This is a genomic window from Polynucleobacter sp. IMCC 30228, assembly GCF_021395205.1.
In the GTDB taxonomy this organism is placed as follows: domain Bacteria; phylum Pseudomonadota; class Gammaproteobacteria; order Burkholderiales; family Burkholderiaceae; genus Polynucleobacter.
In genome coordinates, this window is sequence record NZ_JAJVCS010000002.1 from 288,358 (window position 1) to 346,028 (window position 57,671).

General features: G+C 45.5%; 52 protein-coding genes and 1 pseudogene (2 of these 53 only partly in view). 43 read left to right on the forward strand and 10 right to left on the reverse strand.

The window, feature by feature from the left end:
- Positions 1-121, reverse strand: the 5' portion of a protein-coding gene (locus tag LZT21_RS05280; RefSeq protein WP_233989714.1) for an amidase. Its footprint begins 1,301 nt before the window's first position; only the first 121 of its 1,422 coding nucleotides appear in the window; the start codon lies at positions 119-121; the stop codon falls past the left edge of the window.
- 125 nt (positions 122-246) lie between these two features.
- Here LZT21_RS05280 and LZT21_RS05285 point away from each other — a divergent pair, with 125 nt between their 5' ends.
- The 21 genes from LZT21_RS05285 to LZT21_RS05385 all read left to right on the forward strand — a co-directional run bounded on the left by LZT21_RS05285 (position 247) and on the right by LZT21_RS05385 (position 21,585).
- Complete coding sequence (locus LZT21_RS05285) at positions 247-2,076, forward strand: FAD-dependent oxidoreductase (protein WP_233989715.1); 1,830 nt, start codon at positions 247-249, stop codon at positions 2,074-2,076.
- Positions 2,073-3,923 (forward strand): 2-oxoacid:acceptor oxidoreductase subunit alpha, encoded by a 1,851-nt coding sequence (locus LZT21_RS05290; RefSeq protein ID WP_233989797.1) that lies wholly within the window; start codon positions 2,073-2,075, stop codon positions 3,921-3,923. Before LZT21_RS05285 ends, LZT21_RS05290 begins: the two co-directional genes overlap by 4 nt.
- Positions 3,924-3,936: 13 nt before the next feature.
- Positions 3,937-4,992 (forward strand): 2-oxoacid:ferredoxin oxidoreductase subunit beta, encoded by a 1,056-nt coding sequence (locus LZT21_RS05295; RefSeq protein WP_233936243.1) that lies wholly within the window; start codon positions 3,937-3,939, stop codon positions 4,990-4,992.
- 26 nt (positions 4,993-5,018) lie between these two features.
- Positions 5,019-5,459, forward strand: a complete 441-nt coding sequence (locus LZT21_RS05300) for a cyclic nucleotide-binding/CBS domain-containing protein (protein ID WP_233936252.1) — start codon at positions 5,019-5,021, stop codon at positions 5,457-5,459.
- Between the two features lie 17 nt (positions 5,460-5,476).
- Positions 5,477-5,713, forward strand: a complete 237-nt coding sequence (locus LZT21_RS05305) for a CDGSH iron-sulfur domain-containing protein (protein WP_233936254.1) — start codon at positions 5,477-5,479, stop codon at positions 5,711-5,713.
- Between the two features lie 171 nt (positions 5,714-5,884).
- On the forward strand, positions 5,885-6,244 hold the full coding sequence (locus tag LZT21_RS05310; RefSeq protein ID WP_233989717.1) for an NADH-quinone oxidoreductase subunit A: 360 nt from the start codon (positions 5,885-5,887) through the stop codon (positions 6,242-6,244).
- Between the two features lie 5 nt (positions 6,245-6,249).
- On the forward strand, positions 6,250-6,732 hold the full coding sequence (locus LZT21_RS05315; RefSeq protein WP_108468834.1) for an NADH-quinone oxidoreductase subunit B family protein: 483 nt from the start codon (positions 6,250-6,252) through the stop codon (positions 6,730-6,732).
- Positions 6,733-6,743: 11 nt separating this feature from the next.
- Entirely contained in the window at positions 6,744-7,343 is a 600-nt protein-coding gene (locus tag LZT21_RS05320; RefSeq protein ID WP_233936258.1) for an NADH-quinone oxidoreductase subunit C, read from the forward strand.
- Positions 7,344-7,354: 11 nt separating this feature from the next.
- Positions 7,355-8,608, forward strand: coding sequence for an NADH-quinone oxidoreductase subunit D (locus LZT21_RS05325; RefSeq protein WP_233936261.1), 1,254 nt, complete (start codon positions 7,355-7,357; stop codon positions 8,606-8,608).
- Positions 8,608-9,126, forward strand: a complete 519-nt coding sequence (gene nuoE, locus LZT21_RS05330; RefSeq protein ID WP_233989719.1) for an NADH-quinone oxidoreductase subunit NuoE — start codon at positions 8,608-8,610, stop codon at positions 9,124-9,126. The genes LZT21_RS05325 and nuoE overlap by 1 nt, the downstream gene beginning before the upstream one ends.
- On the forward strand, positions 9,123-10,463 hold the full coding sequence (gene nuoF, locus LZT21_RS05335) for an NADH-quinone oxidoreductase subunit NuoF (protein WP_233923999.1): 1,341 nt from the start codon (positions 9,123-9,125) through the stop codon (positions 10,461-10,463). Before nuoE ends, nuoF begins: the two co-directional genes overlap by 4 nt.
- A gap of 2 nt (positions 10,464-10,465) precedes the next feature.
- Positions 10,466-12,856 carry an NADH-quinone oxidoreductase subunit NuoG gene (nuoG, locus tag LZT21_RS05340; RefSeq protein WP_233989799.1) on the forward strand — a complete coding sequence of 797 codons (2,391 nt, stop codon included), beginning with the start codon at positions 10,466-10,468 and terminating at the stop codon, positions 12,854-12,856.
- Positions 12,857-12,859: 3 nt separating this feature from the next.
- Positions 12,860-13,933, forward strand: a complete 1,074-nt coding sequence (gene nuoH / locus LZT21_RS05345; RefSeq protein ID WP_233989721.1) for an NADH-quinone oxidoreductase subunit NuoH — start codon at positions 12,860-12,862, stop codon at positions 13,931-13,933.
- Between the two features lie 8 nt (positions 13,934-13,941).
- Positions 13,942-14,445: an NADH-quinone oxidoreductase subunit NuoI gene (gene nuoI / locus LZT21_RS05350; protein ID WP_233924086.1), complete on the forward strand. Its 504-nt coding sequence runs from the start codon at positions 13,942-13,944 to the stop codon at positions 14,443-14,445.
- 21 nt (positions 14,446-14,466) lie between these two features.
- Complete coding sequence (locus tag LZT21_RS05355; RefSeq protein WP_233924001.1) at positions 14,467-15,126, forward strand: NADH-quinone oxidoreductase subunit J; 660 nt, start codon at positions 14,467-14,469, stop codon at positions 15,124-15,126.
- Entirely contained in the window at positions 15,123-15,431 is a 309-nt protein-coding gene (gene nuoK / locus LZT21_RS05360) for an NADH-quinone oxidoreductase subunit NuoK (protein ID WP_233924002.1), read from the forward strand. Before LZT21_RS05355 ends, nuoK begins: the two co-directional genes overlap by 4 nt.
- Positions 15,432-15,433: 2 nt before the next feature.
- The gene (gene nuoL / locus LZT21_RS05365) at positions 15,434-17,491 is read left to right on the forward strand and encodes an NADH-quinone oxidoreductase subunit L (RefSeq protein WP_233936272.1); all 2,058 of its coding nucleotides are present in this window, start codon (positions 15,434-15,436) and stop codon (positions 17,489-17,491) included.
- 11 nt (positions 17,492-17,502) lie between these two features.
- Positions 17,503-18,969 carry an NADH-quinone oxidoreductase subunit M gene (locus LZT21_RS05370; RefSeq protein ID WP_233936291.1) on the forward strand — a complete coding sequence of 489 codons (1,467 nt, stop codon included), beginning with the start codon at positions 17,503-17,505 and terminating at the stop codon, positions 18,967-18,969.
- 10 nt (positions 18,970-18,979) lie between these two features.
- Positions 18,980-20,497, forward strand: a complete 1,518-nt coding sequence (gene nuoN, locus LZT21_RS05375) for an NADH-quinone oxidoreductase subunit NuoN (RefSeq protein WP_233924005.1) — start codon at positions 18,980-18,982, stop codon at positions 20,495-20,497.
- Entirely contained in the window at positions 20,497-21,093 is a 597-nt protein-coding gene (locus LZT21_RS05380) for an NUDIX domain-containing protein (RefSeq protein ID WP_233924006.1), read from the forward strand. The genes nuoN and LZT21_RS05380 overlap by 1 nt, the downstream gene beginning before the upstream one ends.
- 57 nt (positions 21,094-21,150) lie before the next feature.
- The gene (locus LZT21_RS05385) at positions 21,151-21,585 is read left to right on the forward strand and encodes a DUF1178 family protein (RefSeq protein ID WP_233989723.1); all 435 of its coding nucleotides are present in this window, start codon (positions 21,151-21,153) and stop codon (positions 21,583-21,585) included.
- A 37-nt stretch (positions 21,586-21,622) separates the two neighbouring features.
- Here LZT21_RS05385 and LZT21_RS05390 read toward each other — a convergent pair whose 3' ends face one another.
- On the reverse strand, positions 21,623-23,143 hold the full coding sequence (locus LZT21_RS05390; protein ID WP_233936293.1) for a CoA-acylating methylmalonate-semialdehyde dehydrogenase: 1,521 nt from the start codon (positions 23,141-23,143) through the stop codon (positions 21,623-21,625).
- Positions 23,144-23,271: 128 nt separating this feature from the next.
- Between LZT21_RS05390 and LZT21_RS05395 the strand changes: the two genes are divergently transcribed.
- The 4 genes and pseudogenes from LZT21_RS05395 to LZT21_RS05410 all read left to right on the forward strand — a co-directional run bounded on the left by LZT21_RS05395 (position 23,272) and on the right by LZT21_RS05410 (position 27,279).
- Complete coding sequence (locus tag LZT21_RS05395; RefSeq protein WP_233989725.1) at positions 23,272-24,393, forward strand: NADH:flavin oxidoreductase/NADH oxidase; 1,122 nt, start codon at positions 23,272-23,274, stop codon at positions 24,391-24,393.
- A gap of 57 nt (positions 24,394-24,450) precedes the next feature.
- Positions 24,451-25,415: pseudogene (locus LZT21_RS05400) on the forward strand (Bug family tripartite tricarboxylate transporter substrate binding protein).
- 16 nt (positions 25,416-25,431) lie between these two features.
- The gene (locus LZT21_RS05405) at positions 25,432-26,091 is read left to right on the forward strand and encodes a SprT family zinc-dependent metalloprotease (RefSeq protein WP_233924010.1); all 660 of its coding nucleotides are present in this window, start codon (positions 25,432-25,434) and stop codon (positions 26,089-26,091) included.
- A gap of 114 nt (positions 26,092-26,205) precedes the next feature.
- On the forward strand, positions 26,206-27,279 hold the full coding sequence (locus tag LZT21_RS05410; RefSeq protein WP_370634792.1) for a tartrate dehydrogenase: 1,074 nt from the start codon (positions 26,206-26,208) through the stop codon (positions 27,277-27,279).
- A gap of 22 nt (positions 27,280-27,301) precedes the next feature.
- Here the strand turns inward: LZT21_RS05410 and dnaQ are convergent, their stop codons facing one another.
- The 5 genes from dnaQ to LZT21_RS05435 all read right to left on the reverse strand — a co-directional run bounded on the left by dnaQ (position 27,302) and on the right by LZT21_RS05435 (position 33,785).
- Positions 27,302-27,997 carry a DNA polymerase III subunit epsilon gene (gene dnaQ, locus LZT21_RS05415; RefSeq protein ID WP_233989727.1) on the reverse strand — a complete coding sequence of 232 codons (696 nt, stop codon included), beginning with the start codon at positions 27,995-27,997 and terminating at the stop codon, positions 27,302-27,304.
- Positions 27,998-27,999: 2 nt separating this feature from the next.
- Positions 28,000-31,098, reverse strand: coding sequence for an efflux RND transporter permease subunit (locus LZT21_RS05420; protein ID WP_233924012.1), 3,099 nt, complete (start codon positions 31,096-31,098; stop codon positions 28,000-28,002).
- Positions 31,095-32,447 carry an efflux RND transporter periplasmic adaptor subunit gene (locus LZT21_RS05425; protein WP_233989729.1) on the reverse strand — a complete coding sequence of 451 codons (1,353 nt, stop codon included), beginning with the start codon at positions 32,445-32,447 and terminating at the stop codon, positions 31,095-31,097. Before LZT21_RS05425 ends, LZT21_RS05420 begins: the two co-directional genes overlap by 4 nt.
- Before the next feature lie 86 nt (positions 32,448-32,533).
- Positions 32,534-32,989 carry a ribonuclease HI gene (gene rnhA, locus LZT21_RS05430; RefSeq protein WP_233924014.1) on the reverse strand — a complete coding sequence of 152 codons (456 nt, stop codon included), beginning with the start codon at positions 32,987-32,989 and terminating at the stop codon, positions 32,534-32,536.
- Positions 32,982-33,785, reverse strand: a complete 804-nt coding sequence (locus tag LZT21_RS05435; protein ID WP_233924015.1) for a class I SAM-dependent methyltransferase — start codon at positions 33,783-33,785, stop codon at positions 32,982-32,984. The genes rnhA and LZT21_RS05435 overlap by 8 nt, the downstream gene beginning before the upstream one ends.
- Positions 33,786-33,817: 32 nt before the next feature.
- On the opposite strand from LZT21_RS05435, the gene gloB reads away from it, so the two are divergent.
- From gloB to LZT21_RS05470, 7 genes are all read left to right on the forward strand, one after another.
- The gene (gene gloB / locus LZT21_RS05440) at positions 33,818-34,663 is read left to right on the forward strand and encodes a hydroxyacylglutathione hydrolase (protein ID WP_233989803.1); all 846 of its coding nucleotides are present in this window, start codon (positions 33,818-33,820) and stop codon (positions 34,661-34,663) included.
- The gene (locus tag LZT21_RS05445) at positions 34,645-36,057 is read left to right on the forward strand and encodes a transglycosylase SLT domain-containing protein (RefSeq protein ID WP_233936312.1); all 1,413 of its coding nucleotides are present in this window, start codon (positions 34,645-34,647) and stop codon (positions 36,055-36,057) included. The genes gloB and LZT21_RS05445 overlap by 19 nt, the downstream gene beginning before the upstream one ends.
- 21 nt (positions 36,058-36,078) lie before the next feature.
- Positions 36,079-37,983, forward strand: a complete 1,905-nt coding sequence (locus tag LZT21_RS05450) for a propionate--CoA ligase (RefSeq protein ID WP_233924018.1) — start codon at positions 36,079-36,081, stop codon at positions 37,981-37,983.
- A 141-nt stretch (positions 37,984-38,124) separates the two neighbouring features.
- Positions 38,125-39,345, forward strand: coding sequence for a glutamine-hydrolyzing carbamoyl-phosphate synthase small subunit (gene carA / locus LZT21_RS05455; protein WP_233936320.1), 1,221 nt, complete (start codon positions 38,125-38,127; stop codon positions 39,343-39,345).
- Entirely contained in the window at positions 39,338-42,610 is a 3,273-nt protein-coding gene (gene carB / locus LZT21_RS05460) for a carbamoyl-phosphate synthase large subunit (protein WP_233989731.1), read from the forward strand. The genes carA and carB overlap by 8 nt, the downstream gene beginning before the upstream one ends.
- Before the next feature lie 15 nt (positions 42,611-42,625).
- Positions 42,626-43,102, forward strand: coding sequence for a transcription elongation factor GreA (greA, locus tag LZT21_RS05465; protein ID WP_233924021.1), 477 nt, complete (start codon positions 42,626-42,628; stop codon positions 43,100-43,102).
- 12 nt (positions 43,103-43,114) lie between these two features.
- Entirely contained in the window at positions 43,115-43,618 is a 504-nt protein-coding gene (locus LZT21_RS05470; protein ID WP_233924022.1) for a DUF4149 domain-containing protein, read from the forward strand.
- 38 nt (positions 43,619-43,656) lie between these two features.
- Here LZT21_RS05470 and LZT21_RS05475 read toward each other — a convergent pair whose 3' ends face one another.
- Positions 43,657-44,211 (reverse strand): YhbY family RNA-binding protein, encoded by a 555-nt coding sequence (locus tag LZT21_RS05475; protein WP_233924023.1) that lies wholly within the window; start codon positions 44,209-44,211, stop codon positions 43,657-43,659.
- Between the two features lie 74 nt (positions 44,212-44,285).
- Here LZT21_RS05475 and LZT21_RS05480 point away from each other — a divergent pair, with 74 nt between their 5' ends.
- The 10 genes from LZT21_RS05480 to phoB all read left to right on the forward strand — a co-directional run bounded on the left by LZT21_RS05480 (position 44,286) and on the right by phoB (position 54,684).
- A complete protein-coding gene (locus LZT21_RS05480; RefSeq protein ID WP_233989733.1) occupies positions 44,286-44,975 on the forward strand; it encodes an RlmE family RNA methyltransferase in 690 nt (229 codons plus the stop codon).
- Positions 44,976-45,142: 167 nt separating this feature from the next.
- Positions 45,143-47,026 (forward strand): ATP-dependent zinc metalloprotease FtsH, encoded by a 1,884-nt coding sequence (gene ftsH, locus LZT21_RS05485; RefSeq protein ID WP_233989735.1) that lies wholly within the window; start codon positions 45,143-45,145, stop codon positions 47,024-47,026.
- Positions 47,027-47,043: 17 nt separating this feature from the next.
- Positions 47,044-47,898: a dihydropteroate synthase gene (folP, locus tag LZT21_RS05490; RefSeq protein WP_233924026.1), complete on the forward strand. Its 855-nt coding sequence runs from the start codon at positions 47,044-47,046 to the stop codon at positions 47,896-47,898.
- Between the two features lie 7 nt (positions 47,899-47,905).
- A complete protein-coding gene (gene glmM / locus LZT21_RS05495) occupies positions 47,906-49,252 on the forward strand; it encodes a phosphoglucosamine mutase (protein ID WP_233936337.1) in 1,347 nt (448 codons plus the stop codon).
- A gap of 165 nt (positions 49,253-49,417) precedes the next feature.
- Complete coding sequence (gene pstS / locus LZT21_RS05500) at positions 49,418-50,452, forward strand: phosphate ABC transporter substrate-binding protein PstS (RefSeq protein WP_233989737.1); 1,035 nt, start codon at positions 49,418-49,420, stop codon at positions 50,450-50,452.
- Between the two features lie 56 nt (positions 50,453-50,508).
- Complete coding sequence (gene pstC / locus LZT21_RS05505) at positions 50,509-51,498, forward strand: phosphate ABC transporter permease subunit PstC (RefSeq protein WP_233924029.1); 990 nt, start codon at positions 50,509-50,511, stop codon at positions 51,496-51,498.
- The gene (pstA, locus tag LZT21_RS05510) at positions 51,495-52,361 is read left to right on the forward strand and encodes a phosphate ABC transporter permease PstA (protein ID WP_233989738.1); all 867 of its coding nucleotides are present in this window, start codon (positions 51,495-51,497) and stop codon (positions 52,359-52,361) included. The genes pstC and pstA overlap by 4 nt, the downstream gene beginning before the upstream one ends.
- Before the next feature lie 5 nt (positions 52,362-52,366).
- Positions 52,367-53,215, forward strand: coding sequence for a phosphate ABC transporter ATP-binding protein PstB (gene pstB, locus LZT21_RS05515; protein WP_233989740.1), 849 nt, complete (start codon positions 52,367-52,369; stop codon positions 53,213-53,215).
- A 12-nt stretch (positions 53,216-53,227) separates the two neighbouring features.
- Positions 53,228-53,932 carry a phosphate signaling complex protein PhoU gene (phoU, locus tag LZT21_RS05520; protein ID WP_233924031.1) on the forward strand — a complete coding sequence of 235 codons (705 nt, stop codon included), beginning with the start codon at positions 53,228-53,230 and terminating at the stop codon, positions 53,930-53,932.
- Positions 53,933-53,970: 38 nt separating this feature from the next.
- Positions 53,971-54,684, forward strand: coding sequence for a phosphate regulon transcriptional regulator PhoB (gene phoB / locus LZT21_RS05525; RefSeq protein WP_233924032.1), 714 nt, complete (start codon positions 53,971-53,973; stop codon positions 54,682-54,684).
- 18 nt (positions 54,685-54,702) lie between these two features.
- Here phoB and LZT21_RS05530 read toward each other — a convergent pair whose 3' ends face one another.
- Positions 54,703-55,674, reverse strand: a complete 972-nt coding sequence (locus LZT21_RS05530; RefSeq protein ID WP_233989742.1) for a hypothetical protein — start codon at positions 55,672-55,674, stop codon at positions 54,703-54,705.
- Between the two features lie 50 nt (positions 55,675-55,724).
- Between LZT21_RS05530 and phoR the strand changes: the two genes are divergently transcribed.
- Positions 55,725-57,026 carry a phosphate regulon sensor histidine kinase PhoR gene (gene phoR / locus LZT21_RS05535; protein ID WP_233924034.1) on the forward strand — a complete coding sequence of 434 codons (1,302 nt, stop codon included), beginning with the start codon at positions 55,725-55,727 and terminating at the stop codon, positions 57,024-57,026.
- Here the strand turns inward: phoR and ppk2 are convergent.
- Positions 57,023-57,671, reverse strand: partial view of a polyphosphate kinase 2 gene (gene ppk2 / locus LZT21_RS05540; protein ID WP_233924035.1) — the 3' portion only. The gene runs 245 nt beyond the window's last position; 649 of the gene's 894 nt are visible here — the last part of the coding sequence; the start codon falls outside the window, past its right edge; its stop codon occupies positions 57,023-57,025. The genes phoR and ppk2 overlap by 4 nt on opposite strands.

The following is a 57,671-nucleotide window of genomic DNA, read 5'->3' on the forward strand; positions in this document are numbered from 1 at the left end:
TGAAGCGTTCAATTTGATCTAAGTGTGCTTGAATTACTTGTGTGGCTGATAGTTTTTTGGTACGCATGAGCATTGCTAGTTGCGTAGCCGGAAGGAAACAGAGATCAGAATTGAAGGACATATTTTGCTATTTTTAGCCGGTTAGGGTTTTACTTTAGCTCGCAGAAAATGGGTAGAATGGGCAAGCATAATACTATTTATAAATTCGCTTATAAAACTTGATTAATCCACGAATAGGGGATAGCTTTGCAAGCTACTAATATTAATAATCCTGCTTATTTTCATAAAGTAGTCGATTGTCAGTGGGCATGCCCAGCTCACACCCCTGTTCCTGAATATATCCGCCTCATTGCACAGGGTCAATATACCGATGCCTATATGGTTAATTGGGTATCGAACGTCTTTCCTGGAATTCTCGGCCGCACCTGTGACCGCCCGTGCGAGCCCGCCTGTCGTCGCGGTAGAGTGGAAGAGAATAATGGCGCTGATCCTGAACCAGTAGCCATTTGTCGTTTAAAACGCGTTGCCGCTGATTTTAAAGACGATGTGAAGGCACGGATGCCTAAGATAGCAAAAAAAAATGGTAAACGCATTGCTTGTGTGGGCGCTGGTCCATCATCGTTAACGGTAGCCCGCGATTTAGCACCTTTAGGTTATGAAGTAACAGTGTTCGATGGCGAGCAGCGAGCTGGGGGATTTATTCGTTCACAAATACCGCGTTTTCGTTTGCCCGAATCGGTAATTGATGAGGAGACTGGATATATCCTCGATTTGGGGGTTCACTTTAAAGGTGGTGAGCGCATTACTTCAATGAGTGCTTTGTTAGCCGCTGGTTTCGATGCAGTTTATGTGGGCTCTGGGGCTCCCCGTGGCAGAGATCTAGATCTGCCTGGACGCCAAGCAGCAGCCGAGCAAATTTATATTGGAATTGATTGGTTGGCTTCTGTTTCTTTCGGGCATATTACGAGCATTGGCAAAAAAGTGATTGTGTTAGGCGGTGGGAATACCGCAATGGATTGTTGCCGTTCGGCTAGACGGTTAGGCAGCACGGATATTAAAGTCATTGTGCGCAGCGGCTTTGATGAAATGAAAGCCTCGCCTTGGGAAAAAGAGGATGCGATTCATGAAGGGATTCCAATTATTAACTTTCATGTGCCAAAAACTTTCGAGGTGCAAAACGGTAAATTAATTGGCATGACGTTTGCGGTAGTCGAGGCGGTTTATAACGAACAGGGCGAACGGAAATTAATCTCTAATGGCGAGGCCGATATCTTTATTGAATGCGATACGGTGTTATTAGCTGTGGGACAAGAAAATGCCTTTCCTTGGATTGAGGCAAATAGCGGTATTCAGTTTAATCGCCATGGCCTGCCAGAGCTAGATGCGATTTCTTTTCAATCAACCAATCCGCTGGTGTTCTTTGGTGGCGATGCCGCATTTGGCCCCAAAAATATTATTACTGCAGTAGCGCATGGTCATGAAGTAGCGGTCTCAATCGATCGTTTTCTACATCATGAATCGCCAGACCTTAGACCGCCTCCCCGCACCAATTTAATGTCACAAAAAATGGGGATTCATGAGTGGAGCTATCACAATGATGTGTCTGTAGATTTACGCTTTCCAGTGCCATGGGCTGAAGCAGCAAAGGCATTAGCCAATATTCGGGTTGAGGTTGAATTAGGCTTTGACGCCGCTACTGCATTTAAAGAGGCCAATCGTTGTTTAAATTGCGATGTCGAAACTGTCTTTACTCGTGAAACTTGCATTGAGTGCGATGCCTGTGTGGATATCTGCCCAATGGACTGTATTACCTTCACTGAAAACGGTGATGAGCCTGATTTGCGTTTACGTTTAAAAGCACCCGCTACTAATCTCACCCAAGCGCTTTATGTCTCAGCGAATCTGAAATCGGGGCGAGTGATGGTGAAAGATGAGGACGTCTGCTTACACTGCGGCTTATGTGCCGAGCGGTGCCCAACTGGCGCATGGGATATGCAGAAATTTTTGTTAGAAACGACGCAGGCTGGCCCAGCATGCCGAGACCAAAAATTGCACCTCCCGGTGGAGTTGGTATGAAGCGTATTGAAGCGATTAATGATTTCGTAATTAAGTTTGCTAATGTCAACGGCTCTGGATCTGCTTCTGCCAATGAGCTCTTTGCTAAAGCTATTCTACGGATGGGTGTGCCAGTTAGCCCGCGAAATATTTTTCCGAGCAATATTCAGGGTATGCCAACTTGGTATGAGGCGCGCGTTTGCTCTAAAGGATATTTAGGGCGCCGAGGAGGGGTTGACATCATGGTAGCGATGAATCCCCAAACTTGGGATGCCGATGTCGCCGAAATTGAGCCCAATGGTTATCTTTTTTATGATTCAACTCGCTCGATACCTGAGACTCAATTTCGCCAAGACGTGCATACCATTGGCGTACCTCTAACTGAAATTAGTAATGCTAATTATCCCGATGCCCGCCAACGTCAATTATTTAAAAATATTATTTATGTTGGCGCTTTATCGGCTTTGTTAAAGGTCGATACTGCGGTTTTTGAAAAATTGTTTGCTGAGCAATATAAAGGCAAGGAAATTTTGCTTGATTCTAATATTAAAGCTTTTCATTTAGGCTATAACTACATTCAAAAGCATTTTAAAGATGCCTTGGGTATTCAAGTGCGCCGTGAAGATCAAGTCGGGGAGAAAATTTTTATTGATGGCAATAGCGCCATTGCGTTGGGCTGTGTTTATGGTGGCGCGACCGTGGCAGCTTGGTATCCAATTACACCGTCATCTTCGGTTCCAGAAGCCTTCCAAAAATATTGTGAACGTTTTCGAGTCGACAAAAAAACTGGGCATGATCGTTTTGCCATCATTCAAGCTGAAGATGAGTTAGCTTCAATTGGTATTATTATTGGCGCTGCTTGGAATGGGGCGCGGGCATTCACTGCGACCTCAGGCCCAGGTATTTCGCTGATGACAGAATTTATTGGCTTGGCTTACTTTGCTGAAATTCCGGTTGTCATTATTGATGTACAGCGGGGTGGGCCTTCCACGGGAATGCCGACTAGAACTCAGCAATCAGATTTGCTGGCCTGTGCTTATGCCTCGCATGGCGATACTAAACATGTTTTACTTTTTCCTGAAGATCCCTATGAATGCTTCGAGCAATCAGCCGCGGCGCTAGATTTAGCTGAGTTATTACAGACCCCTATATTTTTAATGACCGATTTAGATATTGGCATGAATCAGCGTTTAAGCAAACCATTTTCGTGGGATGAACGGGAAGCATATTACCGAGGCAAGGTGATGTCATTCGCAGACCTAGAAGCGGGGAAAGATTTTGGCCGCTATAAAGATGTTGATGGCGATGGTATTCCTTGGCGTACTTTACCGGGTACTCATCCCACTAAGGGTAGTTTTTTTACCCGCGGCACAACCCGTGACCCCTATGCTCGTTATTCTGAGCGAGGGCCTGACTATATTTACAACATGGAGCGCTTAATACAGAAATTTAAAGTGGCAGCGGATTTAGTGCCGCAGCCAATAATTGAGCAAGGCAAAACCCCCAGCCAATTTGGAGTAATTTATTTCGGCTCAACCAGCCCAGCAATGCAAGAAACGCTCGATGTGCTGCGGGCTGATAACATCGTGCTTGATGCGATGCGAATTCGGGCTTTTCCTTTTTCTAAGGTGGTTAGTGATTTTATTGCCCAGCATGAGAAAGTTTTTGTGGTCGAGCAGAATCGCGATGCCCAAATGCATACCTTGCTAACGACTGAATTAGCCATTGATCCAGCTCATCTCATCAAAATATTGCATTATGACGGGACGCCTATTACCGCACGTTTTATAGTGGCGGCGATCAATCAATATTTGAAAGCAGAGGCCTCCACCAAATCGAATGCACGCCTAGAGAAGGAATCATCATGAAGAAAGAATCAGCATGACGTACATTGCTAAGCCGAGCATGCATCACCCGAGTTTAAGTACCAATAAGGTGGGCTATACCAGACGTGATTATGAGGGGCGTATTTCTACCTTATGTGCAGGTTGCGGGCATGACTCAATTTCTGCAGCAATTGTGCAGGCTTGCTGGGAAATGGATATTGAACCGCATCGAGTCGCTAAATTATCAGGTATTGGATGCAGCTCTAAAACTCCTGACTATTTTCTGGGCGCTTCCCATGGGTTTAATACCGTGCATGGCAGAATGCCCTCAGTATTAACTGGCGCTAATTTAGCGAATCGTGACCTTTTATATTTAGGCGTTTCGGGCGATGGTGATTCTGCTTCAATTGGTTTAGGTCAATTTGCCAACGCCATGCGGCGGAGTGTAAGAATGACTTACATCGTTGAAAATAACGGTGTCTATGGCCTCACTAAAGGGCAATTTTCTGCCACTGCCGATCGTGGTTCGAAAAGCAAGAAGGGGATTGTTAATAACGATAGCCCAATTGATTTAGTGGGCTTAGCTTTACAGTTGGGCGCGACCTATGTAGCGCGCAGTTTTTCTGGTGATAAAGAACAATTAGTGCCTTTGATTAAAGGCGCGATTGGTCATGGTGGCGCAGCTTTTATTGACGTAATTAGCCCCTGCGTCACTTTTAATAATCATGGCGGTAGTACTAAAAGTTACGATTATGTAAGGCAACATAATGAAGCAGTTAGTCGTATTGATTTTATCTCCCAGCACTCGGAAATTACCACTGCGTATGCCCCTGGCGAAGTGGTTGAAGTACTACAGCATGATGGTAGTTATTTAAGGTTGCGTAAATTGGATGATAATTATGATCCCACTAATCGCTATGCAGCCTTAAGCTACATCAATGAACATCAAGAACGCGGCGAAGTGGTGACGGGTTTGCTGTATTTAGATCCGCTTGCCAGCGATTTACATGAAGCGTTAAATACGTGTGTAGAACCGTTGAATTCTTTGGGTGTAGCTGAGCTATGTCCAGGGTCTGAGGCTTTGGCAAAAATAAACGCCTCCTTACGATAAAACATTTATTTTTTTAGGTGCGAATGATGACTGAACGATCTGTCTCCAAATCTATTGTGCATAGTAACTTAGTGCGTTTGCCGCCGAGCGCGACCATTCTAGATGCAGCGCGCACGATGACCAAGGCAAACTGTGGCAGCGTCCTAATTATTTCACCAAATGGCGTCTTAGAGGGTATTGTGACCGAGCGCGATTTAATGACGCGGGTATTAGCTAAGGGCTTGATTCCAGAAAAAACGCTTGTATCTCAGGTGATGACTCCTAATCCCCATTGTGTGCCCCCTGAAATGATTGTGTCACATGCAGTAATGATCATGATTGAACGCGGTTTTAGGCATTTACCCATTGTTGCTGATGATGGAAAAATATTAGGGGTTTTTTCTGCACGCGATGCCTTGCCGAGAGAAATTAGTGATGCCCTTAGTTTGGCTGAATTTCATGATCAGATGAATGATCCGTTGGTTTAATTGAATAGGGGCATGCAATGGAAAGAAAAATCGCCAAGAATGAGCCATATCCTGTAGAGGTTCAGGCTGGCAAAACGTATGCGTGGTGTTCCTGCGGGCTCAGCAAAACTCAGCCTTTTTGTGATGACTCGCATCAAATCACCGACTGTATGCCCTTTGAATTTACGGCTACTGAAAGTAAGGTCATGTATTTCTGCGGGTGCAAACAAACCGTCTCTCCCCCCCTTTGTGATGGGTGCCACCGAGCACTATAGGGGGTCAGTGAGAAGGGCATTGGCTAGGTGCGGTTTAAGCCGCATATTCAGGCCCCAAGAATAGGCTTATTTCCCCCGAATTTCAGCTAGTCTAGAGGAAAACCCTTATAATCTTGTCTGTATTTCAGAAGAGCAATCTAGGCTTCGCTTGATAACTGATTTAGGCTAAATTTGAACCTCGCAAACTACTTTCCGGTTTTGCTTTTTATCCTTGTGGGCATTGCCGTTGGTTTAGTGCCTATGTTGCTAGGCAAGTTAGTCGCCCCCTCTAGCCCTAACGCAGAAAAACTCTCTCCTTACGAATGCGGCTTCGAGGCATTTGAAGATGCGCGGATGAAATTTGATGTGCGCTATTACCTCATTGCCATTCTCTTTATTTTGTTCGACCTTGAAACGGCTTTTCTATTTCCTTGGGGGGTAGCTTTACGAGATATTGGTTGGGCAGGCTATGCCTCGATGCTTGTCTTCCTCTTGGAATTCGTGGTTGGCTTTGTTTACATCTGGAAAAAGGGCGCCCTCGACTGGGAGTAAATGTTATGGCCTTAGAAGGTGTACTGAAGGAAGGTTTCATCACGACCTCAGCCGATCAGCTGATTAACTGGACTCGTACCGGTTCTCTGTGGCCTATGACTTTTGGTTTAGCTTGTTGCGCAGTAGAGATGATGCATGCGGGCGCTGCGCGTTACGATTTAGATCGCTTCGGCGTAGTGTTTCGTCCTTCACCGCGGCAATCTGATTTGATGATTGTGGCTGGCACGCTTTGTAACAAAATGGCCCCTGCCTTACGTAAAGTATATGACCAAATGCCTGAGCCACGCTGGGTCATTTCAATGGGTTCATGTGCTAACGGCGGTGGTTATTACCATTACTCTTATTCCGTTGTGCGGGGATGCGATCGAATTGTGCCCGTTGATATTTATGTTCCCGGGTGTCCCCCGACAGCAGAAGCCTTAATTTACGGCATTATTCAATTGCAGGCCAAGATTGGTCGCACCAGCACCATTGCACGTAAGGCGTAAATCGAGCCACTATGTCTGCGCGCTTACATCATCTTGCTGAAACCATTCAAAAGGTCTTAGGTTCACGGGTTAAATCGGTAGAGGTGGCCCTTAACGAGGTGACCTTAGTGGTTGGTGCCGACGATTATTTAGCGGCTGCCTTGATGTTACGTGATGATCCGACATTGGCTTTTGCGCAACTAATTGATTTGTGTGGCGTAGATTACCAAGATTATGGCGATGGTACGTGGACTGGCTTACGTTTTGGCGTCGTTACGCATTTACTTTCCCTGCAACATAATCAACGCTTACGTTTACGCGTATATGCACCCGATGATAGCTATCCAGTAGTCGCATCGCTGGTGCCCGTGTGGAACTCAGCTAATTGGTTCGAGCGCGAAGCCTTTGATTTATTCGGCATTTTGTTCGACGGTCATGAGGATTTACGCCGCATTCTGACCGACTATGGTTTTATTGGCCACCCATTTCGTAAAGACTTTCCTATTTCGGGAACAGTTGAAATGCGATACGACCCCGAGTTGAAGCGGGTGGTTTATCAGCCCGTGACGATTGAACCGCGTGAAGTAATTCCCCGCATTGTTCGTGAAGAATCCTATGGAGGGCCAGCCTAAGGGTCTTCATCATGGCAGAAATTAAAAACTACACCCTCAACTTTGGCCCCCAGCATCCCGCGGCGCATGGCGTTTTGCGTTTAGTGCTTGAGTTAGATGGCGAAGTGATACAACGCGCTGATCCGCATATCGGTTTATTACACCGCGCTACTGAAAAATTAGCTGAGACGCGTACTTGGATTCAAAACGTGCCGTATATGGATCGCCTCGATTATGTGTCGATGATGGTGAATGAGCACGCCTACGTGATGTCAATTGAAAAATTAATTGGCGTAGATGTACCCTTGCGGGCACAATATATTCGCGTGATGTTTGATGAATTAACACGCTTGTTAAATCACTTACTCTGGATTGGCTGTCATGGTTTAGACGTAGGGGCAATGGCTGTGTTTTTATATGCTTTTCGCGATCGTGAAGAAATCTTCGATATGTATGAAGCGGTATCTGGCGCACGAATGCATGCAGCTTACTATCGACCTGGTGGGGTTTATCGTGATTTGCCCAGCGAGATGCCTCAGTTTACAAAATCAAAAATGCGTAGTGAGTCAGCAATTCAGCGTTTGAATGAAACTCGTACTGGTTCTTTGCTCGATTTCATTGAAGCTTTTAGTCAACGCTTTCCAGCTAATGTTGATGAATACTGCAACCTTCTCACCGATAACCGTATTTGGAAGCAGCGTTTAGTGGGCATTGGTGTGGTTACCCCTGAGCGAGCTCTACAGCTTGGTTTTACAGGGCCTATGTTGCGTGGCTCTGGTATTGAATGGGATTTACGCAAAAAGCAACCCTATGAAGTATATGACCGTCTAGACTTTGATATTCCAGTAGGGGTCAATGGCGATTCTTATGATCGGTATTTAGTGCGCATGGAAGAGATGCGGCAATCAAACCGCATCATTACTCAGTGTGTTGCCTGGTTAAAAGCGAATCCGGGTTCGGTGATGAGCGATAACCATAAAGTTGCTCCACCATCACGTTTAGATATGAAAACGAATATGGAAGAGCTGATTCATCATTTCAAATTATTTACCGAAGGTATTCATGTGCCTCAAGGAGAGGCTTATGCCGCAGTCGAGCACCCGAAAGGGGAGTTTGGCGTCTATTTAATTTCGGATGGCGCTAACAAACCCTATCGGATGAAGATTCGCGCGCCTGGCTTTGTCCATTTAGCGGCCCTCGATGAAATGGCGCGGGGCCATATGATTGCCGATGCCGTGACGATTATTGGCACCCAAGATATTGTCTTTGGGGAGATCGACCGCTAATGGCCACTTTATTTTCTGCCGCCTGCCGTGCTGAAATTGAGCGCAATATTGCGAAGTATCCACCTGAGCAAAAGCAATCAGCAGTGATGGCGGCTTTAATTGCTGCGCAAACCGAGTTAGGCTGGATTTCGCCCGCCGTGATTGAAGAAGTGGCACAGATCTTAGGTATGCCTACCATTGCGGTGGATGAAGTAGCTACTTTTTATAATATGTACAACACTAAGCCTATCGGCGCATACAAAATTGTGGTGTGCACAAATTTGCCTTGCCAATTAAGTCATGGCGCTGATGCTGCTGAATATTTGAAACAAACACTGGGTATTGGTTTTAATGAAACTACGCCTTGCGGTACTTTTACACTTAAAGAAGGCGAGTGTATGGGTGCTTGCGGCGACTCTCCTGTGATGTTGGTAAACGATAAGCGCATGTGTAGTTTTATGAGTCATGAAAAAATTGATGCCTTATTAGCTGAGTTACGTATTGCCAAGACAAATTATGCAGAAGGATCGGCAGCATGACTAGCTTGCATAAAAATCATGTGAAGCCGCTAATTTTAGCTGGCTTAACTGGCGATAATTGGCATTTAGAAGATTACGTGAAGCGCGGCGGTTATGGACAATTGCGGCGCATCTTAAGCGAACCTGTTGCACCTGAGGCGATCATTGCTGAGTTGAAGTTATCGGCATTGCGCGGGCGTGGGGGTGCGGGCTTTCCTACTGGCTTGAAGTGGAGCTTTATGCCACGCCAATTTCCGGGGCAAAAATATTTAGTATGTAACAGTGATGAAGGCGAGCCAGGCACTTTTAAAGACCGCGACATCATGCGCTATAACCCCCATGCCTTAATTGAGGGCATGATTATTGGTGCGTACACGATGGGCATAAGTGTGGGCTATAACTATATTCATGGTGAAATCTGGGATGTTTATAAACGCTTTGAAGCCGCGTTAGACGAAGCACGAGCCGCAGGTTATTTAGGTAATCAGATTTTAGGTAGTCAGTTTAGTTTTGAATTGCATGCTTCGCCAGGTTGGGGGGCTTATATTTGTGGTGAAGAAACGGCCTTACTCGAATCTTTAGAAGGTAAGAAAGGTCAGCCTCGTTTTAAGCCGCCATTTCCAGCTAGTTTTGGTTTATATGGCAAGCCGACCACCATAAACAACACCGAGACATTTGCGGCCGTGCCATTCATTTTGGCAATGGGTGGCGAGGCGTACTTAAAATTGGGCAAGCCAAACAATGGTGGCACCAAAATATTTTCGGTTTCAGGTGATGTTAATCGGCCTGGCAATTATGAAATACCCATGGGCTTACCATTCGCAGAATTATTGCAATTGGCCGGCGGCATGCGCAATGGCTCTACCTTAAAAGCAGTTATTCCCGGGGGTTCTTCGGCGCCCGTTATTCCAGCTGCTGAGATGATGGATTTAACGATGGATTACGACAGCATTGCTAAAGCGGGCTCGATGTTAGGCTCGGGAGCTGTAATCGTGATGAATGACACGCGCTGCATGGTGCAGGCCTTATTACGGCTCTCGTATTTTTATCACGAAGAATCCTGCGGGCAATGCACACCTTGTCGCGAAGGCACTGGGTGGTTATGGCGAATTGTTAATCGCATAGAACATGGTAAGGGACGCATAGAAGATTTAGATTTATTGAACGATGTCGCCAACAACATCCAAGGCCGCACAATTTGTGCATTAGGCGATGCTGCAGCGATGCCAGTACGCGGTATGTTGAAGCATTTCCGTGATGAGTTTGCTTATCACATCGAGCATGGGCGTTGCCTTGTATCCAAGGGCGTGAGTCATCCTCTAGAAACTGCTGAAGTGGTTGGGAGTTCAAGTATATGAGCATGGTCGAACTTGAAGTTGATGGTAAGCCAGTAGTAGTTCCACAGGGTTCGATGGTGATGCATGCAGCGAATAGCTTGGGTACCTATGTGCCCCATTTTTGTTACCACAAAAAATTATCGATTGCGGCGAATTGCCGGATGTGTTTAGTCGAGGTTGAAAAAGCTCCCAAGCCTTTACCTGCTTGTGCCACACCAGTGACGCAAGGCATGAAAGTATTTACGCATTCAGCTAAAGCCCTTGAGGCGCAACGTTCAGTGATGGAGTTTTTACTAATTAACCATCCACTGGATTGCCCGATTTGTGACCAGGGTGGCGAATGTCAGCTTCAAGATTTAGCAGTGGGCTACGGCAAATCGAGTTCACGTTATACCGAAGAGAAGCGGGTGGTATTTCATAAAAATGTTGGCCCTTTAATTTCTATGGAAGAAATGTCCCGCTGTATCCATTGCACGCGCTGCGTGCGCTTTGGTCAAGAGGTTGCGGGTGTAATGGAATTGGGGATGGTTAACCGTGGTGAACATTCTGAAATAACCACCTTCTTGGGACGTACGATCGACTCTGAGTTGTCGGGCAATATGATCGATATTTGCCCAGTTGGCGCTTTAACTAGCAAGCCATTTCGTTATGCCGCGCGAACGTGGGAGTTAGCGCGTAAGCGTTCACTAAGCCCGCACGATAGCTTAGGCAGTAATACGACGGTGCAAACCAAGTCTAATCGCGTGATGCGTGTAGTCGCTTTAGAAAACGAAGCAATCAATGAATGTTGGATTAGTGATCGTGACCGTTTTGCCTACGAGGGGCTAAATAGTACCGATCGGCTAACAAAGCCGATGGTGAAGCAAGATGGCAAGTGGTTAGAAACCGATTGGCAGTCGGCGCTAGATTATGTTGCCCATTCTTTACAAACGATTGGTAATTTACATGGCGCTGAATCAATTGCCGCCATTGCCCATCCTATTTCGAGTATTGAAGAGTTGTATCTATTACAAAAATTAATTCGTGGTTTAGGCTCCAGTCAAATTGAAACGCGTTTACGCCAAGTTGATACCCGTGGCGCTGCTACTGTGCCTTATTTGGGAATGGCTATCAATGAATTAAGCGGGTTAAAACGCGCGCTCATCATTGGCAGTAATTTTCGTAAAGACCAGCCACTTCTTGCCGCGCGTTTGCGCACTGCTACTAAGCTAGGCTTACAAATGCATCGCTTGGATGCAGGCGGTAGCGATTGGCTGATGCCATTAGCAAGTAGCTTAACGATGCGACCGAGTGCTTGGGTCACGGGGCTTAGTGAAATTGCTTTAGCAGTTGCGCAGGCAAAAGGGGTATCAGCCCCCACAGGAATTCGCAGCCAAACCGTTTCACCTGAAGCAATGCAGATTGCGCAAGCACTATTAGAGACACCAGCGCTTAACCCATCAACAGGCTCAGACGCTCGCCCAACCCAAGCAATATTTTTAGGTGCAAGTGCTATCGCACATCCACAAGCGGCTGATTTACATGGATTAGCGCAATTTATTGCCGAACAGACTGGTGCACGCTTTGGTTTCCTGCAGGAGGGTGGTAATAGTGTTGGTGCGCATCTAGTGAATGCAGTGCAGGGCAATGAGGGTAGTATCAACTCCTTGCTCGACGGAGAGCGTCATGCTTATCTATTGATGCATGTTGAGCCTTTGGCAGACTTGCCTAACCCACAGCAAACTCGCGCAGCCTTAACTAAGGCTGATACCGTGATTGCCTTAACCGCATTCACCAGCCCCGACTTACTCGAGTTGGCTGATGTACTTTTGCCCATTACGCCCTTTACAGAAACCATGGCTAGCTATGTGAATACCGCTGGCACAATTCAAACCATTCAGCCTGCTGTAAAACCGCTCGGCGATTCGCGACCCGCATGGAAAGTGATACGCACCCTCGGAACGCTGGTAAAGCTCGATGGCTTTTTATATAACCTACCTGAAGAAGTGCGTGCAGAAGCTTTACCTGAGATGCACGATAGCGCTGTGTCTCGCGCTAATAATCAATTTACAGGACTATTTAGTTTGAGCACAACAGTGCCAGCACAGCCCGCGAGTTTAGAGCGCTTAGGAGAGGTGCCGTTGTATGGAGTTGATGCTATTGTCCGTCGTTCGAGCGCATTGCAACTAACTGCCGATGCAAAATTAGCTTCAAAGGTAGGCTTAGGGCCAGATACTTTTGCTGAACTGGGTTTGGTAGAGGGCGAAATAGTGCAAGTGACACAAGCAGGCATGAGCGTCAATATGACTGCCACGCAAATACCTAATTTAGCTGCCGGTGTCGTTCGCTTGGCGAGCACTACTCTAGCCAGTATGCAGCTGGGGCCGATGTTTGGCCCAATTACGGTAACGCGGATTGCCGGAGAAGTGGGCTAAGCGATGGCTAATTTTCTCAACCTGATCGAAATGCAAGGCATCGCTATCTTTGGCTCATTTTGGCCTTTGGTCTGGACCTTAATCAAAATCGTCATCATTGTTTTGCCGATGTTTGGCGCAGTTGCCTACCTCACCTTGTGGGAGCGCAAACTGATCGGTTGGATGCACATTCGCTTAGGCCCTAATCGGGTCGGGCCATTAGGCTTATTTCAGCCTATTGCCGACGCGCTTAAACTTTTATTAAAAGAAATTATTGCGCCCACACGGGCTAGTAAAGCCTTATACGTGATTGCGCCAGTGATGGTAATTGCGCCCGCATTTGCTGCATGGGCTGTCATTCCATTTCAGGCAGAAATGGTGTTAGCGAATGTAAATGCTGGGCTGCTGTATGTCATGGCAATTACTTCGGTTGGCGTCTACGGCATTATTTTGGCCGGCTGGGCCTCTAACTCGAAATATCCGTTCTTAGGCGCGATGCGCGCTGCTGCACAAATGATTTCTTATGAAATTGCGATGGGCTTTGCTTTAGTCACCGTGCTGATGGTGTCGGGCTCTTTAAATTTAAGCACTATCGTCATTAGTCAAGGTACGGGTCTTTTTGCTAGTTATGGCTTGAATTTCTTGTCATGGAATTGGTTGCCCCTCTTGCCAATGTTTTTAATTTACTTTATTTCAGGCATTGCTGAGACGAATCGACATCCATTTGACGTTGTCGAAGGCGAGTCGGAAATTGTTGCTGGCCACATGGTGGAATATTCGGGCATGGCTTTTGCGATGTTTTTTTTAGCCGAGTATGCCAACATGATTTTGATAGCGGCAATGGCTTCTGTCTTATTCTTAGGCGGTTGGCTGCCTATTCTTGATTTACCGATGCTGCGCGATATTCCGGGCTTCTTCTGGCTATTTGCTAAAACATTTTTCTTGTTATCTTGCTTCATTTGGTTGCGCGCCACCTTACCGCGTTATCGCTATGACCAAATTATGCGCTTAGGCTGGAAAATTTTTATCCCCCTCGCGGTTTTTTGGGTGGTGGTCGTTGGCGCCTGGATTGTTTCGCCTTGGAATATTTGGAATTAATTGAAGCCATGATCAAAAAATCATTCAAACGGATTAGTCAATTTTTCGATAGCCTCATGCTCAGAGATATTTTGACGGGAATGTCGATTACGGGACGTTATCTCTTTAAACCAAAGTTTACGATTCAGTACCCCGAAGAAAAGACACCTTTGTCACCCCGTTTTCGTGGCCTCCATGCTTTACGGCGTTATCCAAATGGGGAAGAGCGGTGCATTGCTTGTAAATTATGTGAAGCCGTTTGCCCTGCTTTAGCAATTTCAATTGAATCAGATCAGCGTGAGGATGGTACCCGCCGTACGACCCGTTACGACATTGATTTAACTAAATGTATTTTTTGTGGCTTCTGTGAAGAAGCATGTCCGGTTGATGCTATTGTGGAAACCAATATTTTTGAATACTTTGGTGATAAACGCGGCGACCTGTATATGACTAAAGAAATGTTATTAGCTGTTGGCGACGAGTATGAAAAAGAAATTGCTGCTAATCGTGCTGCCGACGCCCCTTATCGTTAATGCTGAATAATTAAAGAACCCGTGGCCCTCGAACCCTCAACTATCTTCGCAATTTTCTTTTATGCCTTTGCGGGCTTATTGATTATTTCTGCTTTGCGGGTGGTAACGGCAGCCAACCCAGTGCATGCCGCACTCTTTTTGGTGCTGGCATTTTTCTGTGCCTCAGGAATTTGGATGCTATTACAAGCAGAATTTTTAAGTCTAGCGCTAATTTTGGTTTATGTTGGGGCGGTGATGGTGTTATTTCTATTCGTGGTGATGATGCTAGATTTAGATTTAGCCCATTTGCGCCGCGATTTTAAAAAATACCTCCCAGTGGCATTTTTAATGGGGATTGTGATTGTTTTAGAATTAGCAGTCGTATTAATTCGCAGTTTTATTGGAACTCGTGCACCAGTTCAAGTGATGAGTGAGGAGCTAGCGAGCAACAATACCCAAGCGCTCGGTAAATTAATTTTTGTTGATTATGTTTATGCCTTTGAAGTAGCTGGCGTTATTCTATTGGTTGCCATTATTGCAGCTGTAGCGCTCACTTTACGACATCGTAAAGATTCGAAGACCCAAAATATTGCTGATCAAGTTGCTGTTAAGGCTAGCGAGCGCCTGCGTATTGTGACGATGCCAAGCGAGATGGATGCCAAACAAGATGCTGAGCAAAATCGTCGCGGGAGGCAAGAATGACTATTACTTTGGCTCATTATTTGGTGTTGAGTGCCATTCTGTTTGCAACCAGTGTGGTGGGGATTTTCTTGAATCGTCGCAACTTAATCGTATTGCTAATGGCAATTGAATTAATGCTACTTTCAGTCAATATTAACTTTATTGCCTTCTCTCATTTTCTGGGTGATATGGCTGGGCAAGTTTTCGTTTTTTTTATTTTGACGGTGGCTGCTGCTGAAGCTGCTATTGGTTTGGCAATTTTGATCGTGCTCTTTCGTAAACTCGATACGATTAATGCTGAAGATCTTGATCGGCTTAAGGGTTAATAATGCAAACGAATTTAACCCTACCACTCTTATGTGCCATTCCGCTTGCTCCATTAATCGGTGCAATCATTACTGGTTTTTTTGGTACGGCGCTATTCGGCAATCGTTTAAGTAAAGTAGGCTCTCAGTCGCTCGCTATTATGGGCGTCATTATTGCTTTTGCCTTGTCCTGCCAAGTTTTCTTTTACGTGCAGGCAGGTGATTATTTCAATGGCGAGGTTTATACCTGGATGCAATTGGGCGAGCTTAATTTGGGTATTGGTTTTTTAATTGACTCACTCACCGCTACCATGATGGTAGTAGTGACCTTTGTGTCATTAATGGTCCACATTTATACGATTGGCTATATGCATGGCGAGGAGGGTTATAACCGCTTCTTTTCATATATCTCTTTGTTTACTTTTGCGATGTTAATGTTGGTGATGAGCAATAACCTCTTGCAACTCTTTTTTGGTTGGGAGGCAGTGGGGGTGGTGTCTTACTTGCTAATCGGCTTTTATTTTGAACGTCAAACTGCCGTGTTTGCCAATATGAAGGCCTTTTTAGTGAATCGGGTAGGTGACTTTGGTTTCATCTTGGGCATTGGTTTAATTTTGGCTTACACCGGCTCGATGAACTATGACGCAATTTTTGCTCAAAATACCGCGCTTGCTGCTCAAACACTTCCTGGTACCAGTTGGAATCTAATGACAGTAATTTGTATTTGCTTGTTCATTGGTGCGATGGGTAAGTCGGCTCAATTTCCATTGCATGTTTGGTTACCAGACTCAATGGAAGGGCCAACACCAATTTCTGCCTTGATTCATGCGGCTACTATGGTGACAGCGGGTATTTTTATGGTCTCACGGATGTCGCCCTTATTTGAATTATCCACGACAGCCCTCAGCTTTATTTTGGTCATTGGTTCGATTACCGCATTGTTTATGGGCTTCTTAGGCATTGTGCAAAACGATATCAAACGTGTAGTGGCTTATTCCACGCTATCACAGTTGGGCTTCATGACCATTGCCTTGGGTGTATCGGCTTATCCAGTCGCTATTTTTCATTTAATGACCCATGCTTTCTTTAAGGCCTTATTGTTTTTAGCGGCGGGTAGTGTGATTATGGGTATGCACCATGAGCAAGACATGCGCAAAATGGGCGGCCTGTGGAAATATATGCCCATTACTTGCCTGATGATGTTGATTGGCAGTTTATCGTTGATTGGAACGCCATTCTTTTCCGGCTTTTACTCGAAAGATTCGATCATAGAAGCCGTTGCTGCCAGCGATATACCTGGCTCAGGGTTTGCCTATTTTGCCGTCATGGTAAGTGTGTTTATTACCGCTTTGTACTCATTCCGTTTGTACTTTTATGTTTTTCATGGCAAAGAGCGGTTTCATCAACCCAGTCATGCTGCGCACCAGGCCGAACATCATGATGAACACGCAGACATTGCTGATCATCACGGTTTAGCCGCTGGTGAAGTGCCGCATGAGTCACCTTGGGTGGTAACGGTGCCATTAATTCTATTGGCCATTCCGTCCGTCATCATTGGTTTTTATGCCATTGAGCCGATGTTGTTTGGGGATTTTTTTGGTGACTCGATGTTCATTGATCTGAGCCAGCATCCCGTAATGGAAGAGTTAGCGAATGAATTTCATGGCCCCATTGCGATGGCCCTTCATGCGCTGACCTCTTCGGTAACAATCTTAGTGGCCCTAGGGGTGTTAACTGCAGCGCTAGGCTATTTATGGGTGCCTAGCTTACCAAGCAAAATTGCCCACACCTTTGCGCCATTGAAAAAATTACTTGATCATAAATATTACTTAGACGAACTCAATCAATTGATCTTTGCTAAGGGTTCTATTATGTTAGGTCGCGGCTTATGGCATCGCGGTGATCAACGGCTAATTGATGGTTTACTGGTTAATGGCAGTGCGCATTTAGTTAGTCGCATGGCTGGAGTAATGCGGCATTTGCAGTCGGGTTATTTATATCACTATGCATTTGCGATGATTTTAGGCCTAGCCGTTTTATTGGCTTGGGTTTTATATGCTTACTTACCTTATGTGCGCTAGGTATTAATTTCATGACACTTTCATTCGCAATCTGGACACCAATCTTCTTCGGCCTTGTGCTGTTGATGTTTGGTTCAGATAAATCCACTGTTGGTTTGCGCTATCTAGCGCTCTTTGGTGCAGTTATTAGTTTTATTGCCACCTTACCTTTAATTTTAAATTTTGATCTTGCCAATGCTGGCATGCAATTTGTGGAAAAGGTCAGTTGGATTCCGCGCTACGATATTAATTACTATTTAGGAGTTGATGGGATTTCAGTATGGTTTATCGTACTTACTGCATTCATCAATATCTTCATAGTGATTGCCGCTTGGGATGTAATTCAAGTCAAGGTTTCTCAGTATCTAGCTGCCTTCATGATTTTGTCGGGCTTAATGATTGGCGTATTTGCAGCGCTTGACGCTTTATTGTTTTATGTGTTCTTTGAGGCAACCTTAATTCCGATGTATGTAATTATTGGGGTATGGGGTGGGCACAACCGTATTTATGCAGCCTTTAAGTTCTTCTTGTATACCTTGCTGGGCTCGTTACTGACTTTAGTGGCCTTGCTCTATCTATATAACGTCAGTAATAGTTTTGACATTCTGGTTTGGCAAAAGACGCGCTTAGATATTGTTGAACAAGTCTTTTTGTTTGCGGCGTTTTTCATGGCCTTTGCAGTTAAGGTGCCCATGTGGCCACTACATACCTGGCTTCCCGATGTGCACGTTGAGGCTCCCACGGGCGGTTCTGTAGTGCTAGCAGCCATTATGTTGAAGTTAGGCGCGTATGGTTTCTTGCGCTTCTCTTTGCCAATAGCACCTGATGCTAGCCAATATCTGGGCCCTTTTATTATTTTCTTATCTTTGGTGGCAGTGATTTATGTTGGTCTGGTTGCCTTAGTGCAGCAGGATATGAAGAAGTTGGTAGCGTACTCGTCGGTAGCGCACATGGGTTTTGTAACCCTGGGATTTTTTCTATTTAGCCCGCTTGGTATTGAGGGTGGAATTGTGCAAATGATTTCACATGGCTTTATTTCGGGTGCCATGTTCTTATCGATTGGTGTTTTATATGAGCGGATGCATACTCGGCAAATTGCGGATTATGGCGGTGTAGCACATACGATGCCTAAATTTGCAGTGTTTGCTGTCTTTATGGCAATGGCTAATTGCGGTTTACCTGCAACCTCAGGCTTTGTGGGTGAGTTTATGGTGATTCTGGCGGCAGTAGATTACGACTTCTTAATTGGGGTCTTAGCAGCCACAGCTTTAGTTCTTGGCGCCGCTTATTCTTTATGGATGGTGAAGCGGGTCTTTTTTGGTCCGATTGCCAACCCCCAGGTAGCCGCGCTGAAAGATATTAATGGGCGTGAGTTTTTCATGATGGGCGCATTATCGATCTGTGTGTTGTGGATGGGGGTATATCCCAAACCTTTTACCGATATCATCCATCCCGCCGTAATTAATCTGCTGCAACATGTTGCCGTAAGTAAATTGTAGGATAGAACAGATGCAAGCACTTGACCTTATTGCCATTTTCCCCGAATTACTGTTACTGGTAACCGCCTGCTTTTTATTGGTAGCTAGTGTTTTTGTGCGTGAGCGCCCAGTAATAATCAGCAATGCTTTTGCTGCTAGCGAAGAACCGGATATTTTTCATACGCCCCGTGGGGTTGGGTTTGTTTATTTCTTCACCATAATTTTATTAGCTGTTCTTGCCATTGCATTTATTGGCCGCTTTGATGATGTATCACTATTGGCAATGAATGGCTTGTTTCAGTCTGATCCAATGGCTAATTTACTCAAAGCAGGGTGCTGTTTAGCTTTGCTAATTAGCTTGATTTACTCTAAACAGTATTTACAAGATCGGGGCTTATTTCGTCCCGACTTTATTGTTTTATGTTTATTTGCTTTGCTCGGGCAATTGGTACTTATTTCTGGGGCAAATTTACTGAGCTTATATTTGGGCTTGGAATTAATGGCTTTATCAACCTATGCATTAGTTGCAATGCGCCATAGCAGTGCTAAGAGTGCTGAGGCAGCAATGAAATATTTTATTTTGGGAGCTTTGGCTTCTGGTTTTCTTTTATATGGCATGTCGATGCTGTATGGCGTAACGGGCTCATTAGATTTGCTCGAAATTTTTCAGGCGGTTGCTGACCCGCGCATTAATCATTTAGTCTTGGCTTTTGGAGTGGTTTTTATTGTCGCTGGCTTAGCTTTTAAAATGGGCGTAGTACCATTTCATATGTGGGTACCCGATGTGTATCAAGGTGCTCCTACCGCTGTAACACTGCTTATTGCGGCAGCCCCTAAATTAGCCGCTTTTGCTTTGCTCTTCCGTTTACTGGTAAATGCTTTATTACCTTTAATGGGTGATTGGCAGCCGATGTTAATTCTGCTAGCGATCTTGTCACTAGTTTTAGGTAATGTCACCGCAATTGCCCAAACTAATCTCAAGCGGATGCTAGCTTATTCAGCGATTGCGCAAATGGGTTTTGTTTTATTAGGGATGCTGGCCGTATTTGATGAGCATGCTTATAGTTCCGCCTTTTTTTATGCCTTAACCTATGTCATAACTACTTTAGGCAGCTTCGGCTTATTAATGCTGCTTTCGCGCAAAGGCTATGACTGCGAAACGCTAGATGGTCTAAAGGGCTTAAATCAACAACATCCTTGGTATGCTTTTATCGGCTTAATTTTGATGTTTTCGCTTGCTGGGGTTCCGCCTACTGTTGGCTTTGCGGCAAAGCTAGCCGTTCTTGAAGCCTTGGTGGATGCACAATATACTGGTTTGGCAGTACTTGCGGTATTGGCGTCTTTGGTGGGCGCTTTTTATTATTTGCGGGTAGTTAAGGTCATGTACTTCGACGAGCCAATCCATGAGTTACATGCAGTGAGCGGCTCTAGATTTGCACGGAGTATATTAAGTCTGAACGGCATTTTAGTTTTAGTCTTAGGTATTTTCCCCGCTGGCTTATTAACATTGTGTTTAGATGCTATGCGTCGCACTTTGTTAGGCGTTTAATGACTGAAAAATCACTCAGTGATTTAGCCATTGGCGATGCCCATTTGCGTGAAGAGCGCGTTTCGGGTGAGGCCATCTACGATGGTATTTTTTTGCAGATGAAACGCGATGTTGTACGCCTGCCTGATGGGGCAGAGGCAATGCGTGAATATTTAACTCATCCGGGCGCCGTAGCCATTTTGGCTATATTGGATGATGGCCGGGTGCTCATGGAGCGACAGTATCGTTACCCCATTGCTAAAGCTTGCTTAGAAATTCCAGCGGGTAAGTTAGAAATTGGTGAAGACCCTTTACTTTGCGCACAACGTGAGCTTCTAGAAGAGACCGGCTATACCGCAAGTACATGGTCTTTTATTCGCCGCATTAATCCGGTGATTTCCTATTCAACAGAATTTATCGATATTTACTTGGCACAAGGGCTTATAGAGGGTAAAAGTCAGCTTGATGCAGAAGAGTTTTTAGACGTATTTGCTGCGCCTCTAGAAGATTTACTGCAGTGGGTTGAACGTGGCGAAATTACCGATGTGAAGACGATTATTTCGAGTTACTGGTTAGAGCGTTATCGGCGCGGCTTAGTTTTACCAAAATCTTTATAATTAGATATTTATTTATAGCCCTTGAATTTATGCAAATAATCCTTATCTATTATTGGTATGAAAGTCTATAACCTTTCTTGTGCACTGACCCATTCTTTTGAAGGCTGGTTTGCTTCGGAGGCAGATTGCCTATCACAACAGGCGAATGGTCTATTAACTTGTCCAATATGTAATAGCAATGAGGTTATTCGGCTACCTTCTGCACCCCATATTGGTGATCGGCTTGGCGAGCGCAATGCAGTGCAAACACAGACTCAGCTTGGACCACAAATGCAGGAGGCCTTTTTAAAGGGCGTGCGCCAATTAATTAATGGTGCAGAAGATGTTGGCACTGCATTTGCTGAAGAGGCGCGGCGCATTCATTACCATGAAGCCCCCGAACGCAATATTCGCGGCCAAACAACGCAAGACGAAGCAGAATCATTACGAGAAGAGGGCATTCAGGTATTAGCTTTGCCCGCGCTTCCAATCCTTAAAAATACCCTGCAGTAAGCCGCTTAATTTCTATTAAGTTGTTAATGATTTGCAGTTACTTTGAGGTTGGCATAACGAATTCTGCGCCTTTGCTAATACTTTCTGGCCAGCGCTGCATCACACTTTTTTGCTTAGTATAAAAACGGACACTTTCTTTGCCGTAGGCGTGGGTATCGCCAAAGATGGAGCGCTTCCAGCCACCAAAGCCATGCCAGGCCATGGGCACAGGAATCGGTACATTAATCCCCACCATGCCGACTTGGACACGGCGGGCAAATTCGCGCGCAATATTACCATCGCTGGTAAAGCAGGCAACGCCATTCCCAAATTCATGGGCATTGACTAAATTCAAAGCGTCGGCAAAGTTAGCCACCCGCACGCAAGAAAGTACTGGGCCAAAAATTTCTTCACGATAAATTTTCATCTCGGGAGTGACATGATCAAAGAGGGTGCCACCAATCCAGAAGCCTTGCGCAAACTGTGGAGATTTAAATGGGCGTCCATCAACCAATAATGTGGCGCCACTAGCTACGCCACTTTCTATATACCCAGTAATGCGCTCAAGGGCTGCGCGACTTACTATCGGCCCCATCTCGGCATCGAGCTCCATCCCGTTTTTAATTTTCAGGGACCGTGTCCGTTCAATCAGCTTTGGCATGACTTTATCGGCTGCATCGCCAACCAGAACCGCAACTGAAATAGCCATACAGCGTTCGCCAGCGGAGCCATAAGCAGCTCCAACTAAGGCGTCAACCGCTTTGTCGATATCGGCATCGGGCATGATGACCATGTGATTTTTAGCTCCCCCGAGGGCTTGAACGCGTTTGCCAAAATGGGCGCCACGCTCATAAATATAGTTGGCAATTGGGGTTGAGCCAACAAAGCTTAGGGCCTTGACGTGAGGATTTTCAAGCAAGGCATCAACTGCTTCTTTATCGCCTTGTACGACGTTAAAGACACCGTCAGGCAAACCCGCTTCTTTGAGTAAGCGCGCCATGAATAAAGAAGCCGATGGGTCGGTAGGGCTCGGCTTGAGGATGAAAGTGTTGCCGCAGGCTATTGCCATTGGAAACATCCACATTGGCACCATGACCGGAAAGTTAAATGGAGTAATTCCAGCAACTACTCCTAAAGGCTGGCGCATGACCCAATTGTCGATGCCTGTCGAGACTTGCTCGGTGTAGTCGCCTTTGAGTAGCTCGGGAATACCTGTGGCGAATTCGACAATCTCTATTCCGCGAGTGACTTCGCCTTGGGCATCTGTAAAGACTTTGCCGTGCTCAGCAGTAATAATGGCGGCCAATTCATCGCTATGGCGATTTAGCAGCTCGAGGTATTTAAAAAGAATGCGCGCGCGCCGTAGGGGCGAGGTATCCGACCATGCAGGAAAAGCAGCTTGTGCAAGCTCAACAGCCGCATCAACCTCGGCACGGTTAGCCAAGGCAACTCGCCTGGCAATTGCGCCAGTAGCGGGGTTATACACATCTGCAAAGCGACCCGTTCCAGGTTGAAGGATTTTACCGCCAACAAAATGGCCAATATCTTCTTTAATTTCAAAGGCTTGCGGTGCATTCATCAAGTTTTACCCTAGTTATTGTATGGAGTTGAAATGAAGGGTTTACAGGCAAAAACCTGCGAAAATAAGAACCCTCATGGGGATCTCGTTATTCTATCGGTTTGGCCAATTTTTTGTTGAAAGTGCATATGAGTTTGTTATTTTCTAAATACACCTTAGGCTCGCCCAAGGGCGGATTAGAGCTAAGTAATCGGATTGTTGTGGCACCGATGTGCCAGTATTCCTCCGCTGATGGTGCGGCCACCGACTGGCATCTCATGCACTGGGGTAATTTATTAAATAGTGGTGCAGGCCTTTTTATTATTGAGGCTACCGGCGTTTTACCCGAAGCGCGTATTACACCAGTGTGCTTAGGTTTATGGGATGAGCGTACCGAAGCCGCGCTGAAAGATAAGCTTACGCGGGCCAGGGCGTTAGCACCAGCAGTACCCGTTTTTATTCAGCTCTCGCACGCTGGCCGCAAAGGTTCTAGCGCCTCGCCATGGCACGGTGGCCAATTAATTGATGAGGGGGCTGGCGGCTGGCAAGCATCAGCGCCTTCAGCCGTGCCGCAACTGCCCAATGAAAAACCACCCCGCGCCTTCACCCCAGATGAAATTCAAGACTTGATCCAAGCGTTTGTCATTGCCGCGCAACGTGCTGAGCGGATTGGAATCGATGGAGTAGAACTGCATGGTGCTCATGGGTATTTATTGCATCAGTTTTTATCACCTATTGCCAACCATCGCACTGATCAGTATGGGGGCTCGTTTGAGAATCGGATTCGTTTGGTAATTGAGTTATTCACGGCTGTCAGAGCAGCTTATCAAGGCGTTTTAGGCATTCGCCTTTCTGCTTGCGATTGGGTTGAGGGCGGCTGGACCCCTGAAGAAACCGCTGAATTAGCTTTGCGTCTGAAGAGCCTAGGATGTAATTATGTCCATGTGTCATCAGGGGGCGTTTCGCATTTACAAAAAATTGCTATTGGTCCCAATTACCAAGTTTCATTTGCCAAATTAGTTAAAGAAAAATCGGGCTTACCTACCATGGCAGTGGGCTTAATTACCGATCCCCATCAAGCCGAAGCGATTTTGCAAGCTGGTGATGCCGATTTAATTGCGCTGGCTCGCGCCTTCCTCTATAAACCGCGTTGGGCTTGGGAAGCTGCCGCCGCTTTACAAGGTGAAGTTACTGCTAGTAGTCAATATTGGCGTTGTTTACCGCGTGAGGCGCAAGCTGTTTTTGGCGCAGTACGTATTGGCCAGCGCTAATTTATAACCAGCATTTTTATTTAAAGGGTTTATATGCCATTATTTAAGCGACTAGCAATGATTTTCAGCCTAGGTCTGAGCGGATTAGTAGGGCTAGCAGTGACCCAAGCTGCTGTTGCGCAATCTTTCCCTGATCACGCCATTACTTTAATCGTGCCCAATCCGCCTGGTGGCTTGGTCGATACATCGGCGCGTTTATTGAGTGAACCCCTTGCCCGCGTTCTTGGCGAAACGGTGATTGTGGAAAATAAACCTGGAGCAAGTGGCAATACAGCTTACCAGTTTGTGGCTAAAGCTAAGCCAGATGGGTATACCTTGTTGATTTCCTATTCGGGATACCACGTTGGTAATCCGGCCTTAATGGATAAATTACCGTGGGATCCGCTTAAAGATTTTGCGCCAATTGCGTTACTTACCGTCTCAACTAATGTGATTGCGGTGCATCCCTCAATTCCAGTAAATAACTTAAAAGAACTGATTGCTTATGCGAAAGCCAATCCAGGCAAGTTAAATTATGCTTCGCAGGGTAATGGCTCGGTTTCACATATTGGTACGGAAATTTTTAAACAAACCACCGGAATTGAAATGGTGCACGTGCCTTATAAAGGCTCTGGACCCGCAATTCAAGATGTCTTGGCTGGCCGGTACAGGTATTTATAACGACACCGCCATCGGTGATGCAGCACGTGCAAAGTGGCAAATTAAAAGGTTTAGCAGTGACGGGCAAAACCCGTCACCCCTCGATGCCCAACGTACCCACTACGGCTGAGGCTGGCTTGCCAAGCTTTCAGCTCGAGTCGTGGGTAGCTTTGTATGCTCCTGCTGCTACTCCGGCACCAGTCATTCTCAAGCTAAGTGAGGCAGTGAAAAAAAGTTTAGAGCAGGCAGAAGTCAAGCAACGGGCCGATACCGCAGGCGTTGAAGTGCGTTACCTCAACCCCCAGCAAATGGATGCGCTCTTGAAAAAAGAATTGCCCTATTGGAACAAGGTGATTAAAGCCGCTAATATTAAGCTTGATTAAATAGAAAGAAGTAGCAATGTCCCAGCAAGAACATCCGCAGGCTTATACCCTGCGTGAAGCGTGGTTAGAAGCAGCAGTGAAGTATTTAGAGCCCATTTTTTCTAAAGCAGGTTATGCCATTCCCCCCGTGCGAGTCTCATGCGGATTTCCGGCATCGAGTAGCCCGCGTACGACCTTAGGGCAATGTTGGCCACGGGAACGTTCGGGCGCTAGTGTTAATGAAATTTTTATCTCGCCCAAAATTGATGAACCCGTAGCTTTGTTAGATACACTGGTGCATGAGTTATGTCATGCTGTTGATGATTGTTTTAGCGGGCATGGCGAAGATTTTAAAGGTATCGCCCAAACAGTAGGGCTTGAAGGACCAGCGCGAATGGCAAAAGCGAATGAGGCCCTGGTAGTGCGTTTAATGATGATTAGTCAAGAGCTTGGCCCTTATCCACATCAAGCTATCGTATTTCCACCGCCACGGCCGAGTAACGCCAGCCGTAATAAGGCTACCTGCCCTCAATGTGGTTACGAGGTCACTTTACTGAAGAAGTGGGCTAGTTATGGCGCTCCGATTTGCCCAAAAGACTCGCTCAGAATGGTCGAGGCCATGCCTCAAACAATTGAAAATACCACCCTTACCGAGCTAGTACAAGAGCCCGATGAAATTCGACGCGCCATTAGCTAAGCGCTAAAATATCCTAACAATAATTTCTACACCGCATTTGTTATTACTCTAAGAATGCTTCCCTAATTTACTACCTTACTAAAATTAATCATCATTATGAGCGCACAAAAAATCATTCAAAATCCAAAGATCGCGATTATTCCTGGTGACGGCATTGGCAAGGAAGTCATGCCTGAGGGGGTTAGAGCCCTAGAGATCGCAGCCAGTAAGTTTGGTATCAACTTTCAGTTTGATCACTTTGATTTTGCAAGTTGTGACTACTATTTGAAGCACGGCAAGATGCTGCCCGATGATTGGTTTGATACCTTAATGAAATACGATGCTATTTTCTTTGGTGCGGTGGGTATGCCTAATATTTTAGCCGACCACCTTTCTTTGTGGGGTAGCTTAATTCAATTTAGACGGGGTTTTGATCAATATGTGAATTTACGCCCCGTACGATTATTGCCCGGTGTACCTTGTCCTTTGGCCAACCGTAAGCCTGGTGATATCGACTTCTTTGTGGTGCGTGAAAATACCGAAGGTGAATATTCAAGCGTGGGCGGCAAAATGTTCCCCGATACCGAGCGCGAATTTGTCGTACAAGAATCGGTTTTTACGCGTATTGGAACCGATCGGATTTTAAAGTTTGCCTTTGATCTAGCGCAAAGCCGATCTAAGAAACACCTGACGTCGGCAACGAAGTCGAATGGTATTGCTATTACGATGCCATATTGGGATGAGCGAGTAGAAGCAATGGCTAAAAAATACCTTGATGTAAGGATGGATAAATATCATATTGATATTCTCACGGCGCAGTTTGTGATGAATCCCGATCGCTTTGATGTGGTCGTAGCAAGCAATTTATTTGGCGATATCTTGTCTGATTTGGGTCCAGCATGCACTGGCACGATTGCAGTTGCACCATCGGGAAGTATTAACCCTGGGGGACTTTATCCCTCATTGTTTGAACCAGTTCATGGTTCAGCCCCCGATATTTTTGGTCAAAATATTGCGAACCCGATTGGTCAAATTTGGAGTGGTTCGATGATGCTAGATCATTTGGGATACCCCGCTGCGGGCAAAGCAATTTTCTCAGCAATTGAAAAAGTCTTAGCGGCTGGACCAAACCATGCCCCATTAACACCCGACTTAGGTGGTAAGGCTTGTACTGCAGATTTAGGCAAGGCAATAGCCGCAGCAATTTAATTGCGGGCTAGGGGGTAATTATTTAGCTGCCCCAGACGGGCTCCTTTTTATTGCTCTTAGCGATTTCTGTCATGACAACTTGATGTGCTTCGCAATCTGCAGCACTAGCCTGTAAGATAATTAAATCAGTGGGTAGTGCGCGGGCTTGTCCAGTAGCATCGGTTTTACTATCGTAATCAATTAAATCGATGGTGAGGTCTTCTTGGCCACGGGTCATCGCTAAATAAACTTCAGAAAGAAGCTGCGCATCTAACAGAGCGCCGTGTAAAGTGCGGTGCTCGTTACTAATTGCAAAGCGGTCACAGAGTGCATCGAGTGAATTGCGTTTGCCTGGAAACATTTGTCTAGCATCAACCAAGGTATCAATCACATTGCTCAATTGCGCCTTAAAGCTTGCCCGCTTTAAGCGATTAAATTCACTTTCTAGAAAACCTAAATCAAAAGGGGCATTATGAATAATGACTTCAGCATCAGCCAAAAATTCCATTAATTCATCGGCAATATGGGCAAAGAGGGGTTTATCTGCCAGAAATTCACGTGATAGGCCGTGAACCGCATAGGCCCCCGCATCAATTTCACGCTCAGGATTAATATAGCGATGAAAGGTGCGATTACTAAGGCGGCGATTAATGAGCTCCACGCAACCAATTTCAATAATGCGATCGCCAGTTGCGGCATTCAACCCAGTGGTTTCAGTATCGAGAATAACTTGGCGCAAGATTAAGTAGCCACCAAATCTTCAGGCGGGATTTCCATCGGCCCAGTACCAGCATATTTATCGAGGTAAAGATAAATAACGGGCGTAATAATCAAAGTAACAAATTGCGAAAAAATGAGGCCGCCTGCTACTGAAATGCCTAATGGCTGTCTTAATTCTGCACCAGCACCTAAACCAAAGGCAATTGGTAAGGCGCCCATTAAAGCAGCTAGGGTGGTCATCATAATGGGGCGAAAGCGCAAGGCACAAGCTTCACGAATCGCTTGCTCGGGGGTCATACCATGGTTACGTTGCGCCTCAAGGGCAAAGTCAATTAGCAAAATCGCATTTTTCTTCACAATGCCAATGAGCAGCAAGATACCAATCGAAGCTATCACCGTTAGCTCAAAGCCAAACAAGCGTAGAGCGAGTAAGGCGCCAATCGCTGCAGAGGGTAAGCCTGCCAAAATAGTGAGGGGATGAATATAGCTTTCATAAAGTACTCCGAGTAGTACGTAAATAACCCCCAGCGCCGCCAAAATTAAAATGATTTGTCCCGATTGATTATTTTTAAAAACTGCGGCGTCGCCGCCATAACTCGTAATAATAGAAGGTGGCAATTCAATGGCTTTCACGTATTTTTCGATTTGATCGGTCGCATCACCTAAGAATATATTTGGTGCCAAGTTAAATGAAATCGTGACTGCCGGAATTTGTCCCTGATGGTTTACTGCAGTAGGGCCTATAGTACGTTTAAAACTAGCAAGACTTGAAAGTGGAATGAGTTTATCGGTTGCGCGCCCACGGACAAATATTTTATTCAGATCAGTTTCAAATTGGCGATCTTCGGGCGCAGCTTCAAGAATTACGTAGTAGGTGTTGACGCTGCTGTAAATTGTGGAGATTTGTCGTTGACCAAAGGCGCTATACAGCGCAGTACGAATATCAGCAATATTGACTCCAGCCCCTGCTGCTTTTTCACGATCAATGTCAATTTGAACATTGAGTCCTTTTAATTGCGAGTCAGTAGTAACATCGCGAAACATCGGATTACTACGCATTTTTTCAAGTAACTTTTCGGCCCACTGGTTAACCCCCTCAAACCCAACACTTTGTAGGGTGAATTGATAGCGACTTTTACTAACGCGACCACCCAATTGTAAATTTTGAACCGGCCGCATATAAATATTTAAACCAGGTAATTGCTTAAACTGATTTCTGAGGCCCTCAAGTACTTGAGGCATTGGGAGGCGGTCACCCTTTGGTTTTAAGATAATTAAGAAGCGTCCTGTATTTGTGCCAGTACTCAGGCCGCCACCAATGATTGAAATTGAGCTCTCTACATTGGGATCTTTGCGCACAATTTCTGCAGCACGATCTTGTAAATCTAACATGGCAGTAAAAGAAATATCTTCTGCCGCTTCGGTTGTAGCGGTAATTTGGCTAATATCTTCTTCAGGAAAAAAGCCAGTAGGGCTATACATAAATAAGAGCACCGTAATAACAAAGGTCGAGATCGCTCCCCACAAGACGATTTTACGATGATGTAATGCTAAATCAAGGTAATGCAAGTAGGTCTTCAACGTCCATGCAAATATTCTGTCAAATTGCCTCAACAAGGCATTGTCGATGGAGTGCTCACCTGGTTTTGGTAAAAAGCGACTACAAAGCATGGGCACTACAGTTAACGACACTAGGGCGGAAACTAAAATGGATAAGGTCACTACAATTGCAAACTCATTAAATAACAGTCCAATGGGGCCTGGCATAAAGAATAGGGGAATAAATACGGCCACTAGAGAAATCGAGATTGAGATAATAGTGAAGCCCACTTCTTTGCTACCAATGAGTGCCGCCTTTAGAGGATCCATGCCTTTCTCAACATAACGCATGATATTTTCTAGTACCACAATAGCATCGTCGACTACGAGCCCCACTGCTAAGGTAATACCAAGGAGCGAGATATTATCTAGGCTATAGCCTAATATATAAAGCAAAAAGAAAGCGCCAATGAGTGAAATTGGCATGCTAATCGACGGAATAATTGTGGCAGAAAGGTGCTTTAGGAAGAGAAAGATGACCAACACCACGAGAAAAATAGTCAGGCCTAAGGTGAGGTTGACATCGTGAATTGAGTCTTTAATTGAGAGCGAGCGATCGTTTAATAATTGCAACTTAATTGAAGCGGGCATCTGTTGTTGAAATTGGGGCAGCAGTTTTTTTACTGCGTCAACAACTTCAACTGTGTTGGCATTAGGTTGCCGTAAAACTGCAATTGCAATCGAGCGCTCACCATCGGCAGTAGCCCAGGTTTTAATATCTTCATAACTTTGCAAGACATTGGCTACATCTTTTAAGTACACCGGTAGGCCATTCCGTTGGGCAACTACTAAATTGGCAAATTGCTCGGGCTTGAGCATTTGCTCATTTGCATAAATCGTAATACCTTGACGCGGACCATCAAGAACACCCACTGGACTATTTGAGTTTGCTTTATTTATAGCGATTGCGATTTCATCTAAGGTAAGGTTGCGGCTAGCTAAGGCATCAGGACGAGCAAGTACTCGAATGGCATAGCGTTTCGCTCCATAGACTAAGACTTGTGCAACCCCAGTAATCGTTGAGATTGTGGGCGAAAGTAAGTTTTCAGCGTAATCATTCAGCTCAGCAAGGTTCATTGAAGGTGAACTCATACGCACGACGATGACGGGGGTATCGGCAGGATTAATTTTGCGATAGGAGGGCGGCACCGTCATTTCAATTGGCAAGCGTTTTTGTGCGCGTAGTAGGGCAGCTTGCACATCGACAGCGGCTTTATCGATATCGCGGTTGTTATTAAATTCTAGGGTAATGTTCGTAACACCTAAGAAATTACTGGAGCTAATGACTTTAATGCCGTCAATCGTTGAAAATTCTTTTTCTAAGGGTAGCGCGACTGAAGAAGCCATATTTTCTGGCGAAGCACCTGGCAAGGTACCGCTGACAGAAATAATGGGGGTATTAAAACTCGGCAACGCTGCGACTGGAATTTTGAAATAGGCAATGGCGCCAGCGATTACGATAGCCACGGATAGCAAGACGGTCATGACTGGCCGGCGGATGCATAACTCGGAAAGTGTCATTTAGCGGCAGCAGGTGCGGCGACAGGCGCGGCAGGGGTTGTGGTAGGCGCAGCACTTTTTACTGGAGTAGAGCCAGTAGCTGGTGTAGCTTCACGAATTTTGGTGCCCGGACGTAAATTTTGTTTGCCTTCAACTACCACTCGGCTGCCGGGCGCAACGCCAGTAATAACTGACTGGCCTTGATATTCATAAACCACAGAAATGGGTTTAACAGCCACTTTATCACCGGCTTCAACGATATACACAATGCGACCTTTAGGGCTAATAATGATCGCTTGGGAAGGTACGACTAATGCATCTTTCAGTTCGCCAGCATTGAGCTTCACACGGGCAAATTCTCCTGGCAATAGGATCCCTTTTTCATTAGGGATTTGCGCCTTCACACGTACCGCTGCGATGACAGGATCGACTTGGTTATCAACCACTAAAACGTTGCCGACATAACTTTTGTTGCTTGAGTCTCCTACAGTGACTGTAACCTGCATAGGGGTTCCCGCGCTTTGAGTTTCTAGAATAATGGGAATGTCTTTTTCCGAAATCACAAACTGCACATTGATGGGGTTAAGTTGAGTGATGGTAACCATGGCTCCAGTGGTGGTAGTGGCAGTTGAGCTGGTCGCAGTGATTACGGTGTTACTGGCTTGTACCAATGAGCCTGGAAAAACATTAATAATGCCGGTGCGCCCACTAATGGGAGCGCGAATCGAGTCGAACGAGAGCTGCACTTGTGATGCGTTAGCAGCAGCTTGAGCCGATCTTGCATTGGCTAGAGAGGTATCGAGCCCCGCTTTAGAGATAAAGTTTTTATCCATTAGCTCTTTAGCGCGTAAATATTGTTTTTGCGCATCATCTGCGAGCGACTTCAGTTTTTCATAGTTTGCTTTATCTACACGATCATCGAGCAAAAATAATAAGTCACCCTGTTTCACTTCTTGGCCATCTTTAATGAAAATTTTGCTTACCGTATTGGTAACCATGGGGCGAATATCGACAATACTGTTTGCCACAATGGTGCCGGTTGCTTCAATTACCAAGGGTACATTTTTAGCTTGCACAATAACCGAGGTAATGGTTTGTGGTCCACCTACTTTATCTGCTGGCGGAAAGAAATAGGTATAGGCTTTTGAGCCTACGTAAATCAAAATCAACAAGGCAATAAGACGCCATTTGTATTGACGAATAAATGCCTTGACACTAGCCAGATTAATTTTTTTAAACCGCGCGAGCAGTACTTGAGCAGTGGGGCGAGCCAGCAGCGCTTGAATACTTTGCCAAACTGCGCAGGCTGTTTTTTTAGTGCGTTTGCCTAAAGCATCTAATGTGGAGGAAAGCCAGTTTTTTTGCGGCACAGTTTTTAAATTGATCTATTGGTTAATGGGCTCGGCACATTTTCGCATAAGCTGGAATTTACTGAAGATCGTGGTTTCCGGGCTGACTAGGGTAAAAATTCTTCAACCCCGCGATTGGCCAATTGATCGGCCAGCTCATTGCCGGGATCGCCGTTATGGCCCCGCACCCAATGCCATGAAATGGTGTGTTCTGGCAATAAAGAATCGAGTTCTTGCCATAAATCAGCATTTTTTACTGGGGCTTTTGCGGCAGTGCGCCAATTTCGGGCTTTCCACCCATCTAGCCACTCTGTAACCCCTTTTTGCACGTATTGAGAGTCGGTATAAAGGGCAACCGAACTAGCTTGTTTGAGGGCCCGTAGCGCATAAATAACGGCGCTAATTTCCATGCGATTATTGGTAGTGAGCAAAGCCCCGCCATGCAATTGCTTTTCATGGTGCCCTGAGCGTAAAACTGCGCCCCAACCACCTGGACCAGGATTGCCTTTGCAGGCGCCATCGGTATAAATCGTAATGTGCGGTAAAGCGGTTTTTTTATTCATTCCCTGGTAGCCTTGCGTGCTGCTCGACAGCGGGGGTAAGTTGGGTAAGGGCTTTAAGTCGTTTGGCGGGAATGCGCCCAAGCAGATGCATACCAGGAGTTCGCTTGATAGCTGAAATCAAAAAGACGGCCCCAAAAATAGGCCACCAGCGATTCCCCATCGGTTCTAAAAAATCCATTCTTGTCATGCCGGCGGAACTTTGTAAGGGAAATTTATAACAGCCAAAATGACCTCGATCAACTGAATAATCCAGTAATTTTAGCCAATCTTTCAGGCGTAGCAGACTAATAAATTGCCCGGTTCGTGGTAAATAGGGTGTGCCAAATAAATGGCTTAAATATTGCCTGACACCCCAAATGCTGGCTGGATTAAATCCTGAAATAATCACCCGGCCTTCGGGTAGCAAAATACGATCGACTTCCCGCAAAATTTGGTGGGGATCGGCCGCAAATTCCAACACATGGGGCAGCAGCACTAAATCAATACTTTGACTAGCAAATGGGAGTTCGGTAGGTAAACCCTCGACGATATGCCACTCTTGGCTCTGCGCTTTGATGCCAACCTCGCCAGGGCTAACAGAGAGCACATGCAAGGGCATCCGATTGGCGTTTAAGCCGTCAAGCTGAGGTAAGCCAATTTGCAAAGCATGAAAGCCAAAGACATCGCCCACGGCGGCTGCGAAGCGTTTTTCTTCCCAAGCTAAGACATATTGGCCCGGTGGCGAGTTTAGCCATTGTTCCCATGAAGACCACGGTGGGGCGTCATGCGCCGCGGAAGGTGGGGGAGTTGATATCATTAGGTCTTGTTTGTATCCGAGGTTTTCGTCTCATGGTCAAGAGTACAGCATTGCAAGTTTGGCCGATTCCTGCCTTTAGTGATAACTATATCTGGTGCATTCACGATGGTCATAGTGCACTGATTGTTGATCCGGGTGATGCGGCCCCCGTTATTCAATATCTGCAAAAAAATCGGTTGCAGTTAAGCGGAATTTTGATCACTCATTATCACGCTGATCATATCGGCGGGATTGCCGATTTATTAAGTGCCACTCCCAATGGCGACGCTTTACCAGTTTATGGGCCTGCGGCAGAAGTGATTGCTGAACGAACCCACGCTTTAATGCAGGGGGATGAGTTTGCCATCGCTGCACCTGCGATTCATTTTCAGGTTCTCGAGGTGCCTGGTCATACCTTGGGGCATATTGCCTACTTTGCCCCCGCAATACAAGTTCAAGAGGCCAGCGAGGATGCGCAGCAGGGAGCAGAGCCGCCACGGCTATTTTGTGGCGATACTTTATTTGCTTCTGGTTGTGGTCGTTTATTTGAAGGCACACCCACACAAATGCAGACATCTTTAGCAAAATTTGCTGCCTTACCAGGCAACACCTTGGTGTACTGTACCCATGAATACACCCTTTCGAATATCCGTTTTGCTTTGGCAGTTGAACCGCATAACGTTGATTTAATTACTTGGGCCAAACGGGCAGAGGGCTTACGAGCAGCACATTTACCCACCGTACCAACAACCATTGCGCAAGAAATGAAAACTAATCCTTTTATGCGTTGTGATCAAGCGGATGTTATCGCTGCAGCATGCAAGATTGCTCAGCAACCCGCTCTAAAAAGCCCGGCAACTGTGTTAGCAGCGATTCGTGCTTGGAAAGATCAGTTTTAGTGCGCAGTGCAACGGGCTATAGCTTACAGTTATACGGGCTAGCAATCCTTGCTGCCCTAGCCTTGGGGGGCTGTGCAACAGGGCCCCAATGGAGTTCTGACACGCCCACAGGCGCAATTTCTAAAGACCCGCGCGCTGCAAAAGCCCCGCGCATTAATTTAAATGAACAGTCGGTTAGTAGTTTAGAGGCACCTAGTAATAATTTGTGGATTCATATTCGTAATGGCTTTCAAATGCCCGAGCTCGAAAGCCCATTAGTCATTCAGCAAACAGTTTGGCTTGCGGCACGCCCTGATTATGTACAGCGCTCAATGGCACGTTCATCGCGGTATTTGTTTTATATCGTGCAAGAGGTTAATTTACGGGGCATGCCTACAGAGTTAGCCCTCTTACCTTTTGTGGAAAGCGCGTTTAATCCGCAGGCTAAGTCCGTTGCTAAGGCCTCGGGTATATGGCAGTTCATGCCTAAAACAGGCAAAGACTTTAAGTTAACCCAAAATGTATTTCGGGATGAACGGCGCGATGTATTGCAGTCTACTGACGCCGCTCTAGATTATTTGCAGCGCTTATATAAACAATTTGGCGATTGGCAACTGGCTTTAGCTGCGTACAACTGGGGCGAAGGTAATGTGCAACGCGCAATTCGTAAAAATCAGGCAGCGGGCTTACCCATTGGCTACAGCGATTTAAGTATGCCGAATGAAACGCGCAACTATGTACCTAAACTCATGGCCTACCGCAATATTGTGATGCAGCCAGAAGCCTATGGCATTGTTTTGCCGCAATTAGAGAATCATCCGTATTTTGTGGCCGTGGATGTTACTCGCGATATTGATGTCAAACTCGCGGCAAATTTAGCCGAGATGCCGCTTGAGGAGTTTTTAAATTTAAATCCCTCATTTAATAAGCCAGTTATTTTAAGCGCCGCTAATCAACAAATTTTATTACCGTTTAGTCGCGCTGAAATTTTTCAAGCGAATTTAAAACAATATCAAAAACCATTAGCATCTTGGACGGCTGTCACTATTTCAAAATCAGAATCACCCGAGCAAGTTGCGAAGACCCTTGGAGTGGATGTGACGCAATTACGTGAGGTAAACGGCATTCCAAAGGGCATGCGCATTAAAGGGGGGTCGACGGTTTTAGTTCCAAAGTTGGCCAATAAAACCAGCGATATTTCTGTGAATTTAGCTGAAAATGCAAGTCTGAGCCTAGAAAAGCCGCCACCACCCCCAAAACCCAAAAAAGCGGGTACGCATTCTAAGGCGGCTTCGCAAAACGGGGCAACTAAGCGTAAATCCCCATCGACAGAGACAGCGAAATCTGCGAAAAATATACCCAATAAGCCCTTAACTGCGACAACTAGCAGTGGCAAGGTAACTGTTAAAAACTAACGTAATGGGGTCGGAACTACTATGGTGCAGGCAAGCAAGCAACACACTTCTTATAAAACTGTGCATCAAGCTTCAATTACTGATCCAATTCAATTTTGGGGAGAGCAGGCCAAGCTTATTCATTGGGAAAAGCCGTTTAATCAAGTCTTGGATTATTCCAATCCGCCCTTTAGTAAATGGTTCGCGGGCGGCTTAACCAATCTTTGTTACAACGCAGTCGATCGGCATTTAGCGCAACGTGGCGACCAAATTGCTTTGGTGGCAGTTTCCACCGAAACCAACCAAGAAAAAACTTACACCTTTCAAGAGTTGCATGCGGAAGTGAATCGCATGGCAGCAATTTTAAAAACTAATGGGGTAAATAAAGGCGATCGCGTTTTAATTTATATGCCGATGATTGCGGAAGCCTGTTTTGCCATGCTGGCTTGCGCGCGAATTGGGGCAATTCACTCAGTGGTCTTTGGGGGTTTTGCCTCACATAGCTTGGCAGCGCGAATTGATGATGCGCAACCCCAAATGATTATTTCAGCTGAGGCTGGCATGCGCATGGGTAAAGGCGTACCTTACAAGCCTTTATTAGATGAGGCGATTGCTTTAGCTGTATCAAAGCCAGCCAAGGTGCTCATTGTGAATCGGGGGTTGACTCCATACACAGCTGTAGCGGGGCGCGATTTAGATTACGCTGCCGAGCGGGAAAAAAACATCGCTGCACAAGTTCCCGTGGAATGGGTTGATGCCACGCATCCCTCCTATATTTTATATACCTCTGGCACAACTGGAAAACCGAAAGGCGTGCAGCGCGATACGGGTGGTTATGCCGTGGCCCTTACAGCGAGCATGCAGCATATTTTTTGTGGCAAGCCAGGTGAGACGATGTTTACTACATCGGATATTGGCTGGGTAGTAGGGCATAGCTACATTATTTATGCACCACTTTTAAACGGTATGGCGACCATCATGTATGAAGGCACGCCGTTACGACCCGATGCAGGAATTTGGTGGAGTTTAGTTGAAAAATATAAAGTCTCGGTGATGTTCTCTGCGCCAACGGCAGTGCGCGTGCTGAAGAAACAAGACCCTAGTTTTTTAAGCAAATATGACTTGTCGAGCTTGCGCTATTTATTTTTGGCTGGTGAACCACTTGATGAACCCACTGCGAATTGGATTCATGGCGCCATTAATAAACCCGTAGTAGATAACTATTGGCAGACCGAAACCGGCTGGCCTATTTTGGCAATTCAAAGTGGAGTTGAGGTCATGCCCCATAAATTTGGTTCGCCTGGCTTACCTTCCTTTGGGTACAACATGAAATTGCTCGATGATGCTACTGGCGCTGAGTTAGGCGCCGACGCCAAAGGCGTAATTGCTATTGAGGGCCCCTTACCACCGGGTTGTATGCAAACGATTTGGGGAGATGATGCGCGTTATGTGAAGACCTATTGGGAATCAATTCCTGGTAAGTTAATTTATTCGACCTTCGATTGGGGTATTAAAGATAGTGATGGTTACTTTTTTATTCTTGGGCGTACCGATGATGTAATTAATGTGGCTGGCCATCGATTAGGAACACGTGAAATTGAAGAAAGTTTGTCTAGTCACCCGAATTTAGCCGAGGTTGCCGTAGTTGGTATTGCTGATCAATTGAAGGGCCAAGTTGCGATTGGCTTTGCTATTCCGAAGGATGCTTCACAAACTGCCACTTTAGAAGCCGAACTGATGAAAACAGTGGATTCCCAGTTAGGCGCCGTTGCTCGCCCAGCAAGAGTCTACATCGTTCATGCTTTACCCAAAACGCGGTCAGGAAAAATTGTGCGACGTGCTTTACAAGCAGTGGCTGAAGGGCGCGATCCTGGCGACATCAGCACTATGGAAGACCAAGCGGTTTTGGCGCATATTAAAGAAGTGATTGAGCAAAAGCGCGGCTAGTCTGTAGGCAAGCTGGTATGATAGTGGGGTTCGTAACTCATAAATTACCCTAGCGCTTAAAGACACTCACCTCCCGCAAATTGTCCCGGGTAGGTCTTTTGGGGCGAGCAGGGTCGGATGGCAGTAGGGATTGGAGAATTTTTGTCACCCTTACTTCCTTCTTTTCCTCCCGCGGTACTGGCGCTCGCAGATGGCAGCGTTTTTGCTGGTTACAGTATTGGCGCCCCTGGTGAAACTTCTGGTGAAGTTGTTTTTAATACCGCCATGACAGGTTACCAAGAAATCTTGACTGATCCCAGTTACGCAAGGCAAATTGTTACCTTAACTTATCCACACATTGGTAATGTGGGGGTGAATGCGCAAGATGCAGAATCGGCGCAGGTTTACGCAGCAGGTTTAATAGTGAAAGATTTATCGCGGCGGGTTTCGAATTTCCGTGCTGAAGATAGTTTGGAACATTATTTGCAAGAGGCCAAGGTTCCGGGTATTGCTGGTATCGATACCCGTAAGTTAACGCGATTATTGCGCGATAAGGGTGCACAGTCAGGCGCCATCGTGGCCGGTCGTATTGGCGATAATGTGGCGGAGTTAAGTAAACAAGCTTTGCAGTTAGCAAAATCGTTTGCAGGTATGGCTGGTCTCGACTTAGCGCAAGTGGTTACCACTCCATATGCCTATGAATGGCGTGAAGGTGAATGGGAATTGCATGGCCCCATTGGTAAGCCAGCCTATCGGCTGCTTGATGAAGATAAACCTCCAAAAAATATAGGCAAATTAAAACATGTCGTGGCCTACGACTTTGGTGTGAAACGTAATATCTTAAGAATGCTAACTGAGCGCGGCTGCTTATTAACGATAGTGCCAGCTAAAACGAGTGCCGCTGAAGTGATGGCGATGAAACCAGATGGCGTATTTTTATCGAATGGCCCAGGTGATCCCGAGCCATGCGATTACGCCATTACAGCTGCCAAGACCATTATCGACGCTGGTATTCCTACCTTTGGTATTTGTTTGGGGCATCAAATCATGGGTTTAGCGGCTGGGGCCAAAACCCTCAAAATGAAATTTGGTCATCATGGTGCAAATCATCCCGTTAAAGATCTCGAGAGTGGCAAGGTTGCCATAACTTCACAAAACCACGGCTTTGCAGTTGATGCAAAAACCTTACCAGCTAATGTGCGCATTACTCACGTGTCTTTATTTGATGGTTCATTGCAAGGCTTAGCTTGGAAAGATAAGCCGGCCTTTTGCTTCCAAGGTCACCCTGAAGCATCGCCCGGACCCCATGACATTGCTTACTTGTTTGATCGCTTTATAGATTTAATGCAAGCTCCTAAGCAGCAGGAGGTTACCCGTGCCTAAGCGTAGCGATTTAAAAAGTATCTTAATTATTGGCGCTGGTCCGATTGTGATTGGTCAAGCGTGTGAGTTTGATTACTCTGGTGCGCAAGCTTGCAAAGCTTTGCGTGATGAAGGTTACAAAGTTATTTTGGTTAATAGTAATCCTGCGACCATCATGACCGATCCCGATATGGCCGATGTAACTTACATTGAACCCATTACCTGGGAAGTAGTTGAGCGCATTATTGCGCTAGAAAAGCCCGATGCCATTTTGCCAACAATGGGCGGCCAAACTGCCTTAAATTGCGCACTTGATTTGCATCGTCACGGGGTTTTAGAAAAATATGGTTGCGAACTAATTGGCGCCTCTCCCGAAGCGATTGATAAAGCAGAAGATCGGCAGAAGTTTAAAAATGCCATGACGAAAATTGGCCTAGGCTCGGCTAAATCAGGCATTGCCCATACCATGGAAGAAGCCTTAGCAGTGCAACAACGCCTTCAAACTGAAACCCATAGTGCCGGTTTTCCAGTAGTCATTCGTCCTTCATTTACGATGGGTGGTTCTGGCGGCGGTATTGCTTATAACCGCGAGGAATTTGAAGAAATTTGTAAGCGCGGTCTCGAGCTATCACCTACTAATGAATTATTAATTGAAGAATCATTATTGGGTTGGAAAGAGTTTGAGATGGAAGTGGTGCGTGACCGAGCAGATAACTGCATTATTGTTTGCTCGATTGAAAACCTCGATCCGATGGGCATCCATACTGGCGATTCAATTACCGTTGCCCCAGCGCAAACTTTAACGGATAAAGAATATCAATTGATGCGTAATGCTTCAATTGCGGTCTTACGAGAAATCGGTGTTGATACAGGTGGTTCGAACGTGCAATTTTCTATTAACCCGGTTGATGGACGCATGATCGTTATTGAAATGAATCCCCGGGTCTCGCGTTCTTCGGCCTTGGCCTCAAAGGCTACTGGCTTTCCGATTGCCAAAATTGCTGCCAAGTTAGCAGTGGGTTACACCTTAGATGAATTACAAAATGATATTACTGGTGGCGCTACGCCAGCATCGTTTGAGCCTACCTTAGATTACGTCGTAACTAAAATTCCCCGTTTTGCTTTCGAAAAATTTCCCCAAGCCGATTCACGCTTAACGACGCAAATGAAATCGGTTGGTGAAGTCATGGCAATTGGTCGCACTTTCCAAGAATCATTTCAAAAAGCCTTACGTGGCTTAGAGGTTGGGGTCGACGGACTCGATGAAAAATCGACTGAATTAGAAGAGATCATTCAAGAAATTGGTGAACCTGGCCCAGAGCGTATTTGGTATGTGGGCGATGCTTTTCGATTAGGCATGAGCCTTGATGAAATTTATGACGAAACTAAAATTGATCCTTGGTTTTTAGAACAAATTGAGGAACTCATCCAGCTAGAGGCAGACGTCAAGCTGCGCCAGCTTGATTCCCTACAGGCTGCCGAATTACGTTTCTTAAAGCAAAAAGGCTTTTCTGATCGTCGCTTAGCCCGATTAATGCAAGTCGATACTGCTGCGGTGCGCGCCGCACGCCAGCGCTTAAAAGTATTGCCAGTTTATAAGCGGGTCGATACTTGCGCTGCCGAATTTTCTACTAATACTGCTTATTTGTATTCTACCTATGAGGCCGAGCACGGTGAATGTGAAGCTAACCCAAGTCAACGTGACAAGATCATGGTGCTAGGTGGTGGCCCTAACCGGATTGGCCAAGGGATTGAGTTTGATTATTGCTGTGTGCATGCGGCGCTAGCCTTGCGTGAAGATGGCTATGAAACCATCATGGTGAATTGCAATCCTGAAACCGTGTCAACCGACTACGATACTTCCGATCGTTTGTACTTTGAGCCGCTTACTTTAGAAGACGTATTAGAAATTGTTGCCAAAGAAAAGCCGCTAGGTGTCATTGTGCAATATGGCGGCCAAACGCCGTTGAAGCTAGCGTTAGACCTAGAGGCGAACGGCGTGCCAATTATTGGTACCTCACCCGATATGATTGATGCGGCTGAAGATCGTGAGCGTTTTCAAAAATTGTTGCAAACCCTAGGTTTGCTCCAGCCACCAAATCGAACCGCGCGCGCTGAAGATGAAGCCTTGATATTAGCCGAAGAAATTGGCTATCCTCTGGTGGTGCGGCCATCGTATGTATTAGGTGGTAGAGCAATGGAAATTGTTCATGATGGCCGCGATTTACAACGCTATATGCGTGAAGCGATGAAGGTCTCGCACGATTCACCGGTTTTACTAGATCGTTTTTTAAATGATGCGATTGAATGCGATGTCGATTGTATTAGCGATGGGCAGCAAGTCTTTATTGGCGCGGTGATGGAGCATATTGAACAAGCTGGAGTGCATTCGGGTGACTCCGCCTGCTCTTTACCGCCTTACTCCTTAATACCCTCAACAGTCGCTGAAATAAAACGTCAAACTGCAGCGATGGCTAAAGGCCTCAATGTAGTGGGCTTAATGAATGTGCAGTTTGCGATTCAGAATGTAGCTGGTAAAGATGTCATCTACGTTCTGGAGGTGAATCCGCGTGCTTCGCGCACCGTTCCCTATGTATCGAAGGCCACAGGGCTGCAATTAGCAAAAATTGCCGCGCGCTGTATGGTTGGTCAAACATTAGCTCAGCAAGGTATTGTGGCCGAGGTTATTCCAACTTACTTCTCAGTTAAAGAAGCGGTCTTTCCCTTTAATAAATTTCCTGGTATTGACCCCATTTTGGGCCCCGAGATGCGTTCTACTGGTGAGGTAATGGGGGTAGGACGAACTTTTGGTGAAGCGCTGTTTAAATCGCAATTAGGCGCTGGTATTAAGTTGCCTAAAAGTGGCACGGTCGTATTGACTGTGAAAGATAGCGATAAGGCAGTTGCAGTAGAAGTGGCCCATATCTTGCATGAATTAGGCTTTCCCATGGTGGCGACCAAAGGTACTGCCGCAGCAATTACGGCTGCTGGATTACCTGTGCGGATGGTGAATAAGGTTAAAGATGGTCGACCCCATATTGTTGACATGATCAAAAACGGGGAAATCTCCTTGGTCTTTACTACCGTTGATGAAACCCGTACCGCCATTGCCGATTCTCGCTCGATTCGCACCAGTGCCCAAGCAAATAATGTGACTTACTACACTACCATTAGCGCAGCTAGAGCGGTCATGGAAGGTTTATTAAGTTTTAGTAAGAGTTCAGATAGCGGCAAAGATGCTTTAGCGGTCTATTCCTTGCAGGATTTACACCGCTCACTGCCATAGCTTAGAATTAGGGTTATGAGCACAATTCCATTAACTAAGCTTGGCGCGCAACTTTTGAAAGAAGAGCTGCAGCGCTTGAAGCACGTCGAGCGCCCAGCGGTGATTAACGCAATTTCAGAAGCCCGTGCCCAAGGCGATCTTTCTGAAAATGCCGAGTACGATGCCGCAAAAGAAAAGCAAGGTTTTATTGAGGGTCGGATTCAAGATCTGGAAAGTAAATTAGCCGCCGCCCAAATTATTGATCCTGCTACCTTAGACGTCAATGGGCAAGTTGTTTTTGGAGCCACGGTCGATTTAGAAGATTTAGAAAATGGCACGAAGTTTACCTACCAAATTGTGGGTGATGATGAGGCTGATATCGCGGTCAATAAAATTTCTATTAGCTCACCTATTGCGCGGGCTTTAATCAGCAAGGAAGAGGGCGACGTGGTTAAAGTGCAAGCGCCTGGCGGCAATCGCGAAGTTGAAATTTTAGCTGTACGGTATATTTAATTTATTTCAGCTATGCCGATGGTCGAAGTGGTACCAGTAAATTCAAGCTATGCTGGTGCACGGCGCCTATTCATGATACTTAGCAATTTATGGGTTGGCAGTATATTAACCGTCGGTTACTTGGTCGCTCCAACCATTTTTTCTCAACTCTTTGATCGGCAAGCCGCTGGCATGATGGCTGGCGCAATTTTCCGGGTCGAGGCTTATGTAAGTTTGGTGACATCTGTAGGGCTTTTGGTTTTTGCCAATTTACTGATCAATCGCGGCTTGAATCAATTTCGTCTCGTTCGCTGGTTATTACTAGGCATGCTGATTTGTACTTTATGCGCGACATTTATTCTCATTCCTTGGTTAGAAATGATACGCGATCAGGCTTTACAGCAGGGTATGCCAGTGATGCTTTCACCATCAGCTACTTTATTTAGTAGGCTTCATGGCATGTCGAGCATTTTATTTTTATGCCAAAGTGTTTTGGGTTTAGTCTTGGTATGGCGGTTGAGTGGAAAAGCGGAATAGATTCAGCTAAACCAATAAACTCAGCTAAACCATTTGTATTACCCCAATAATTTTTTCTTAGTACTGCTTTGGCGCACTTTGCGCCGCTTAGGGTTTGGTGCTGGCGCGCTTAATTTGCGCGAGGTGTAGCCTGCCGAAGTCCAGCCAATTTTAGATTCACGTACCGGCGCTTTCGAGCCTTTGCCAACTGTTTTTGGTGGCGTGCTGACTTTTTTGCTTGCGGTCTTGCGCGTTGTCTTGAGCGCAGTTCGTGGGGCTTGAATTTTTTTCTTGGTCTTTTTAGCCGAGCGTGCAAAAGCTTCATCTTCTGCGGCAGTAGGTTTGGGGCGCCAGACTACGAATAGTTTGCCAATCTGTTGTACTGGGGCTGCGTGCAAAGCGTCGCAAAGCTTGGCGTACATCTCGGCACGTAATTCACGATCATCGCCCAGCACCCGAATTTTAATCAGCTCATGGCTTTTAAGTGCCAATTGCGCTTCTTTGATGACGTTGGCACTCAAGCCAGCATTGCCAATCATGACAACAGGATTAAGATCATGGGCTTTGGCTTTAAGCGATTTGCGTTGGGCAGGGGTAATGGTTAATTTAGTCATAGCTTGCGATGATAGTGCATTCGAAATTACACGCATTTGCACTGCTACAAAGAAATCAGCGAAAATAGCCCATCGTGGCAAAAAATAAATTTAATAAAAGCTGGTTACAAGATCATTTAAATGATCCCTATGTAAAGATGGCCCAAAAAGATGGCTATCGCGCACGGGCGGTATATAAGCTTAAAGAAATTGACGAGCAAGATCATTTAATTAAAGCAGGTATGGTGGTCATCGATTTAGGTAGTGCTCCAGGCAGCTGGTCTCAATACGTGCGTACCCGCTTAGTTGAGCTAGGTAAAAGCAATCCCAAAATTGAGTCGGGCAAGCCGGACGGCTGCATCATTGCCATTGATTTGCTGCCCATGGAAGCCATTGCTGATGTTAGTTTTATCGAAGGAGATTTTCGTGAAGACGTGGGAATTGCTGCCGTTACTGCTTTGCTACCGGGGGGAGTGGATAGCAAGGTTGACTTGGTACTGTCTGATATGGCGCCCAATTTATCAGGGGTAGGGGTTGCCGATGCTGCCCGCATGGCGTATTTGGCTGAATTAGCCCTTGATTTTGCCGTGGCACGCTTAAAGCCCGATGGTGCTCTATTGATTAAAAGCTTTCATGGCAGTGGCTACAGCCAAATTGTCGAGGCTTTTAAAAAGGTCTTTAAAACCGTAACCCCTCGAAAGCCTAAGGCCTCGCGGGATAAATCGGCCGAAACCTTTCTCTTGGGTCGAAATTTAAAGCCTACCGCTCTATCCTCAGGGACTTAGGGCTTGATTAACCCTAATAACAACAGTAGTTTATTGGATTTATTTGTTCTCAGCCCTTGAATATAGGGAGTAGTAGAATCATATACATAGGGTATTCATGGGGTTTACGGTGTTTATTGGGGTTTTATAGGTTTTTACTCCCGAATTAATTCGGCAAAGGTGTGCATTTGAATAGCAATATGTTCCAGAAAATTGGGGTTTGGCTCATTGTGGGTCTGGTTTTATTCACCGTTTTCAAGCAATTTGATAAGCCGCGCTCACAAGAGCAGGTTACTTACTCGCAATTTATGGATGACGCCAAGGGCGGCAAAATTAAACGCGTGGATGTACAAGGCCGCACCCTTCAAGTAACGCCTAGCGATGGTGTTAAGTATTCGATTATTTCGCCTGGCGATATTTGGATGGTAGGCGACTTGATGAAGTTTGGCGTGCAAGTAACCGGTAAAGCGGAAGATGAGCCAAATTTATTGGTATCTGCTTTGTATTACCTCGGACCCACTTTATTGATTATTGGTTTTTGGTTTTTTATGATGCGCCAAATGCAAGGTGGCGGCAAGGGCGGTGCCTTTTCTTTCGGTAAATCGAAGGCGCGCTTGATTGATGAAAATAGCAATACCGTGACCTTCAATGATGTGGCGGGTTGTGATGAGGCCAAAGAAGAAGTATCTGAATTAGTCGATTTCTTAAAAGACCCGCAAAAATTTCAAAAACTGGGTGGGCGAATTCCGCATGGTGTGTTATTGGTTGGCCCTCCGGGTACAGGTAAAACCTTATTAGCGCGCGCCATTGCTGGTGAAGCTAAGGTACCGTTCTTTTCGATTTCGGGTTCCGACTTTGTGGAAATGTTTGTTGGTGTGGGCGCATCGCGTGTGCGCGATATGTTTGATAACGCCAAAAAACATTCACCATGCATTATTTTTATTGATGAAATTGATGCCGTTGGTCGCCATCGTGGTGCTGGTATGGGCGGTGGTAACGATGAGCGCGAACAAACCCTCAATCAAATGTTAGTTGAAATGGATGGCTTTGAGAGTAATAGCGGCGTAATTGTCGTTGCTGCGACTAATCGCTCAGATGTGCTCGATCGGGCCTTATTGCGTCCAGGTCGTTTCGATCGCCAAGTACACGTTGGCTTGCCGGACATTCGGGGCCGTGAACAAATTTTGCAAGTACATATGCGCAAAGTACCGATTAACCCCGATGTCGATGCAGCAGTAATTGCGCGTGGCACTCCCGGATTTTCTGGTGCCGATTTAGCGAACCTGGTGAATGAGTCGGCTTTATTTGCTGCGCGCCGTAATAAACGCTCAGTTGATATGCAAGACTTCGAAGACGCTAAAGACAAAATTTATATGGGTCCCGAACGTAAATCGGCAGTTATGCGTGAAGAAGAGCGGCGCAATACGGCTTATCACGAATCGGGTCACGCAGTGGTGGCGAAAACCTTGCCCAAAGCCGATCCAGTGCATAAAGTCACGATCATGCCGCGCGGTATGGCTTTAGGCGTTACTTGGCAGTTGCCTGAGTTTGATCGCATTAATATGTATAAAGATCGGATGTTGGAAGAGCTGGCTATTTTGTTTGGTGGCCGTGCCGCCGAAGAGGTTTTCTTACACTCGATGAGTACTGGGGCCTCAAATGACTTTGAGCGCGCGACAAAACTGGCGCGTGATATGGTGACGCGTTATGGCATGAGCGATAGCTTGGGCACCATGGTCTATGTTGATACCGAACAAGACAATATGTTTGGGCGCATGAATGTGAAAACGGTTTCTGAAGAGACGCAGCAAAAAGTCGATGCTGAAATACGTACCCTCATCGATACGCAGTACGGTGTAGCCAAAGCGATATTGGAGCAAAATCGCGAAAAAGTAGAAGCCATGGTAGTTGCTTTGTTGGAATGGGAAACCTTAGATGCTGAGCAAATTAATGACATCATGGCAGGTCGTCCACCACGGGCACCTAAGCCACCCCCAATTACCAGCGCTTTTGGAAACTCAGCTGGTGGGGCGCCAGGTCCTACAGCTGATAATGCCCCAGCACCAGCTTAAGAAATAATTACGCTGTAATGTACGTGCAAAATCTGCCCACGGCTTGGCGCTGTGGGCGTTTTCTTTTTGACTGGCAGAAACGCATGCGTCCTTTAGTCATGGGGATTCTGAATGCGACACCCGATTCATTTTCAGATGGGGGGCGTTTTGCTAGTCGTGATGCCGCTTTGCGTCAAGCTGAGCATATGATTACCAGTGGCGTTGACATTATTGATATTGGTGGCGAATCAACCCGCCCTGGTGCTGAAGCGGTGCCAGTAGATATTGAGCTTGAGCGGGTACTGCCCATCATTGAAGCATTGCGCGATTGTGGCACCGCCCTATCAATCGATACCTATAAGCCACAAACCATGCTAGAGGCCTTAAAGCTAGGTGTCGATTGCGTAAACGATGTCTGGGCTCTGCGCCAACCGGGGGCATTAGAAGTGGTTCATCAAGCAGGCTGTGGCGTGGTGCTAATGCATATGCAACGCGACCCGCAAACCATGCAATTTAATCCTGAATATTTAGATGTTGTTACAGATGTGAGATTATTTTTAGCCGAACGGGCCAAAGAAGTAGAGGCAGCAGGGGTTAGTACTGAGCAAATTATTCTCGATCCTGGCTTTGGTTTTGGTAAAAGCCTTGAGCATAATTTACGCATGTTACGCGAATTTGGCTCATTTACCGAGTTAGGGTACCCAGTTTTATTGGGCATTTCCCGTAAATCGATGCTGGGTAAAATTAGCGGCAAGGAAGTGCATGAGCGCTTAGCCCCCGGCATTGCTGCGACGATTATGGCGGTTGAGCAGGGCGCAGCGCTGGTTCGCACTCACGATGTACCAGAAACCTTTGATGCACTTCGCTTATGGGAAGCGGCGCGGGTTTTATAATCAATCTATGAAAAAGAAATATTTCGGTACCGATGGTATTCGTGGAGAAGTAGGGCAATTTCCTATCGTCCCTGAATTTGTGATGCGCTTGGGCTATGCTACTGGCAAGGTGCTTAGTCGTGATCTTGCGCCAGGCGAGCGTTGTTCCGTTTTAATTGGTAAAGATACGCGAATTTCTGGTTATTTACTCGAGGCCGCTCTTGAAGCAGGCTTTTCTGCTGCTGGTGTCGATGTCAGTTTATGCGGCCCTATGCCTACCCCTGCTGTTGCCTATTTAACGAATGCCTTACGCCTTTCAGCAGGCATTGTTATTTCGGCTTCGCATAATCTTTATCAAGATAATGGCATTAAATTTTTCTCTGCCCAGGGCGACAAAATATCGGATGAGTTTGAATTGGCAATTGAAGCCCTATTAGAAGAGCCGATGGGGTGCGTTAGCTCAGAGCATTTAGGAAGGGCATTTAGACTACGCGATGCAGCTGGTCGTTATATTGAATTTTGTAAGTCGACCTTTCCTAATCATTTGAATTTGCGCGGTATGAAAATTGTGGTCGACTGTGCTAATGGTGCTGCTTACGATGTAGCTCCGAATGTCTTTCATGAATTAGGCGCAGAAGTGATTTCTATTGGCATTGAGCCTAATGGTCGCAATATTAATGATCGTTGTGGCGCGACTGCACCGGCTGCTTTAATCGCCAAGGTGCGCGAGACCGGCGCTGATATTGGCATTGCCCTTGATGGTGATGCCGATCGCTTGCAAATGGTCGATGCTAGTGGGCGCCTCTTTAATGGCGATGAGTTACTTTATGTCTTGGCCAAGGATCGGCTTGAGCGGGGTATGCAGGTCGGTGGGGTGGTTGGAACCCTTATGACAAACTTAGCCGTAGAAAATGCCCTGCGGACTTTGGGCCTTGATTTTGAGCGAGCGCAAGTTGGCGATCGTTATGTTTTAGAGCAGCTAAAACAAAAAAAATGGCTCTTAGGCGGGGAAGGTTCGGGCCATTTGCTCTGTTTAGATCACCATACTACTGGCGATGGCACGATTGCAGCTTTGCAGGTTTTGGCAGCGATGCGGCAAAAGAAACAAAGCTTGGCTCAATTACTGAGTGCGGTATCAATTTTCCCGCAGGTACTGATCAATATTCGCACCCCAGCCAATTACCGCTGGCAAGACGATACGCAACTACAGGCGAAGATTGCTGCAACTGAGGCTGCCTTGGGTCAGCGTGGGCGAGTTTTAATCCGCCCCTCGGGTACCGAGCCGGTTTTACGGGTCATGGTGGAGGCGCAAGATGCTTCTCTGGCGCAAAGTAGCGCTGAACAGATTGCTGCTGTAGTGCCTAAGGCAAGCTAAAAAATATTTTAAGATGAAACGATAAATAACTGATTTATATATCTATTTATCGATTGAAGCAATTTTGTTTTGGCTGTCATAAAAAGGTCATATAGAAGTCTTATGCTCACTGAGAAGATTCAATCTCATCTGCTCACTTAAGCTCTTCTAAAGGACTAATTAATAATGAATGTTTTGCTCAAAAAAGCCATCACAGTAGGTGCAGTGGTTTCTGCCACCGCCTTTTCAGTGCCTGTTTTCGCGCTTGATATCACTGGCGCCGGCGCAACCTTTCCTTACCCTGTCTACGCGAAATGGGCCGAAGCGTATAAAGCAAAAACCGGCAACGGCATGAACTACCAGTCAATTGGTTCGGGTGGCGGTATTAAGCAAATCAAGGCTAAAACCGTTGACTTTGGCGCAACTGACAACCCTGTTGCATTTGAAGAGCTAGAAAAAGATGGCATGGTGCAGTTTCCAGCCATTATTGGCGGTGTAGTGCCAGTAATTAACGTCGAAGGTGTGAAGTCGGGTCAAATTAAATTGGATGGCCCCACTTTAGCGGATATTTTTCAAGGCAATATTAGCAATTGGAACGATAAGCGCATTGCCATTATGAATCCAGGAGTAAAAATTCCTGCAGGTGACATTACTGTGATTACCCGTGCCGATGGTTCAGGCACTACCGCAATTTTTACGGACTATTTAGCCAAGACTAGTAAGCTTTGGAAAGATGCTGTAGGTTCGGGCTCTTCTGTAAAGTGGCCCGCAGCGTCTACCGTTGGCGGCAAGGGTAATGAAGGCGTTGCCGCTAATGTATCCAGAGTAAAAAATTCGATTGGTTATGTGGAGTACGCTTATGCTAAGAAAAATAACTTAACTTATATTGCCTTGAAAAATGTAGCAGGGCAGTATGTTGAGCCAGACGATGAAACTTTTGCCGCCGCTGCAGCCGGAACCGATTGGGCGAAGATTCCAGGAATGGGCACTTTTATTACCAATGCACCTGGCGCAAAATCATGGCCTATCACTGGCGCCTCTTTTATTTTGGTATACAAAAATCCTGAGAATAAAGCCAATGCAGCTGAAGTTTTGAAGTTCTTTGATTATGCTTTTAAAGATGGCAAGAAAATGGCTACAGACTTAGAGTATGTACCTTTGCCAGATGCCACTACCGACTTTATTCGTAAGAATGTGTTTACTAAAGTGCAAACAAAGTAACGGAAGATTACAGGCTAGTATTTAATCCATAATTCATTAATTGAGGCGATGACGTAATGCATTTAGCGGCTTTAAATTCAGCAATGCCTTCTAGTCGGGCAATTAGAGTCGCTAAATTGCAGCGCGTACAAGACTTTTTGTTTCATCGTGTGACTCAATTTTTTGCCATGCTCGTTTTATTTGCATTGTTAGGAATTATTGCCTCGTTGCTAATTAATGCTTGGCCAGCTTTACATGAATTTGGTTTTGGTTTTTTTATTGATCCAGAGTGGGATATTGGTAAAGATAAATTTGGTGGGTTAATTGCTATTTATGGCACGGTTGTCACGTCGCTGATTGCTTTGTTAATAGCCGTTCCTCTGAGCTTCGGCATTGCTGTTTTTTTAACTGAAATCTGTCCAGGGTATTTGCGGCGACCCTTAGGTACGGCAGTAGAATTATTGGCCGCAGTACCGTCGATTATTTACGGGATGTTTGGCCTCTTTGTTTTTGCGCCGATTTTTGCCGACTATATCGAGCCTGCACTTGCAGCAACTTTGGGGAAAATTCCACTGATTGGTCTTCTTTTTTCAGGGCCAGCTAATGGAATTGGCATGTTATGCGCTGGTTTAATTTTAGCCATGATGATTTTGCCTTTTATTGCCTCGGTTATGCGCGATGTATTTGAAATCGTGCCCCCAGTGATTAAAGAATCGGCTTATGGCATTGGTTGCACTACCTGGGAAGTTGTTAGTAAAATTGTTTTTCCGTATACCAAGGCTGGTGTAATTGGCGGCATTATGTTGGGGCTAGGGCGGGCACTCGGCGAGACTATGGCCGTTACTTTTGTTATCGGTAATGCCCTGCGTTTATCACCATCCTTATTTGCGCCAGGTAGTTCAATTGCCTCTACCTTAGCCAATCAATTCGGTGAGGCCGCCCCGGGCTTGCATTTTTCATCCCTATTTGCATTGGGTTTGGCGCTATTTGTGATTACTTTTATTGTCTTGGCGCTGGCCAAATGGATGTTAGCGCGCATGGAAGAAAAGCAAGGGCTAAAGTCATGAATCAAGTTAATCACATTAATCAGGCAGTATTTGCGGTGCGTAAGCGTACCAATGCCATTGGCCTATTTTTATCGATGGCGGCCATGGCCCTAGGCATGTTATTTTTATTATGGATCTTAAGTATTTTATTTATTAAAGGATTTTCGGCAATTAATTGGGCTATGTTCACTGCCAGCACACCTGCTCCAGGATCGGAGGGAGGTGGTTTGGCTAATGCAATTGTCGGAAGCATGATGCTGATTGGTTGCTGTACCCTAATTAGCACCCCAATTGGTGTTTTGGCTGGCCTGTATCTGGCGGAATATGGTGATCGAAGCAAAGTTGCCGGTATTACCCGTTTTGTTACCGACATTATGCTGTCTGCCCCATCCATTGTTATTGGTCTTTTTGTCTATGCTTTAGTGGTGGCTCAAGTGCGCCATTTTTCAGGCTGGGCCGGTACGATTGCTTTGGCTTTAATTGCAATACCTGTAGTGGTAAGAACAACTGAGAATATGTTGCAGCTGGTACCCGGCAGTTTACGAGAGGCCGCCTATGCTTTAGGCACACCTAAATGGAAGGTGGCTTTTTGGATTACCTTACGAGCGGCAAAAAGCGGGGTCATCACGGGTATTTTACTGGCACTAGCCCGCATCAGCGGAGAAACCGCACCCTTACTATTTACGGCGTTGAATAATCAATTCTTTTCGACCAATATGAATGCCCCAATGGCCAATTTGCCAGTGGTAATTTTCCAATTCGCGATGAGCCCATACGATAATTGGGTGAGCTTAGCGTGGGGCGGCTCACTTTTAATTACCTTTGCGGTTTTAGGGCTTAATATCTTAGCTCGAGTCGTATTTAGGGAAAAGGTACAAGGATGAAAAGTATGCGAACCGTTTTTAATGCCAACCAAAATCAAGAGGCACAGATTTTGACTGATACCCTGATCGACAATTTAACCGAGACAAATTCTTTTATTTTGACTAATGCACTTGAAATTAAGAATCTAAATTTTTTTTATGGCTCTTATCAAGGCTTAAAAAATATTAATCTCAATATTCAAGAGCAGAAGGTAACTGCATTTATTGGTCCCTCGGGTTGCGGCAAGTCAACTCTATTACGCTCAATTAATCGTATGTACGACCTTTACCCCGGTCAACGCGCTGAAGGTGAAATTCTATTTTATGGAGCAAATATTCTTGCCCCGAAGCAAGATCTCAATTTATTGCGCTCACGGATTGGAATGGTTTTTCAAAAGCCAACCCCATTTCCAATGTCGATTTATGAAAATATTGCTTTTGGTGTACGTCTCTACGAAAAACTTTCGAAGGCTGAGATGGATGAGCGGGTTGAATGGGCCCTCAAGAAAGCAGCATTATGGGGTGAGGCAAAAGATAAATTGAAGCAAAGCGGCTTATCGCTTTCGGGCGGTCAGCAGCAGCGTTTATGTATCGCTCGTGGTGTCGCAGTTAAGCCAGCAGTATTATTACTCGATGAGCCCACATCTGCCTTAGATCCAATTTCCACAGGGAAAATTGAAGAGCTTATTAATGAATTGAAAAATGAGTACACCATTGCAATTGTGACTCACAATATGCAGCAAGCAGCCCGCGTATCAGATTTCACGGCTTATATGTACTTAGGGGAATTGGTTGAATTTGGTAAAACTGATGAAATTTTTATTAAACCCAAGCGGAAAGAAACAGAAGATTACATTACGGGCCGATTTGGCTAATTAAGAGGGCATATGCCAGATAAACACCTTTCGTCGCAATTCGATTCGGATCTAAATTCGCTCTGTAGCAAGTTATTAGAAATGGGCGGTATGGTTGAATCACAAACCTCTACTGCCATGCGCGCATTTACTGAAATGGATTTAGAAATTTGTAATCAAGTTATTGAACGTGAAAAAGCGGTCAACGATTTTGAAATTGAAGTCGATTCTGCTTGTACAGAAATTATTGCCCGCCGTCAGCCGACGGCACGAGATTTGCGCTTAGTGATGGCAGTTTCTAAGGCAATTACAAATTTAGAGCGTGCTGGTGATGAAGCTGAGCGAGTTGCAAAACGTACTAAACGTATTATTGAGTCGGGCCTTAACCATAATATTAATGTGGCGGAAATTAAATTATCAGGACAAATGGCTATTTCATTATTGCGGCGTAGCTTGGATGCATTTGCACGCTTAGATACTATTGCAGCGGCAGAAGTGGTAAAAGAAGACAAGCAAATTGACGAAGAATTTCGCGCCTTTGTGCGCAAATTAATCGTCTATATGATGGAAGATCCCAGCTTAATTACTACGGGCCTTGATATGTTGACGATAGCTAAAGCAATCGAACGCATTGGTGATCACTCTAAAAATATTGCTGAATTTGTGATTTATATTGTTAAGGGTGCTGATGTACGCCATCTTCCTCATGCAGATTTAGTGCGTGAAGTTCATCGGTAAGCAAAACTAAATTGTTTAATTCGAGTGCGTAGTATCTTATGGGTATAAAGATCTTAATTATTGAAGACGAGCCAGCAATTGCTGAATTAATTGCAATTAATTTAGTTCACGCAGGTTATGAGGTAGAGCGAGCGTTTCAGGCCGATCAAGCTGTACTGATGATGAAAGAGGCTATGCCAGATTTACTCGTTCTGGATTGGATGTTGCCAGGCAAATCGGGCGTGCAATTTGCTAAAGAGTTGCGAAGTAACCCCAAGACTATTGCGCTGCCCATCTTAATGCTAACGGCTAAAAGTGAAGAAGCGGATAAGGTTTTAGGCCTTGATGCTGGAGCTGATGATTATGTAACTAAGCCCTTTTCGCCAAAGGAATTAATTGCTCGAGTTAAAGCAATCTTACGCAGACAACTACCGTCTACTGATGAAGTACCCCTCACTGTAGGGCCGTTGAAGTTAGATCCTGTAGCCCATCGTTTAATGGCAACCTCACCTCATTCCGAGCCGCAAGCTATTGCTTTAGGGCCAACTGAATTTCGTTTATTACAATTTTTAATGTCGAATCCAGAGCGGGTTCATTCTCGTTCGGTTCTACTCGATCGAGTATGGGGTAATGAGGTCTATATCGAAGAGCGCACTGTAGATGTGCATATCAAACGCTTGCGAGCGGCATTGGCTTTCACCGAGTGTGATCACTTCATTGAAACTGTGCGGGGTAGCGGTTATCGAGTTACTAAAAACCCAATCCAGAATTAGCTTGGATGCTAAGGTAACTTACTTACTTCGCGCAGAATTAGAAAATTCACTGTTCCTTTTAACTATTAAAGGCCGAAAGCTAAATGGGGAATTTTGCCTAGCATCTACTGTAATTTCGAGCGCTTGAATCTCTTCCTCTCCCATTAATTCAACCCGAATAACATTTTCTAACACATATTTTTGATCACTTGTCTTTAGTGGCTGATCAATTCTTAAGCGATGGGTATCACCATGAATCAAGAGTACTGCATTGCTAAACTTCTCAGCATGGGAAGATAGACTAAGAACAGTATCGCGATAGCCATTTGCTAAATCATCAGATTGAATCTGGCCCGTAAACATATCGGCTTGAAAAGCAAAAATAATCCCAGTTAATTTTTTTTCCGTAGCCAATTGAAAAGTGTAATTAATCCAGGCTAAATTGGCTTCGTTGCGTTTAAAATATTCCTTGACAGCCAAAATATTTCTCTCAAAATCATTATTCGATCCAGGGATATTTAAACTCACAAAAAGAAATTGATCCTGAATCCAGTATGAATTTTCAACATAAAGCTTAAAGTCACTCATGACATCAGCTTGTCGTATTAAGGTCAGGGTGTTTTTACCTAAGCTTTGATTTGAGCTAAAGAATTTTTTTCTAATACTAGCAAGACGTTCAATTGGATCGTACGAGCCCGATAATGGGCGATAACAGTCGGTCCATTCATTATCGCCAATACTATAAATTACTGGGGCTTCATAGCGTTTAAAAAAACTTGCAATTTTTTCAGTGGCAGCATCGCTACACGGTGTTTCACTTGATTTAGTATCGCCAACAAATAGGCTAAATTTAGGGTGAGATTGATTAATCGCTTGAATAAGGTTGAGGTAGCGGTACTCATCATTCGCGTTGTTGTAGGGCATGTCGCCAAGCGCCACAAAACGAAATGATTCCCCGTGGGCAAGACCCATCAGCAATAGATTAAGCACAATTGCATGTATAAATTTCATTTATAAGTCGTATTCTAGACCGCTTTCCTAAATCCCACTAAGATAGCGGTATGGTTGCAATCCTTTTCCGTTTTATTTTTCTCCTAATCCTAGCAATTATTGCATTTGGGGTAGGTAAGTCATTTTTTAGCGAGCAAGTCGGCTTAGGTATTGCACTCGCAATAGTAGGTCTGCCATTAGCTTATTCCTATATTAATTTAGCCCGTCTGCGTAAATATATTATGCAAGGTGAGATTGAAAATCTACCCTCTACGAGTGGCAAATGGGAAGATGTGTTATTTCGCCTACAACGTTTTTTACGTGGGCAACGCCAACAATTACATCAAATTGAGGCGCAGCATGAGCGCTTTATTCAAGCCTTCCAAGCCTCACCAAATGGCATCGTCATGCTTGATGATCGTGATCAAATTGAATGGTGTAATGCGATTGCTGAAAGTTATTTTGGCTTAAATTTTAAGCGTGATGCTTTACAGCAAATCAATTATTTAATTCGTCGCCCTGAATTTGTCCGCTACTTAAGTCAACGTAATTTTGATGAGCCCCTATTAATTGAGCAAATGGGCCAAGCAAGCAATTTAACGCTGCTGCTGCAGCTTTTTCCTTTTTCCGAAAACCGCCATTTACTATTTGCTCAAGATATAACTGACTTGCGCAAAACCGAGGCTATGCGGCGCGATTTTGTTGCTAATGTTTCTCATGAGATGAGAACCCCATTAACGGTTATGTTAGGTTTTTTAGAAACAGTACTTAATTTAGATTTAGATGAGGTGCAAAGAACTCGCTACCTAGAGATGATGCAATTGCAGGCAAAGCGCATGCAGAGCTTAGTTGAAGATTTGCTAACTCTAGCCAATCTTGAGGCTAATTTGCAACCGCCTATTTTACAAGCCATTGATATGCCAGCGCTCATGGCTTTATTAAAAAATGATGCTGAAGCCTTATCTCAAGGTAAACATATTTTTGAATTTAGTTGCGATCAAGGCCATGATTTATTGGGCAATCAAAAGGAATTACTTTCCGCATTTAGTAATCTAGTGGCTAATGCTGTGCACTATACGCCTGAAGGGGGAAAAATAAAGATTTCCTTGGTGGTCAACGAAGTTGGTCAAGGAGTTTTTTCTGTTGAAGATACTGGTCCAGGTATTTCGGCAGAACATTTACCTCGCCTAACTGAGCGTTTTTATCGAGTAGACCGTAGTCGATCGAGGGAAACTGGAGGTACTGGGTTAGGTTTGGCGATCGTGAAGCACATTGCAAACCGCTATCAGGCACAACTACTTATTACTAGCGTACCAGGTAAGGGCAGCACCTTTTCTCTACAAATTCCTACCCAAAGGGTAGTAACTATTTAGTAGATTTTAGGGATATACATCGAGTCTGGAATCGGGTCGCGAGTGTAGTCGGCATTGTGCACTCGCTTGGGCAAGATAATTGGTGCGTGCTCAATTGCTTGATAGGGAATTTGTTGCAGGAAATGATGGATACAATTTAGGCGGGCTTTTTTCTTGTCGTTTCCGGCTACTATCCACCATGGTGCTTCAGGAATATGCGTGCGTTCAATCATGGTCTCTTTTGCCTTGGTATAGGCTTCCCATAGTCGCCGCGACTCTAAATCCATGGGGCTTAATTTCCATTGTTTTAATGGATCATGAATACGGGTCATAAAGCGCAAATGTTGCTCATCATCAGTAATTGAAAACCAATATTTAATTAGAATAATTCCCGAGCGAACTAGCATTTTTTCAAACTCTGGTACAGAGCGAAAGAACTCTTCATACTCTGCATCATTACAAAACCCCATTACTCGCTCAACTCCTGCACGGTTATACCAACTGCGATCGAAGAGAACTATTTCACCAGCAGCAGGTAAATTGCTGATGTAGCGCTGAAAATACCATTGCGATCGCTCCCGCTCGCTTGGGGCTGATAACGCAACTACTCGACATACTCTAGGGTTAAGGCGTTGGGTAAAGCGTTTAATCGCACCACCTTTGCCG

Coding starts and splice junctions, on each gene's coding strand:
- LZT21_RS05290 (WP_233989797.1), top strand. CDS start 2,073: ATGAAGCGTATTGAAGCGATTAATGATTTCGTAATTAAGTTTGCTAAT.
- LZT21_RS05295 (WP_233936243.1), top strand. CDS start 3,937: ATGACGTACATTGCTAAGCCGAGCATGCATCACCCGAGTTTAAGTACC.
- LZT21_RS05300 (WP_233936252.1), top strand. CDS start 5,019: ATGACTGAACGATCTGTCTCCAAATCTATTGTGCATAGTAACTTAGTG.
- LZT21_RS05305 (WP_233936254.1), top strand. CDS start 5,477: ATGGAAAGAAAAATCGCCAAGAATGAGCCATATCCTGTAGAGGTTCAG.
- LZT21_RS05315 (WP_108468834.1), top strand. CDS start 6,250: ATGGCCTTAGAAGGTGTACTGAAGGAAGGTTTCATCACGACCTCAGCC.
- LZT21_RS05320 (WP_233936258.1), top strand. CDS start 6,744: ATGTCTGCGCGCTTACATCATCTTGCTGAAACCATTCAAAAGGTCTTA.
- LZT21_RS05325 (WP_233936261.1), top strand. CDS start 7,355: ATGGCAGAAATTAAAAACTACACCCTCAACTTTGGCCCCCAGCATCCC.
- nuoE (WP_233989719.1), top strand. CDS start 8,608: ATGGCCACTTTATTTTCTGCCGCCTGCCGTGCTGAAATTGAGCGCAAT.
- nuoF (WP_233923999.1), top strand. CDS start 9,123: ATGACTAGCTTGCATAAAAATCATGTGAAGCCGCTAATTTTAGCTGGC.
- nuoG (WP_233989799.1), top strand. CDS start 10,466: ATGGTCGAACTTGAAGTTGATGGTAAGCCAGTAGTAGTTCCACAGGGT.
- nuoH (WP_233989721.1), top strand. CDS start 12,860: ATGGCTAATTTTCTCAACCTGATCGAAATGCAAGGCATCGCTATCTTT.
- nuoI (WP_233924086.1), top strand. CDS start 13,942: ATGATCAAAAAATCATTCAAACGGATTAGTCAATTTTTCGATAGCCTC.
- nuoK (WP_233924002.1), top strand. CDS start 15,123: ATGACTATTACTTTGGCTCATTATTTGGTGTTGAGTGCCATTCTGTTT.
- nuoL (WP_233936272.1), top strand. CDS start 15,434: ATGCAAACGAATTTAACCCTACCACTCTTATGTGCCATTCCGCTTGCT.
- LZT21_RS05370 (WP_233936291.1), top strand. CDS start 17,503: ATGACACTTTCATTCGCAATCTGGACACCAATCTTCTTCGGCCTTGTG.
- nuoN (WP_233924005.1), top strand. CDS start 18,980: ATGCAAGCACTTGACCTTATTGCCATTTTCCCCGAATTACTGTTACTG.
- LZT21_RS05380 (WP_233924006.1), top strand. CDS start 20,497: ATGACTGAAAAATCACTCAGTGATTTAGCCATTGGCGATGCCCATTTG.
- LZT21_RS05385 (WP_233989723.1), top strand. CDS start 21,151: ATGAAAGTCTATAACCTTTCTTGTGCACTGACCCATTCTTTTGAAGGC.
- LZT21_RS05390 (WP_233936293.1), bottom strand. CDS start 23,143: ATGAATGCACCGCAAGCCTTTGAAATTAAAGAAGATATTGGCCATTTT.
- LZT21_RS05395 (WP_233989725.1), top strand. CDS start 23,272: ATGAGTTTGTTATTTTCTAAATACACCTTAGGCTCGCCCAAGGGCGGA.
- LZT21_RS05405 (WP_233924010.1), top strand. CDS start 25,432: ATGTCCCAGCAAGAACATCCGCAGGCTTATACCCTGCGTGAAGCGTGG.
- LZT21_RS05420 (WP_233924012.1), bottom strand. CDS start 31,098: ATGACACTTTCCGAGTTATGCATCCGCCGGCCAGTCATGACCGTCTTG.
- rnhA (WP_233924014.1), bottom strand. CDS start 32,989: ATGAATAAAAAAACCGCTTTACCGCACATTACGATTTATACCGATGGC.
- LZT21_RS05435 (WP_233924015.1), bottom strand. CDS start 33,785: ATGATATCAACTCCCCCACCTTCCGCGGCGCATGACGCCCCACCGTGG.
- gloB (WP_233989803.1), top strand. CDS start 33,818: ATGGTCAAGAGTACAGCATTGCAAGTTTGGCCGATTCCTGCCTTTAGT.
- LZT21_RS05450 (WP_233924018.1), top strand. CDS start 36,079: ATGGTGCAGGCAAGCAAGCAACACACTTCTTATAAAACTGTGCATCAA.
- greA (WP_233924021.1), top strand. CDS start 42,626: ATGAGCACAATTCCATTAACTAAGCTTGGCGCGCAACTTTTGAAAGAA.
- LZT21_RS05470 (WP_233924022.1), top strand. CDS start 43,115: ATGCCGATGGTCGAAGTGGTACCAGTAAATTCAAGCTATGCTGGTGCA.
- LZT21_RS05475 (WP_233924023.1), bottom strand. CDS start 44,211: ATGACTAAATTAACCATTACCCCTGCCCAACGCAAATCGCTTAAAGCC.
- folP (WP_233924026.1), top strand. CDS start 47,044: ATGTACGTGCAAAATCTGCCCACGGCTTGGCGCTGTGGGCGTTTTCTT.
- glmM (WP_233936337.1), top strand. CDS start 47,906: ATGAAAAAGAAATATTTCGGTACCGATGGTATTCGTGGAGAAGTAGGG.
- pstS (WP_233989737.1), top strand. CDS start 49,418: ATGAATGTTTTGCTCAAAAAAGCCATCACAGTAGGTGCAGTGGTTTCT.
- pstC (WP_233924029.1), top strand. CDS start 50,509: ATGCATTTAGCGGCTTTAAATTCAGCAATGCCTTCTAGTCGGGCAATT.
- pstA (WP_233989738.1), top strand. CDS start 51,495: ATGAATCAAGTTAATCACATTAATCAGGCAGTATTTGCGGTGCGTAAG.
- pstB (WP_233989740.1), top strand. CDS start 52,367: ATGCGAACCGTTTTTAATGCCAACCAAAATCAAGAGGCACAGATTTTG.
- phoU (WP_233924031.1), top strand. CDS start 53,228: ATGCCAGATAAACACCTTTCGTCGCAATTCGATTCGGATCTAAATTCG.
- phoB (WP_233924032.1), top strand. CDS start 53,971: ATGGGTATAAAGATCTTAATTATTGAAGACGAGCCAGCAATTGCTGAA.
- LZT21_RS05530 (WP_233989742.1), bottom strand. CDS start 55,674: ATGAAATTTATACATGCAATTGTGCTTAATCTATTGCTGATGGGTCTT.
- phoR (WP_233924034.1), top strand. CDS start 55,725: ATGGTTGCAATCCTTTTCCGTTTTATTTTTCTCCTAATCCTAGCAATT.